Source organism: Flavobacterium cerinum, assembly GCF_004028155.1.
Taxonomy (GTDB): domain Bacteria; phylum Bacteroidota; class Bacteroidia; order Flavobacteriales; family Flavobacteriaceae; genus Flavobacterium; species Flavobacterium cerinum.
The window spans coordinates 1-57,260 of record NZ_SBII01000007.1 but is presented as its reverse complement, the minus strand read 5'-3'; the positions used below and the strand labels follow the sequence as shown (position 1 = coordinate 57,260).

At 37.8% G+C, this 57,260-nt stretch carries 59 protein-coding genes and 1 pseudogene (1 of these 60 running past the window's edge); 30 read left to right on the top strand and 30 right to left on the bottom strand.

What is annotated here, in order from left to right; genetic code table 11:
* Nucleotides 1-328, bottom strand: partial view of a hydroxymethylbilane synthase gene (hemC, locus tag EPI11_RS10635; RefSeq protein ID WP_128389949.1) — the 5' portion only. It extends 593 nt beyond the left edge of the window; the window shows 328 of its 921 coding nt (coding positions 1-328); its start codon is at nt 326-328; its stop codon lies off the left edge, out of view.
* The gene (gene hemA / locus EPI11_RS10630) at nt 325-1,581 is read right to left on the bottom strand and encodes a glutamyl-tRNA reductase (RefSeq protein WP_128389948.1); all 1,257 of its coding nucleotides are present in this window, start codon (nt 1,579-1,581) and stop codon (nt 325-327) included. Before hemA ends, hemC begins: the two co-directional genes overlap by 4 nt.
* 228 nt (nt 1,582-1,809) lie before the next feature.
* On the opposite strand from hemA, the gene EPI11_RS10625 reads away from it, so the two are divergent.
* The 7 genes from EPI11_RS10625 to EPI11_RS10595 all read left to right on the top strand — a co-directional run bounded on the left by EPI11_RS10625 (nt 1,810) and on the right by EPI11_RS10595 (nt 8,326).
* Nucleotides 1,810-2,682, top strand: coding sequence for a helix-turn-helix transcriptional regulator (locus tag EPI11_RS10625; protein ID WP_128390086.1), 873 nt, complete (start codon nt 1,810-1,812; stop codon nt 2,680-2,682).
* A gap of 19 nt (nt 2,683-2,701) precedes the next feature.
* On the top strand, nt 2,702-3,016 hold the full coding sequence (locus tag EPI11_RS10620) for a hypothetical protein (protein WP_128390085.1): 315 nt from the start codon (nt 2,702-2,704) through the stop codon (nt 3,014-3,016).
* A 75-nt stretch (nt 3,017-3,091) separates the two neighbouring features.
* Nucleotides 3,092-4,123, top strand: a complete 1,032-nt coding sequence (gene hemH, locus EPI11_RS10615; RefSeq protein ID WP_128389947.1) for a ferrochelatase — start codon at nt 3,092-3,094, stop codon at nt 4,121-4,123.
* Nucleotides 4,123-5,469 (top strand): MATE family efflux transporter, encoded by a 1,347-nt coding sequence (locus EPI11_RS10610; RefSeq protein WP_128389946.1) that lies wholly within the window; start codon nt 4,123-4,125, stop codon nt 5,467-5,469. The genes hemH and EPI11_RS10610 overlap by 1 nt, the downstream gene beginning before the upstream one ends.
* A complete protein-coding gene (locus EPI11_RS10605; protein ID WP_128389945.1) occupies nt 5,469-6,014 on the top strand; it encodes a CopD family protein in 546 nt (181 codons plus the stop codon). Before EPI11_RS10610 ends, EPI11_RS10605 begins: the two co-directional genes overlap by 1 nt.
* Before the next feature lie 3 nt (nt 6,015-6,017).
* Nucleotides 6,018-7,532: an ATP-binding protein gene (locus EPI11_RS10600; protein ID WP_164879154.1), complete on the top strand. Its 1,515-nt coding sequence runs from the start codon at nt 6,018-6,020 to the stop codon at nt 7,530-7,532.
* An 11-nt stretch (nt 7,533-7,543) separates the two neighbouring features.
* Nucleotides 7,544-8,326, top strand: a complete 783-nt coding sequence (locus tag EPI11_RS10595) for an enoyl-CoA hydratase/isomerase family protein (RefSeq protein WP_128389944.1) — start codon at nt 7,544-7,546, stop codon at nt 8,324-8,326.
* A gap of 44 nt (nt 8,327-8,370) precedes the next feature.
* Here the strand turns inward: EPI11_RS10595 and EPI11_RS10590 are convergent, their stop codons facing one another.
* From EPI11_RS10590 to yiaA, 3 genes are all read right to left on the bottom strand, one after another.
* On the bottom strand, nt 8,371-8,943 hold the full coding sequence (locus tag EPI11_RS10590) for a GDYXXLXY domain-containing protein (protein WP_128389943.1): 573 nt from the start codon (nt 8,941-8,943) through the stop codon (nt 8,371-8,373).
* Nucleotides 8,933-10,219, bottom strand: coding sequence for a DUF2157 domain-containing protein (locus EPI11_RS10585; protein ID WP_128389942.1), 1,287 nt, complete (start codon nt 10,217-10,219; stop codon nt 8,933-8,935). Before EPI11_RS10585 ends, EPI11_RS10590 begins: the two co-directional genes overlap by 11 nt.
* 131 nt (nt 10,220-10,350) lie before the next feature.
* Nucleotides 10,351-10,818: an inner membrane protein YiaA gene (gene yiaA, locus EPI11_RS10580; RefSeq protein ID WP_128389941.1), complete on the bottom strand. Its 468-nt coding sequence runs from the start codon at nt 10,816-10,818 to the stop codon at nt 10,351-10,353.
* A gap of 125 nt (nt 10,819-10,943) precedes the next feature.
* On the opposite strand from yiaA, the gene EPI11_RS10575 reads away from it, so the two are divergent.
* Entirely contained in the window at nt 10,944-12,464 is a 1,521-nt protein-coding gene (locus EPI11_RS10575; RefSeq protein ID WP_128389940.1) for a tetratricopeptide repeat protein, read from the top strand.
* Here EPI11_RS10575 and EPI11_RS10570 read toward each other — a convergent pair.
* The 4 genes from EPI11_RS10570 to EPI11_RS10555 form a co-directional block, all read right to left on the bottom strand.
* Nucleotides 12,437-13,084, bottom strand: a complete 648-nt coding sequence (locus tag EPI11_RS10570; protein ID WP_128389939.1) for an HD domain-containing protein — start codon at nt 13,082-13,084, stop codon at nt 12,437-12,439. The genes EPI11_RS10575 and EPI11_RS10570 overlap by 28 nt on opposite strands.
* Before the next feature lie 129 nt (nt 13,085-13,213).
* The gene (locus tag EPI11_RS10565; RefSeq protein ID WP_128389938.1) at nt 13,214-14,209 is read right to left on the bottom strand and encodes an acyl-ACP desaturase; all 996 of its coding nucleotides are present in this window, start codon (nt 14,207-14,209) and stop codon (nt 13,214-13,216) included.
* 5 nt (nt 14,210-14,214) lie between these two features.
* Nucleotides 14,215-14,949 (bottom strand): lysophospholipid acyltransferase family protein, encoded by a 735-nt coding sequence (locus EPI11_RS10560; protein WP_128389937.1) that lies wholly within the window; start codon nt 14,947-14,949, stop codon nt 14,215-14,217.
* A 129-nt stretch (nt 14,950-15,078) separates the two neighbouring features.
* On the bottom strand, nt 15,079-15,489 hold the full coding sequence (locus tag EPI11_RS10555; RefSeq protein ID WP_128389936.1) for a BrxA/BrxB family bacilliredoxin: 411 nt from the start codon (nt 15,487-15,489) through the stop codon (nt 15,079-15,081).
* Nucleotides 15,490-15,780: 291 nt separating this feature from the next.
* Between EPI11_RS10555 and EPI11_RS10550 the strand changes: the two genes are divergently transcribed.
* Nucleotides 15,781-16,434 (top strand): metal-dependent transcriptional regulator, encoded by a 654-nt coding sequence (locus tag EPI11_RS10550; protein WP_128389935.1) that lies wholly within the window; start codon nt 15,781-15,783, stop codon nt 16,432-16,434.
* A complete protein-coding gene (locus tag EPI11_RS10545; protein WP_128389934.1) occupies nt 16,434-18,323 on the top strand; it encodes an Nramp family divalent metal transporter in 1,890 nt (629 codons plus the stop codon). The genes EPI11_RS10550 and EPI11_RS10545 overlap by 1 nt, the downstream gene beginning before the upstream one ends.
* Nucleotides 18,324-18,374: 51 nt before the next feature.
* Here the strand turns inward: EPI11_RS10545 and EPI11_RS10540 are convergent, their stop codons facing one another.
* Genes EPI11_RS10540 through EPI11_RS10525 form a run of 4 tightly spaced genes read right to left on the bottom strand, consistent with a single transcriptional unit; the run spans nt 18,375 to nt 21,595 of the window.
* Nucleotides 18,375-18,503: a FeoB-associated Cys-rich membrane protein gene (locus tag EPI11_RS10540; protein WP_128389933.1), complete on the bottom strand. Its 129-nt coding sequence runs from the start codon at nt 18,501-18,503 to the stop codon at nt 18,375-18,377.
* 4 nt (nt 18,504-18,507) lie between these two features.
* Nucleotides 18,508-20,613 carry a ferrous iron transport protein B gene (gene feoB, locus EPI11_RS10535; RefSeq protein ID WP_128389932.1) on the bottom strand — a complete coding sequence of 702 codons (2,106 nt, stop codon included), beginning with the start codon at nt 20,611-20,613 and terminating at the stop codon, nt 18,508-18,510.
* On the bottom strand, nt 20,613-20,849 hold the full coding sequence (locus tag EPI11_RS10530; RefSeq protein WP_128389931.1) for a FeoA family protein: 237 nt from the start codon (nt 20,847-20,849) through the stop codon (nt 20,613-20,615). Before EPI11_RS10530 ends, feoB begins: the two co-directional genes overlap by 1 nt.
* A gap of 53 nt (nt 20,850-20,902) precedes the next feature.
* Nucleotides 20,903-21,595, bottom strand: a complete 693-nt coding sequence (locus tag EPI11_RS10525) for an SCO family protein (RefSeq protein ID WP_128389930.1) — start codon at nt 21,593-21,595, stop codon at nt 20,903-20,905.
* A 163-nt stretch (nt 21,596-21,758) separates the two neighbouring features.
* On the opposite strand from EPI11_RS10525, the gene EPI11_RS10520 reads away from it, so the two are divergent.
* Both EPI11_RS10520 and EPI11_RS10515 read left to right on the top strand, forming a co-directional pair.
* Nucleotides 21,759-23,822, top strand: a complete 2,064-nt coding sequence (locus EPI11_RS10520) for a M13 family metallopeptidase (RefSeq protein WP_128389929.1) — start codon at nt 21,759-21,761, stop codon at nt 23,820-23,822.
* A gap of 174 nt (nt 23,823-23,996) precedes the next feature.
* Nucleotides 23,997-24,647, top strand: coding sequence for a response regulator (locus EPI11_RS10515; protein ID WP_241657618.1), 651 nt, complete (start codon nt 23,997-23,999; stop codon nt 24,645-24,647).
* Nucleotides 24,648-25,198: 551 nt separating this feature from the next.
* On the opposite strand, the gene EPI11_RS10510 is transcribed toward EPI11_RS10515, so the two are convergent.
* Genes EPI11_RS10510 through EPI11_RS10500 form a run of 3 tightly spaced genes read right to left on the bottom strand, consistent with a single transcriptional unit; the run spans nt 25,199 to nt 28,041 of the window.
* On the bottom strand, nt 25,199-26,002 hold the full coding sequence (locus tag EPI11_RS10510; protein ID WP_128389927.1) for an SDR family oxidoreductase: 804 nt from the start codon (nt 26,000-26,002) through the stop codon (nt 25,199-25,201).
* The gene (locus EPI11_RS10505; protein ID WP_128389926.1) at nt 26,002-26,355 is read right to left on the bottom strand and encodes a hypothetical protein; all 354 of its coding nucleotides are present in this window, start codon (nt 26,353-26,355) and stop codon (nt 26,002-26,004) included. Before EPI11_RS10505 ends, EPI11_RS10510 begins: the two co-directional genes overlap by 1 nt.
* A gap of 3 nt (nt 26,356-26,358) precedes the next feature.
* Nucleotides 26,359-28,041 (bottom strand): bifunctional GNAT family N-acetyltransferase/carbon-nitrogen hydrolase family protein, encoded by a 1,683-nt coding sequence (locus EPI11_RS10500; protein WP_241657615.1) that lies wholly within the window; start codon nt 28,039-28,041, stop codon nt 26,359-26,361.
* A gap of 192 nt (nt 28,042-28,233) precedes the next feature.
* Between EPI11_RS10500 and EPI11_RS10495 the strand changes: the two genes are divergently transcribed.
* Complete coding sequence (locus EPI11_RS10495) at nt 28,234-28,566, top strand: single-stranded DNA-binding protein (RefSeq protein WP_128389925.1); 333 nt, start codon at nt 28,234-28,236, stop codon at nt 28,564-28,566.
* A gap of 158 nt (nt 28,567-28,724) precedes the next feature.
* On the top strand, nt 28,725-29,159 hold the full coding sequence (locus EPI11_RS10490; protein WP_128389924.1) for a hypothetical protein: 435 nt from the start codon (nt 28,725-28,727) through the stop codon (nt 29,157-29,159).
* On the opposite strand, the gene EPI11_RS10485 is transcribed toward EPI11_RS10490, so the two are convergent.
* The 3 genes from EPI11_RS10485 to metG all read right to left on the bottom strand — a co-directional run bounded on the left by EPI11_RS10485 (nt 29,160) and on the right by metG (nt 32,579).
* A complete protein-coding gene (locus tag EPI11_RS10485; protein ID WP_128389923.1) occupies nt 29,160-30,062 on the bottom strand; it encodes a histone deacetylase family protein in 903 nt (300 codons plus the stop codon). It lies immediately after the preceding gene.
* 1 nt (nt 30,063) lies between these two features.
* Nucleotides 30,064-30,378 carry a hypothetical protein gene (locus EPI11_RS10480; RefSeq protein WP_128389922.1) on the bottom strand — a complete coding sequence of 105 codons (315 nt, stop codon included), beginning with the start codon at nt 30,376-30,378 and terminating at the stop codon, nt 30,064-30,066.
* A 65-nt stretch (nt 30,379-30,443) separates the two neighbouring features.
* Nucleotides 30,444-32,579: a methionine--tRNA ligase gene (gene metG, locus EPI11_RS10475; RefSeq protein ID WP_128389921.1), complete on the bottom strand. Its 2,136-nt coding sequence runs from the start codon at nt 32,577-32,579 to the stop codon at nt 30,444-30,446.
* A gap of 180 nt (nt 32,580-32,759) precedes the next feature.
* Between metG and EPI11_RS10470 the strand changes: the two genes are divergently transcribed.
* From EPI11_RS10470 to EPI11_RS10445, 6 genes are all read left to right on the top strand, one after another.
* Nucleotides 32,760-33,719 (top strand): S66 peptidase family protein, encoded by a 960-nt coding sequence (locus tag EPI11_RS10470; protein ID WP_128389920.1) that lies wholly within the window; start codon nt 32,760-32,762, stop codon nt 33,717-33,719.
* Nucleotides 33,719-34,078 carry a YraN family protein gene (locus EPI11_RS10465; protein WP_128389919.1) on the top strand — a complete coding sequence of 120 codons (360 nt, stop codon included), beginning with the start codon at nt 33,719-33,721 and terminating at the stop codon, nt 34,076-34,078. Before EPI11_RS10470 ends, EPI11_RS10465 begins: the two co-directional genes overlap by 1 nt.
* A gap of 231 nt (nt 34,079-34,309) precedes the next feature.
* Nucleotides 34,310-34,969 carry an aspartate kinase gene (locus EPI11_RS10460; RefSeq protein WP_128389918.1) on the top strand — a complete coding sequence of 220 codons (660 nt, stop codon included), beginning with the start codon at nt 34,310-34,312 and terminating at the stop codon, nt 34,967-34,969.
* Nucleotides 34,970-35,054: 85 nt separating this feature from the next.
* Entirely contained in the window at nt 35,055-36,593 is a 1,539-nt protein-coding gene (locus EPI11_RS10455; protein WP_128389917.1) for a zinc-dependent metalloprotease, read from the top strand.
* Nucleotides 36,594-36,692: 99 nt separating this feature from the next.
* A complete protein-coding gene (locus EPI11_RS10450) occupies nt 36,693-37,271 on the top strand; it encodes a TetR/AcrR family transcriptional regulator (RefSeq protein WP_128389916.1) in 579 nt (192 codons plus the stop codon).
* A 60-nt stretch (nt 37,272-37,331) separates the two neighbouring features.
* On the top strand, nt 37,332-38,450 hold the full coding sequence (locus EPI11_RS10445; RefSeq protein ID WP_128389915.1) for an MBL fold metallo-hydrolase: 1,119 nt from the start codon (nt 37,332-37,334) through the stop codon (nt 38,448-38,450).
* A 56-nt stretch (nt 38,451-38,506) separates the two neighbouring features.
* Here the strand turns inward: EPI11_RS10445 and EPI11_RS10440 are convergent, their stop codons facing one another.
* From EPI11_RS10440 to EPI11_RS10430, 3 genes are all read right to left on the bottom strand, one after another.
* On the bottom strand, nt 38,507-38,884 hold the full coding sequence (locus tag EPI11_RS10440) for a hypothetical protein (RefSeq protein ID WP_128389914.1): 378 nt from the start codon (nt 38,882-38,884) through the stop codon (nt 38,507-38,509).
* Between the two features lie 180 nt (nt 38,885-39,064).
* Entirely contained in the window at nt 39,065-42,424 is a 3,360-nt protein-coding gene (mfd, locus tag EPI11_RS10435; RefSeq protein WP_128389913.1) for a transcription-repair coupling factor, read from the bottom strand.
* A gap of 16 nt (nt 42,425-42,440) precedes the next feature.
* Entirely contained in the window at nt 42,441-43,085 is a 645-nt protein-coding gene (locus tag EPI11_RS10430; protein WP_128389912.1) for a hypothetical protein, read from the bottom strand.
* Nucleotides 43,086-43,321: 236 nt separating this feature from the next.
* Here EPI11_RS10430 and EPI11_RS10425 point away from each other — a divergent pair, with 236 nt between their 5' ends.
* Nucleotides 43,322-44,269: an L-threonine 3-dehydrogenase gene (locus EPI11_RS10425; protein WP_128390083.1), complete on the top strand. Its 948-nt coding sequence runs from the start codon at nt 43,322-43,324 to the stop codon at nt 44,267-44,269.
* A 99-nt stretch (nt 44,270-44,368) separates the two neighbouring features.
* Here EPI11_RS10425 and EPI11_RS10420 read toward each other — a convergent pair whose 3' ends face one another.
* Nucleotides 44,369-44,893 carry a nuclear transport factor 2 family protein gene (locus EPI11_RS10420; protein ID WP_128389911.1) on the bottom strand — a complete coding sequence of 175 codons (525 nt, stop codon included), beginning with the start codon at nt 44,891-44,893 and terminating at the stop codon, nt 44,369-44,371.
* 182 nt (nt 44,894-45,075) lie between these two features.
* Between EPI11_RS10420 and EPI11_RS10415 the strand changes: the two genes are divergently transcribed.
* Nucleotides 45,076-45,315: a hypothetical protein gene (locus EPI11_RS10415; protein WP_128389910.1), complete on the top strand. Its 240-nt coding sequence runs from the start codon at nt 45,076-45,078 to the stop codon at nt 45,313-45,315.
* Here EPI11_RS10415 and EPI11_RS10410 read toward each other — a convergent pair whose 3' ends face one another.
* The 6 genes from EPI11_RS10410 to EPI11_RS10385 all read right to left on the bottom strand — a co-directional run bounded on the left by EPI11_RS10410 (nt 45,316) and on the right by EPI11_RS10385 (nt 49,517).
* On the bottom strand, nt 45,316-45,738 hold the full coding sequence (locus EPI11_RS10410) for a very short patch repair endonuclease (protein WP_128389909.1): 423 nt from the start codon (nt 45,736-45,738) through the stop codon (nt 45,316-45,318).
* Complete coding sequence (locus tag EPI11_RS10405) at nt 45,739-46,818, bottom strand: HpaII family restriction endonuclease (RefSeq protein ID WP_128389908.1); 1,080 nt, start codon at nt 46,816-46,818, stop codon at nt 45,739-45,741.
* Nucleotides 46,802-48,079 carry a DNA cytosine methyltransferase gene (locus EPI11_RS10400; RefSeq protein WP_128389907.1) on the bottom strand — a complete coding sequence of 426 codons (1,278 nt, stop codon included), beginning with the start codon at nt 48,077-48,079 and terminating at the stop codon, nt 46,802-46,804. Before EPI11_RS10400 ends, EPI11_RS10405 begins: the two co-directional genes overlap by 17 nt.
* On the bottom strand, nt 48,076-48,297 hold the full coding sequence (locus EPI11_RS10395) for a helix-turn-helix domain-containing protein (protein ID WP_128389906.1): 222 nt from the start codon (nt 48,295-48,297) through the stop codon (nt 48,076-48,078). Before EPI11_RS10395 ends, EPI11_RS10400 begins: the two co-directional genes overlap by 4 nt.
* Before the next feature lie 190 nt (nt 48,298-48,487).
* The gene (locus EPI11_RS10390) at nt 48,488-48,955 is read right to left on the bottom strand and encodes a hypothetical protein (RefSeq protein ID WP_128389905.1); all 468 of its coding nucleotides are present in this window, start codon (nt 48,953-48,955) and stop codon (nt 48,488-48,490) included.
* Nucleotides 48,956-49,100: 145 nt separating this feature from the next.
* Nucleotides 49,101-49,517, bottom strand: a complete 417-nt coding sequence (locus EPI11_RS10385; protein ID WP_128389904.1) for a hypothetical protein — start codon at nt 49,515-49,517, stop codon at nt 49,101-49,103.
* A 359-nt stretch (nt 49,518-49,876) separates the two neighbouring features.
* Between EPI11_RS10385 and EPI11_RS10380 the strand changes: the two genes are divergently transcribed.
* A complete protein-coding gene (locus EPI11_RS10380; RefSeq protein WP_128389903.1) occupies nt 49,877-50,377 on the top strand; it encodes a DinB family protein in 501 nt (166 codons plus the stop codon).
* Nucleotides 50,378-50,437: 60 nt separating this feature from the next.
* On the opposite strand, the gene EPI11_RS10375 is transcribed toward EPI11_RS10380, so the two are convergent.
* A complete protein-coding gene (locus EPI11_RS10375) occupies nt 50,438-50,911 on the bottom strand; it encodes an OsmC family protein (protein WP_128389902.1) in 474 nt (157 codons plus the stop codon).
* 217 nt (nt 50,912-51,128) lie between these two features.
* On the opposite strand from EPI11_RS10375, the gene EPI11_RS10370 reads away from it, so the two are divergent.
* The 7 genes and pseudogenes from EPI11_RS10370 to EPI11_RS10340 all read left to right on the top strand — a co-directional run.
* On the top strand, nt 51,129-51,455 hold the full coding sequence (locus EPI11_RS10370; protein ID WP_128389901.1) for a hypothetical protein: 327 nt from the start codon (nt 51,129-51,131) through the stop codon (nt 51,453-51,455).
* Nucleotides 51,456-51,807: 352 nt separating this feature from the next.
* The gene (locus EPI11_RS10365; protein ID WP_128389900.1) at nt 51,808-52,017 is read left to right on the top strand and encodes a hypothetical protein; all 210 of its coding nucleotides are present in this window, start codon (nt 51,808-51,810) and stop codon (nt 52,015-52,017) included.
* A gap of 232 nt (nt 52,018-52,249) precedes the next feature.
* Nucleotides 52,250-52,633: a YegP family protein gene (locus tag EPI11_RS10360; RefSeq protein WP_128389899.1), complete on the top strand. Its 384-nt coding sequence runs from the start codon at nt 52,250-52,252 to the stop codon at nt 52,631-52,633.
* Nucleotides 52,634-52,817: 184 nt separating this feature from the next.
* On the top strand, nt 52,818-53,288 hold the full coding sequence (locus EPI11_RS10355) for a T9SS type A sorting domain-containing protein (RefSeq protein WP_128389898.1): 471 nt from the start codon (nt 52,818-52,820) through the stop codon (nt 53,286-53,288).
* Complete coding sequence (locus EPI11_RS10350) at nt 53,285-55,570, top strand: hypothetical protein (protein ID WP_128389897.1); 2,286 nt, start codon at nt 53,285-53,287, stop codon at nt 55,568-55,570. Before EPI11_RS10355 ends, EPI11_RS10350 begins: the two co-directional genes overlap by 4 nt.
* 211 nt (nt 55,571-55,781) lie before the next feature.
* Complete coding sequence (locus tag EPI11_RS10345) at nt 55,782-56,252, top strand: T9SS type A sorting domain-containing protein (protein ID WP_128389896.1); 471 nt, start codon at nt 55,782-55,784, stop codon at nt 56,250-56,252.
* Nucleotides 56,249-57,260, top strand: a pseudogene (locus EPI11_RS10340) (collagen-like protein); the annotation flags it as partial. The gene EPI11_RS10345 and the pseudogene EPI11_RS10340, both read left to right, overlap by 4 nt.

The following is a 57,260-nucleotide window of genomic DNA, read 5'->3' as shown; positions in this document are numbered from 1 at the left end:
TGCCTTTGTGTACCAAAATATCGTTTACGTTAGCACGCTCTAAAACTGCTGCCTGCACTATGCCTTTTGGTAGGGCAGTAGGTACATCTTTCATAGAATGCACAGCAATATCGACATCACCTTTTATCATCGCAACGTCAAGTGTTTTAGTAAAAATACCGGTAATACCTAACTCGTATAATGGGACATTAAGAATAAGGTCGCCGGTAGATTTTACGGCAACAATTTCTGTTTTGTACCCTAATTCGTTCAGTTTTCTTTCTACAGTGTGAGCCTGCCAAAGTGCAAGTTCGCTGTCGCGGGTACCAATTCTTATAGTTTTATTCATTTCGATGAAGCTTCAATTTGAAATACTTTTTCGATCCATTCGATGCTTTCATCAACCATGGTATCGCGGTCTTTCAAATGATTGGCAAAATGGGTTGTAATTTTATGGATAATTCGCTTGCTGATAATTTCGGCCTGCTCTTCATCAAAATTACTTATTTTTTTGCGTTGAAAATTAAGCTCTGTATCTTTTATCGCGTTCAGCTTTTCCTTTAGCGCATTGATAGTAGGAGCAAATTTGCGAACGGTTGTCCATTCGATAAATTCTTCCATTACCTCTTCAATAATTGCTTCGGCAGCAGGAATGTGTTTCCTCCTGTTTTCAAGAGTGCTGTCGGTAATTTTGGAAAGGTCGTCCAGATGAACTACGGTAATGCCTTGTATATCCTTAACATTATCGTGTACATTTTTAGGGATAGAAAGATCCAGTATTAGTAATGGCTTATTGGTAGTCAGTATGTCTTTATCTATAGTTGGCAGCTGTGCACCGGTAGCAACCACAAGCACGTCGGCTTTAGGTATCTCCAACGGAAGCACATCATAGTCTTTAACGATAAGGTTAAATTTCCCTGCAACTTTCTCAGCTTTTTCGCGGGTACGGTTTATTAGGGTAATATGATCATTTTTGGTGTGTTTTACAAGATTCTCGCAGGTATTTCTGCCTATTTTTCCTGTACCAAAAAGAAGGATGTTCTTGTTTTGAACATCGCTTATATTGTTCATTATATATTGTACCGATGCAAATGATACTGATGTTGCTCCAGAGCTAAGCTCTGTTTCGTTCTTTACTTTTTTACTTGCCTGGATAACGCTGTTTACAAGTCGTTCTATAAATGCATTGGCAAGGCCAAAAGATTTAGATTCGTTAAAGCTGTTTTTTATCTGGCTGATAATTTCGAAGTCACCAAGTATCTGGCTGTCTAAACCTGTACCTACACGAAAAATGTGGTTTATAGCTTCAGAGTTTTTATAAACAAAAGCAACGCGCTGAAATTCTTCAACCGTGCCCTGGCTGTTATCGCAAAGTAATTTAATAAGCTGAAATGGGTGTTCAGCAAAGCCATAAATCTCTGTCCTGTTACAGGTAGAGGTAACAATAAGGCTTGTAATACCTTCTTGTTTTGCTTGTTCCAGCAGGCTTGTTTTGCCTTCTGTACCTAAGCTGAATTTCCCTCTTATCTCGGCATCGGCTTTCTTGTAACTTAATCCTACTGCATAAAAGTACAGATGCTTCGATATGTTATTGTTCTCCATAGTGCTCACTTTCCTAAAAGTTCTACAAAAGTAGTGGCAACAACTTTTAAAAAGTAACGCTGTAAGGTCTATTTATATCGCTGTCGGATATTTTGGCACGAAAATGCTTTTTTATGTCGAAATAACCTATTTTTGCAATGAAATCAGCACATTGCAAAAATTTAGTTTAGAATAATTCTAAATAAAGAGGTGGCGAAGTTTTGCAATGGCAGTAAAAAAAATACCGCTATGGGTGCTCATGAGGAAATAAAAATAGATGACGATTTTATCGTATTGCGTTTCCAAAACGACAGCGACGAAACCACTCATTTTGAACGTGAAGTAGATGTAGATCTTATACAATTTCACTTTGGTATAAAGGGGAGAGCCAAGTTTATATTCAATCAGGGGCGTTATGCGCTAGACCTTCGTGAGGAGGTATCCCTGTTTTTATACAACCCGCAAAAAGAGCTTCCCGTACACTTAGAAATCGCTCCGCACAGTTGGGTAATTTCGGTGTTGATCTCAATTAAAAAATTCCACGGATTCTTTTCTGAGCAAGCCGACCATATTCCGTTTCTGAGTGAAAATAATATCGATAAGAAATATTATAAAGACGAAAAGATAAATCCGTCTATGGCTGTGGTTTTAAGTCAGCTGTTCCATTTTAACCTGCATCAGTCCATTAAAAAACTGTATTTTAAAGGTAAGATCTACGAATTGCTGAGCCTTTATTTTAACCGTGCCGAAGATACCAATACAGAATCATGCCCGTTCCTGGTAGATGAAGAAAACGTAATAAAGATCCGTAAAGCAAAAGATATCGTTATTGCTAATATGGCCGAACCACCGGGATTGCAGGAACTGGCCGATCAGGTAGGGATAAACCTTAAGAAACTAAAAATGGGCTTCCGCCAAATATATGGTGATAGCGTATACAGTTTCTTGTTTGATTACAAAATGGACTATGCCCGCAAGCTGCTGGACAGTGGATCATATAATGTAAATGAGGTAGGACTTAAAATAGGCTACAGCACCTCAAGCCACTTTATTGCTGCCTTCAAGAAAAAATTTGGTACAACGCCAAAGAAATACCTGATGAGTATAAATGAGAAGGTGTAAAGAGTCAAACGATATGAATATGTGGGAACCAATTTCTTTGGAAGAGCTATATTTTGAAATTCAAAAAACCGTACCGGAACTTAAGGATGAGCTTTTAATTTTTTGGGAACAAATTAAAATTGAACCTGAAAAATGGCAAGAACTTTTGTATGGTAATGACGGAGGAGGATTTTGGGTTGTAGCTATATTTGGAGAAAAAGTAATATGGTATAATGATATCGAAGAAGGTTTCAATATCTCTGATTATGATACACCAAACTATATATTAGAATATGGAACGGAACAGGATGAATTGAAATGGTGTTTAAACAAACTTATGAAATTAAATAAATAAAACCCACTTGTCGCACGGTTTTTGCAAACCAATGGCAGTTGGGAATAAACAACACAATAAATTTTTGATAAACAGATGAAAGGAGTACTGCTAGTAAACCTGGGATCACCAAACAGCCCGGAACCAAAAGACGTGAAGCCTTACCTAGATGAGTTTTTAATGGATAAGTATGTTATAGACGTACCTTACTTGCTAAGAGCGCTTTTAGTGCGCGGTATTATACTGCGCAAAAGACCTGAAGCATCGGCGGAAGCCTATAAAAAAATATGGTGGGAAGAAGGTTCTCCGCTTATTGTACTTTCTGAAAGAATGCATAAAAAGGTACAGAAGAAAACAGAATTACCGGTTTCATTAGCCATGCGTTATGGTAAACCATCTATAGAAACAGGGCTTCAGGAACTGGCTGATCAGGGTGTTACAGAGGTATTGCTTTTCCCGTTGTACCCTCAATATGCAATGGCTTCTACACTAACGATATTAGTGCTTGCAGAAGAGATAAGAAAGAAGAAATTCCCACAAATGACGCTTACCGATGTTCCTGCGTTTTATAATAAACCGGATTACATTACGGCATTGGCCAATTCTATAAAAAGCTCACTTCAGGGGTTTGATTATGATCATCTATTATTTTCCTACCACGGTATACCGGAGCGTCACATCAGAAAAACAGATGTTACTAAATCGCACTGTAAGATAGACAGCAGCTGTTGTACAACACCATCGGCAGCACATAAGTTTTGCTACCGCCACCAGTGTTATGAAACAACAAGACTTGTTATTGAACAGCTTGGTATCCCAAAAGAAAAATACTCACTTACTTTCCAGTCGCGCTTAGCGGGCGATAAATGGCTAGAGCCTTATACTGATGTTGAAATAAACAAAATGCCGTCTAATGGCATTAAAAAACTGGCTGTAGTCACTCCGGCTTTTGTGGCCGACTGTCTTGAAACCCTGGAAGAGATCGCAATGCGCGCTAAAGAAGAATTTGAAGAGCATGGCGGCGAAAAGTTCCTTGCAGTACCATGTCTTAATGATAGCGAGGAGTGGACTGGCGTTGCAGCCAATTGGATTAACGAATGGGCGCATGCTGAAACACCGGTAGCTTAATGACGGTATCATCTAAGGATTTAGCAAAAAAAGACATTAAAGGACTGCTCATAAAGCAGTCTGTGCCGGCATCTGTGGGTATTTTGTTTCTTACGGTTAATATCCTGATTGATACTATTTTTGTTGGCCGATGGATAGGTTCGCTGGCAATTGCCGCACTATCTGTCGTTATGCCTATTACCTTTTTTATATCGTCATTGGGTATGGCGATAGGTACAGGAGGAGGTTCTGTGTTATCACGTTCGTTAGGTGCCGGTAACAGGGAAAAAGCCCTGGCTACTTTTGCACACCAGATCATGATGACCTTTGGGTTATCATCTATCGTTGTGATATTTGGGCTCTTTTTTGGCGATGAGATACTGTATCTCTTTGGCGCGAATGGTGCTATTATGGCACCCGCAAAAGAGTTCTTTTTACCCATACTGCTTGCTGTGCCTTTTCAGGCTTTATGTATGATGGGTACAAGTGTTATCAGGGCAGAAGACAAGTCCAAACACGCTATGGCTGCCATGATCTTATCGGCAATAACTAATGTGGTACTGGACATACTGTTTATAAAAATATTTGGCTGGGGAATACACGGAGCGGCATTGGCTACAGCCTCGTCTTTCTTCCTGTGTTTTGTATACATAACATGGTTTTTTATTTACAAGAGTGAGTTGCGACTGCAATGGCATCATTTTACATTCCATAAAAAAATAGCGGGCGAGATCACCTCATTAAGCTTTGTTACTTTTGCCCGTCAGGGTGTTATAAGCGTACTGGCTATAATCCTGAATCATACACTGTACACTCAGGGCGGCGAAAATGCAGTTACCGTTTATGGCATTATTAGCAGGATGCTCATGTTTGCACTGTTTCCTGTATTGGGTATAACCCAAGGTTTTTTGCCGATAGCCGGATATAATTATGGAGCGAATAATTTTGATAGGGTAAAAGCATCGGTATCATTAGCCATAAAATATGCCGGAGCACTGGCTATTTTTATTTTTGTGATCATATTGTTTTTTGCGAAACCGATAACAGCTGTTTTTACTACCGATCCCGCAATTATTAGAGATACACCAGAGGCATTGCGATGGGTATTTGCTGCATCGCCTATTATTGCAGTACAGCTTATAGGTGCGGCCTATTTTCAGGCCGCGGGCAAGGCTACAAAAGCATTACTGCTCACGCTCTCCAAACAGGGTTTTTTCCTGATTCCGCTCATTTTAATTTTACCGCAGTTTTTTGGTATTTTTGGGGTGTGGGTCGCCTTCCCTATTGCTGATGTACTTTCTACCATTGTAACCGGAATATTTTTAAAGAAAGAGATGGCTGCTCATTATAATGAAGACAAAGAATAATGGAATATTATAATTATATAAAATCACTGCACCTCATTTTTGTAATTACCTGGTTTGCCGGGTTATTTTACATTGTGCGGTTGTTTGTATACCACATAGAGGCGAATGATAAACCATCGCCCGAGAAAGAAATACTTATAAAACAATACAAACTCATGTCTTACAGGCTGTGGTACATCATTACATGGCCATCGGCAGTACTGGCGAGTGTTTTTGCTATAACACTGCTTTTACTTATGCCTGAATGGCTAAACCAACCGTGGATGCATGTTAAACTGGGATTTGTGTTTTTATTATTTCTCTACCATTTAAAATGCCACCAGATATTTAAGCAATTACAAAATGATGAGGTAAAACATACTACCGGCTTTATGAGGCTTTGGAACGAAGGGGCTACCCTTATTTTGTTTGCTGTAGTATTTTTGGTAATTTTAAAGAATGCCGTTAACTGGATCTATGGTGTAATAGGCATTATGGCATTTAGCATACTCCTAATGCTGGGTTATAAATTTTACAAACGCATACGCGAAAAAAACCAATCCTAGAGCATGAAGGAAAAGTTTAAGATAAAGAGGTGGTCGTTAAGGGTAAGAATATTTCTGTCGATGATATTCATTACACTTATAGCCTCGTGTCTTATTGCGGGTGTAAGTATATACCAGTTTAGAAAAGAAGCAAAAGACTATCACCACGATCGTCTTGAACGCAAGGAGAACTCTATTAAAGAGCACATTAATTACATACTTGCCAATACTACATATCCACTTACTACCGAGAATCTTCCATTAATATTTAGGGAAAGGATTCACGAACTGGCAAATATTCACGGTATGGAGATTAACATCTACGACCTTAATGGGCATTTGCTAAAATCATCTAAAGCAGCCTTTTCTGTAGATACTATTAATAACACTATCCCAAAATCGATACTGCGAGTTATTCGATCTACTGCCGAGAAAAGGTATGTAGACCTTAAATCGAATGAAGGTAAAAGGTACCGGTCGGCTTACAGCTATATTAAAGACACCAAGTTTAAACCCTTAGGCATACTTAACCTGCCATATATAGAAGACGACGGTTATTATGAGAAAGAACTTAACAACTTTCTTATCCGTTTTTTCCAGGTGTATTCTTTCATGCTGCTTATCTCGATCATTATAGCCTATTTCCTTTCGAGCTACATTACGAAGTCTATCAAGGAGGTCAGTGACAGGATAAAGGAAACCCGATTGAGTGCAGATAATGCCGTGAACGAAAAGATTGATATGGGTGATACCCCGCAGGAGATCAGCCTGCTGGTAGATGCTTATAATAACCTTGTAGATGATCTTGACGAAAGTGCTGCCAAACTCGCGCAGAGTGAACGTGAACAGGCTTGGCGCGAAATGGCAAAACAAGTGGCACACGAGATCAAGAATCCGCTAACGCCAATGCGTTTAACGGTGCAGAGTTTCCAACGCAAGTTCGATCCGCAGCATCCGGATATCAGGCTGAAGCTTGACGAATACTCGAAGACGCTTATCCAGCAAATCGATACGATGAGCTCTGTAGCATCGGCGTTTTCCAGCTTTGCATCAATGCCTGCCCAGCAGAATGAAACCCTTAATGTGGTTAAGATTGTACAGCTGGCGCTGGAGATATTCAATGAAAATTACATTACCTACATAGCCGAAGAGGCGCAGATCATTACACGTATGGACAGAACGCAGCTTATCAGGATTATTACCAATCTTGTTAAGAATGCTATACAGGCGATTCCGGAAACGGAGCATGATCCAATTGTTGAGGTTAGAGTTTTCCGTGAAGGCGATGCTGCAAAAATTTCGGTTAAAGACAATGGTAAGGGTATTACTATTGAGAACAAACGTCGTATTTTTGAACCGAAATTTACTACCAAAACCAGCGGGATGGGTCTTGGTCTAGGTATTATAAAGAACATTGTAGAAAATTATAACGGCACTATTACTTTTGAAAGCGAGCCGGGTATGGGTACTGAGTTTTTAGTAACGCTGCCTATAACAAACCCTGCCGAATTTAGCGAAGATACTAGCAAACACATATAACAAACACACTCATGAATTACGAAAACATACTTGCAGAACAGGACAACGGCCTTGCTGTTGTTACCATTAACAGGCCAACAAAATTAAATGCACTTAACAGAGCAACGATATTGGAACTTCACGAAGCATTTAAAGCACTGGACGCAGATAAAAGCGTTCAGGTTATTATCGTTACGGGTAGCGGAGAAAAAGCTTTTGTAGCTGGTGCAGATATTGCTGAATTTGCTGATTTTAATGTTAGCGAAGGTGAAAAACTGGCAGCATTGGGTCAGGAATTATTGTTTGATCTTGTACAAAACCTTTCTACTCCTGTTATTGCTGCGGTTAATGGTTTTGCACTGGGCGGTGGACTAGAGCTTGCTATGGCAGCTCATTTTAGAATAGCATCAGACAATGCTAAAATGGGTCTTCCTGAAGTTTCTCTAGGCGTTATTCCGGGGTATGGAGGGACACAGCGTTTACCACAATTAGTAGGTAAAGGGCGTGCTATGGAAATGATTATGACTGCCGGCATGATAAATGCAGAAGAAGCTAAAGCATACGGACTGGTGAATCATGTAGTACTACAGGCAGAACTTCTTGATTTTTGTAAAGGCATTGCTGCTAAAATTATGAAAAACTCTCCGGTTGCTATTGCTAAAGCTATTAGCGCTATTAACGCTAACTATGAAGATGGTGTTAATGGATATAATGTTGAGGTGGCTGCTTTTGGTGAGTCGTTTGGAACTGAAGATTTTAAAGAAGGTACTACTGCATTTCTTGAAAAAAGGAAAGCAGTTTTCCCTGGAAAATAATCAAATTCATATTTGAAGAAAAAGGAGGCTAATAGCCTCCTTTTTTATTTACTTTTCTCTCTTTGTTTCAGCACATATTCCTTCATGGGTATGCCGTCAATTATAACATTTTTAAGAACAGCATTGCCATCCTTTACGGCTACAATAGCATAAGCAGGCATGAACTTAACAGCAGCGAGGTTGTATTCCCTGTAAGCGGTTTCAGCCTCATAAGCTTTGCTTTCTTCCATATAAAAACGCTCAAATGGCAGGTCGATGTGTAAGTCTCTTCCATAGTAATAGCCCACTTTTGTAGCAACATAATCGGTCTTGTCGCTTGGTTTTTCACGGGATACATTGGTAATAGTAGCAAATCCAAGGCTGTCTTTGCCTAAGGAAGCATAAACTTTCTCATTTCTCACCCAGGTGGTGTCCTGAGTGGTTACGGCTTCGGCTTCAAAATCCAAAGTAATGTATTTGCCTCTAAACGGATCTGTAGGATCTATAGGTGTTGTTCTGAATCTGTATTCAGTACCATGCTTTTCGGTCATTTCACTGTCGTAAATCATTTTTAGCGGTACAGCGGCCTGTAACAATGCGGTAATTACAAAGGCTATGATTAGATATTTAGTTTTCATGAGTAGCAGAATTTACAGGGTTGTTCTTTTTCTTTTTAATAAGGATGTAATTGGTTGCAAAAAAGCCTACACCCACAGCAACAAACAGTAATCCTTTTATAACAAAAGATCCGCTGGTGTCAAAAAATCGGCAGATGATGAGCGTTGAGATCATCACCATTCCGAAATTGAGCACCTTGAAATCGACTTTATTGATTCCTTGTTTAATGCAGCCTACGCCTAATGCAAGTATCAATACATTAATAAGTATAACCGGAATGAAAGTGTCGGCCATACCTACAAAGAAAATAACAGGGAAGATAAAGGTGACAGCCTGAAAGGGATTGATGCCATACTTGCCTCTTTTGGTATAATAGGCTATACCTAATCCTAAAGCGATCAATACTCCCCATCCTACGAGTACAGGCGCAGGAGACTCGCGATATACAATTTCCTCCCAAAACCATCTAAAGGAGGTTGTTAACAATAGTGTTACTATAGTAACAAGACCAAGGCATAAGTAACCGTTACGTCTTGTTTTTCTGTCCCTAAAATAAGGCAGCATACCAATGTTGTACAACAAGCAGGCAAAAGCAATATAGATAAGGATGCTTAAGGACCATTCATTACCGCCTTTAAGAAAAGCACCTAACGAAATAATACCACTTAACGGCAAAAGCCAATTGAATATTGATACACCATTGCTCTCTGGAGTTGTTTTTATTTGTTTTACGTAAAAAGGAAGTAAAGCAGCAATAAAGAACAGGTACGGCCAAGGCCTTTCTGGGTTAAAATAGCCAGCTTCTACAGCATAATAAGTGGCAAATATAATTTGCAGGAATGCCAGCGTATTAGAGCGTAAGATATAAACGAGCGGCATACCTAAAATGATCCATGAAAACAAAAAACTGCTTACGTCGCCCGGAATGTTATATATCTGTGCTACCAATGCCATTGATGAACCTATGGCAAAAAACAATAATATACCGGAAGCATCTTTCCATAGACTGCTTTTTTCCTTCACGATACAGTAGGCAGTTAATCCCTGAAACACAAATAATGGAAGTAGTGCCAGCAGCGTTTTTGTGGTTTGCGAAAAGGTATCCCAGTTGTGGGCAAATATCAATATGATACCCAGTCCTACTAATATAGCACCCAGCGAACCAAAAATGGTAAGTAACGCGTTACCCTGAGGTTCTTTTTTTAGAGCGTAGTAGTTTTCAATATCCTTTGCTGTAGTGACAGTTATGACATTGTTAGCTACAAGCTCGGATAATTCTTTTTGGATCGATCCCATAGTTTGGAAATTTATTTAAATGTAAGAAATAAGATCTTCATTTGTTTTTAATTTTAACAATTCCTAATATCAGTAAAAAAAGCCCCACAACCTTTACAAAAATGTATCAGTCATGAGGCATCCGCTAAGGGTTATATATTGTGGTCGTCAAATTGTTTTAGGTCACGGGTGTTTTTCTGTACAGCGATCGAAGCAAACATGCTCAGTGCAAATGCCATCCCGAAGAAGCCTTTTTCACTTAGAAACATATCGGCATTCCATAACCCAATTATTAAAAGAACTATTGCTGCAATTGTCGAAAACCAGCTTATACCATAATAAAGGTCGGTTACAGCTATACCTTCAAGTCTGTCGCGTACACTTTTTTGTACTGATATTACAGAGAAGAGCCCGAAGAGTAGGATTGTGAAATAATAACCTTTTTCATTAAGGGCCATTTCGGCATTAAAAAGGCCAATACAAAAAGCACTTATTCCTATAAGCAGTGTCATCCATGATGCACCCACAAAGGCATTACTTGGTTTTAAAGGATTTTGTGCATTCAGTTTTTCATTTTTCGACTGAACATTGTTTGTTTCTGGTGTTTTTAGCGGTTCCATAATTTTTGTTTTTAAATTGTAAGTCAAATCTCCGCTAAAATGGAAAGCGATAAAAATCATAAATCATTAAAAACTTACGATATAAAATGTAAATTTATATCTTTAAAGAATATAAATTCAATGTTATGAATGCCATACAGGAAGTGATACATATTATGAGTAATGAAGATATTAAAGCGTTTACGATGCATCTTAATAAAAAGAACAAGCGTAAAGATGTACATAATATTGAACTGTTTAATTTTTTAATAAGTGACGATATAAATGCAATAAAAAATTCTTTTATTCAAGAAAAAACAACTAATGCCTATCATGCACTTAGCAAAAGACTTTATGATAACCTTGTAGAATTCATGGCCAACAGGAGCTTTGAGAACGACACTAACGAAGAACACGAGGTATTGCGTTTGTTAGTGATAACGCGCGTTTTCTTTGAGCATAAACTTAATAAATCGGCATTTAAATGTTTGGCAAAAGCCGAAACTAAATCCATAGCATTAGAGCATTTTAATTTACTTAACGAAATCTACCATATCCAAATCCAGTATGCACATCTTAATCCGGTATTGCCATTAGACGCGGTTATTGAAAAATTTAAAGCCAACAAACAAAAACTGGATCAGGAGGAACAACTTAATCTTGGATATGCGTTACTGCGAAGGGAACTAACCGAGATTCATCATAAAGGGAAAATCGTAGACTTTCAGTTGTTCATTAAAAATACAATCGAATCGCAGGGCATTTCTATAAAAGAGATATTAACCTTTAAGTCGTTATATCATATACTTTTCATGGCTAATGAGTATGCTTCCATTAATAGCAATTACAGCCTGATCGAACCCTTTTTAACCAAGAGTTATGCGTTTATAAACAGCAAAGAAGACTTGGCAGAAAAACACTCTTACTACCATATTCATATTTTGTACCTCATGGCAAACATCCACTTTAGGAACAGAAGGTTTGATAAAGCTAAAGTGTTTTTAGATAAAATGATGGAGCAATTACAAAAACAAAATAGCAGGTACTACAGCCGTTTTTGCCTGCGTTACTTTTTGCTAAGATCACTTACCGATAACTACTCGGGCAATCCGGGGAATGCGGTACATATTGCAGAGAAGGCCTTACAGCAAAACAAAAAAGCCGATCCTGCCGATATAAACGATCTTCGGCTTTCTTTGATTGTCTTTCACCTGCAGCAGGATGATGGCCGCTCAGCCAGTAAGCTAATGGTTGCCTTTAACCATTCTGATAGTTGGTATGAAAAGAAAATGGGTATGGACTGGGCTATCAGGAAAAATCTGGTAGAGATATTAATGCATACTCAGCTAGAACACACAGAGTTTGCGCTATCGCGGATTAAGAGTTTTAAAAGGCATTATAAAAAATATCTTTTAAGTGTGGGCGAAGAGCGGGCAATGGTTTATGTTAATCTTATAGAAAAGTATTTGCTAAAGCCTGAAGTTCTTACTACACCTGTTTTTAGGAATTCAGTAGAGGTGTTGTTAACAGCTACACGATCGGGGCTGGAAGATATTTTTGTGATAAGTTTTCTAGGCTGGCTGCTGGCCAAAACGCAGCGTAAGCCTATTTATGAAACAACACTCGATTTGCTAAAAAACTATTTTTCACCATCCCATTCAGCATAGAATTGCGATAGAAAGTTTACCATATATTCATGGCGCCCTTGGGCAATTATTGCACCTGTTTTAGTATTCATCCTGTCTTTAAGTAGTAACAGTTTTTCGTAAAAATGATTAATGGTAGGAGCAGTACTTGCTTTGTACTCTTCTTTGGTCATGTTAAGATTTGGAGCGATAGATGGATCATGAATCGTTCGGTTCTTGAACCCGCCATAATTAAAAGTACGGGCAATACCAATGGCACCTAATGCATCCAACCTGTCGGCATCCTGAACAATATCAAGCTCTATCGAATGAAACTTCTTTTCGTTATGACCTCCTTTAAAGGATATGTTCTCTATAATGTTTACCACATGGATAATAATATCCTCAGGCACATTTTCCTGCTCTAAAAATTTCCATGCCGTTGCCGGGCCAATCGTTTCGTCACCATCATGAAATTTACTGTCGGCAATATCGTGCAATAGTGCTCCTAATTGTACTATGGTTAAATTGCAGTCTTCGCCTTTAGCAATGTGTAAAGCATTGTTGTATACACGTTCTATATGGAACCAGTCGTGTCCGCCTTCGGCGTTTTCAAGCTGGCGTTTTACAAAGGCTTTGGTGTTGTCGATGAGGTTGTTCATGGGGGTAGAAAATTATACTGCAAAGATGCAAAGAATAGCAAAGATGAAAGCGTGTTTTAGCTATAATTTATTACAATCGGATGATATAAAAGATAAATAAAAAGCCGCTATTAAGCGGCTTTGAATTCTTTATTTAATAAGTGCAGGCTGCACCCATTTAAAGATATGTGATTCTTCAGGAATAACAAGTCTTTCAGATATTCTTGCCATTCTTGCCGGAAGTTTCATAAGGAAATCTCTGGCTTTTTCTGCATCTGCAGTTAAACCATCAATTTTATCAATTTGCCATTTGTCAATAAGCTTTTGTAGAATTTCAACATAATCCTGAGCAGTATAAACGCCTATACGTTGTGCTGAGTCAGAGAACTGTTCGAATGCTTCGCCTATTTTTTGTCCTGATTCTCTAAGGAAATGAGCAGGCATAACAATTTTTTGTTTCATCATGTATTGGAAGGCAAGCATCATTTCGCTTGGATCCACCTGGAAAATCCTGTTTACAAACTCGCTGTAAGCATGGTGGTGGCGCATTTCGTCTCCGGCAATAAGCCTACACATTTTAGACAGTTTATTGTCGCCATATTTTTTAGCAAGCTGCGATACACGGTTGTGTGATACATAGGTTGCTAATTCCTGGAAACTAGTGTATACAAAGTTTTTATATGGGTCACGACCGGTACCAATATCAAAACCATCATTTATTAAATGCTGTGATGTAATCTCTACTTCGCGCATGTTTACACGGCCTGATAGGTAAAGGTATTTGTTAAGCAAATCACCATGACGGTTTTCTTCGCCTGTCCAGTTACGTACCCATTTAGACCATCCGTTTCCGCCTTCTTCTACCTGGTTTACACCTTCAACATCCATAAGCCATGACTCATAGGTTGGTAAAGCTTCTTCGGTAATGGTATCACCTACTAGTACTACCCAAAAATCATACGGAAGATCTTTAGCGATCTCGCGTAGCTCTCTTACCTCTTCAAAAAAGTTTTCATTTTGAGAGTCAGGCAGTAAATCACTTGGCTGCCATATTTTTTCGACCGGGATGAGGTAACTATCAACAAAAGTGTCAATATTTTTCTCCAGAAACTGCATTACTTCCAGTCGGATATTCTTTGTAGACATAATTTCTAATTTTTTATTCCTTGTATTACGGCATTCTCTGTTCTCTTCATTACTTCTTCAAAAGGGATATTCTTAATTGCAAAAGGCTCCTGTATTGTAAAAGTTAAACGGTTGCACAAACCTAAGGGAAATTGTCCGAATCGTACAATTTTCCACGAATTATTTATGCTTATAGGCACGATGTAGGCCGATGGGGCATACTTGCAAAGTATTTTAAGGCCATTCTCAGAAAACTTCTTTGGCACTCCTGTCTTGCTTCGGGTGCCTTCCGGAAATATAACTGCAGATCGGTTGTTCTTCTCAATGTACTCGGCCATTTGCTTAATGGCGGGTAATGCTTGTTTGGGGTCTTTCCTATCTATTAAAACGGAACCTCCATGCCTTAAATTGTATGAAACACTAGGTATTCCTTTTCCTAACTCCTTTTTACTGATGAATTTAGGGTGAAATTTCCTCATGAACCATATTATAGGCGGTATATCGTGCATACTCTGGTGGTTAGCCACTATAATAAGCGGTACGCCCTCAGGTACTCTATCTATATTGTTAAATTCGAACGTATTACCTAATAAATGTGATGTCCTGATAAGGCATCCGTTTAAAATGTCTACGCTTTTCTTGTGTGCCTTGTAACCAAATACATTAAAACAAACCCATTGAACCGGATGAAAAATAAGCAGGAACAATAGGAAAACCAGGTAATATAGTATGGATATGGGATAGGATAATATCTTTTCCATGTATCGTTTAAAAATTCGCGTAAAAGTAATGTGTTTTTTATTAAAAATAAAAAGATTTAGTATGCCTGCATAGTACCTGAAAAAAAGAAAACCACGCCTAAGCGTGGTTTTTAAAATAAGAGCTGCTTACTAGCAAAATTCCTGGTAAGCATCTTTAAGATTTTCAGCAATTAGTTCAGCCGGGCGTCCTTCAATATGGTGACGCTCTAACATGTGTACCAATTCTCCATTTTTAAACAAGGCAACACTTGGAGAAGATGGAGGGAAAGGGAACATAAAGCCCCTTGCTTCGTCTACCGCTTCTTTGTCTACACCTGCAAAAACAGTAATAAGATTATTAGGTGTTTTATCACCTGCAAGGCTCATTTTAACACCTGGTCTTGCATTTCTTGCTGCACAACCGCACACAGAGTTTACTACTACAAGGGTAGTTCCTTCTTGTGACATTGCATCTTTAACGGCATCAGCAGTATATAAGTCTTTAAAACCAGCTTCTGAAAGTTCAGCACGCATTGGTTTTACTAATTCTTCTGGATACATAGTACTATTCTTTAAAAAGTTAATTTAAAATAGGGTGTAAAGATACGCATTTTTTAGCCAATACCATAACCGCAAGCTTTTTTGTTACAGATTTGGCAGTCTGACTCTTAACGCCTTTGCAAATGGATTTATAAGCCTCTTTAAATAATGTATTATCAACCGCTAACAGTGTTTTTATCGTATAATTAATAAAGTGTAAAACAGAATTTATTAATTTATTTTTAGGCTAGACTAAAAATATTTTTAATGCAAATAGATATTTGAGTATATTTGCTTACTAATTAGTGCTTAATGACATATTCTGAAGAAAATTATTTAAAAGTTATCTACCATTTATCTCTTGCCTCTACGAAAGGTGTTACTACTAATGCTATTGCGAATGTAATGGAAAGTAAACCTTCATCGGTGACGGATATGGTACAGAAACTAGCAGAAAAAGAACTTGTAATCTATAGGAAATACCAGGGGGTAGAACTTACAGATCAAGGTCGGTTCATGGCACTGATGATTGTAAGGAAGCACCGTTTATGGGAGGTGTTTCTTGTAGATAAACTCGATTTTTCATGGGATGAAGTGCATGATGTAGCCGAACAGTTGGAGCATATAAAATCGGAAAAGTTAACTAACAAACTCGATGAGTTTTTAGGCTTCCCTACCGAAGATCCGCACGGTGACCCTATACCCGATAAAGAAGGTAAGATTGCTAAGATAGAGAAACAGCTGCTTTCTGAAATTCCTGCCGGACGCAGGGCGATATGTGTAGGGGTTAAAGATAGTTCATCTACTTTCTTGCAATACCTCGACAAACAACAAATTGCTTTAGGATCTACCCTTGAGGTGGTGTCTAAAGAAGATTTTGACCTTTCCCTTACCCTTCGTGTAGACAATAAAGAGGTAACGGTATCTAATAAAATTGCAGGTAACCTATTTGTAAAACTAATCTAATGAATCAAAAAGGCGGTAATTCGTTAGAAGAAGTTCATGAGTCGGTAACGATCATACAAAACACTTCTGTCTGGAAAAAAGTACTGGCTTTTTTCGGACCTGCTTATATGATTAGCGTGGGTTATATGGATCCGGGCAACTGGGCAACCGATATTGCCGGAGGTAGCCAATTTGGCTATCAGCTGTTATGGGTATTGTTAATGTCTAACATCATGGCCTTGCTGCTGCAAAGCCTTAGTGCACGTTTGGGTATTGTAAGCCGTCGTGACCTTGCCCAGGCTTCCCGTGAAACTTACTCTAAAGGAATAAATTACTTTTTATATGGCTTAGCCGAAATTGCCATTGCTGCCTGCGACCTTGCTGAGGTACTGGGAATGGCGATAGGATTACAGCTCTTGTTTGACATACCACTGCTTTGGGGTGTGAGCATTACCATGCTGGATACCTTTTTGCTATTGTTCCTTTTAAATAAAGGCATCAAGAAAATGGAAGCTTTTATTATTGCGCTTATTGCAATTATCGGAATGTCTTTCCTTGCTGAAATGTTTTTTGCGAAACCGGATATTGCCCAGGTGGCTGCCGGATTAATTCCGTCAATTCCTAATAGTGCAGCTTTGTATATCGCAATTGGTATTATAGGAGCTACGGTGATGCCGCACAACCTTTACCTGCATTCATCGCTGGTGCAGACCAGAAAGTTTGAACGTACTTTTAAAGGTATAAAGCAGGCGATACGCTACAACTTTGTGGATTCATTCATTGCACTTAACCTTGCCTTTTTTGTAAACGCTGCCATACTTATATTGGCTGCTGCCACTTTCTTTGATAACGGACTCCATGAAATTGCCGATATCCAGGATGCACACAAAATGTTGGAACCACTATTAGGTACCAGTTGGGCATCGGTACTGTTTGCGCTGGCGCTTATAGCTGCCGGTCAAAGCTCTACGATTACAGGAACTCTTGCCGGTCAAATTGTGATGGAAGGTTATCTTAATCTTAGGATACAACCTTGGGTACGCCGTATTGTTACCCGATTGATTGCGATACTCCCTGCATTTCTAACCATATTATATTTTGGAGAAGAGTCTACCGGTAAACTGCTGTTGTTTAGTCAGGTAGTGCTGAGTCTTCAGTTAGGATTTGCCATCGTGCCTCTTATTCACTTTGTGAGCGACAAACGCAAAATGGGTGAATTTGCCATTGGAAAATTTACGAAAACTGCTTCGTGGGTCATTGCACTCGTTATTGTTTCACTTAATGCAAAACTGGTCTATGATGAGATTTCCACATGGGTTACAGAAGCAGAAAACCCTATCTATATATGGGCACTGGTAGTGCCTGTTGCACTTGCAGCTTTATTTTTACTCTTGTATATTATTGTTGAGCCTTTCGTTCAAAAGAAGAAACGATCTGCCAAGTTAGTGCCTCATATTGATGAGGTAATTGTAAACGAACGACCGGGAGTATTGGTGTATAAAAATATTGCCATAGCACTGGATTTCTCGACTACCGACAGTAAATCGATTTCAAGTGCTTTGCAAATGGGAGGTAAGGAAGCACATTATACCTTAATACATATTGTAGAAACCGTAGGAGCAATGGTGTATGGCGATCAGGCAAATGATTTTGAAACCAGTAGTGATAAAGACTATCTGGATAAATACAAACAAGCTCTGGAAGACAAAGGATATACCATTTCTACACGCCTTAATTTTGGTAGCCCTAAACAGCAGATACCTTTAATTATTAATGAAGCCGGAGACTTTGATATCCTGATATTAGGTGCTCACGGTCACAACTGGTTTAAAGATATAGTTTTAGGAACAACAGTAAATGCTGTGCGGCATAAGATAAAAATCCCGTTGTTAATTATTACGGAGAAGTAAAAAATAAACCCGCAAAACGTTTACGTCTTGCGGGTTTATTTTTTGAGTTAATTAATGACAACCACAATCGCTGCCACCGCAATCTCCTCCTTTTTTCTTCTTCTTAAAGAAAAACTTCTTTAGAAGGAAAAATACAGCACCTGCTACCAGTATGTATACTATAATTTCCTGAATGTTCATAAGCTTACTTTAATAGTTGGTAAGTAATAAGTGAAACTACATAGGCAAAACCACTCATTCCGAATAATTGTATAAGCGGCCATTTCCATGAGTTGGTTTCTTTCTTGGTGATGGCGAGTGTACTAATACACTGCATTGCAAAAGCATAAAACAGCAATAATGATACCCCGGTTGCAAAATTAAATATCTTTTTGCCTGTTATTGGGTCTACTTCAGCATTCATGCGTTGTTTTATTGTTGCTTCGTCTTCACCACTGCTGCCAATGTTGTAAATGGTTGCTAGTGTGCCTACAAAGACTTCACGTGCTGCAAATGAGCCTACAATGGCAATACCGATCTTCCAGTCATAACCAAGTGGTTTAATGACCGGTTCTATAGATTTACCTACAATACCTATATAAGAGTTCTCTAATTGGTAAGCCGCAATTTTATCATTTAGCTGATCTTCCGGGAGTGCTTTGTTTTCCGGCTGACTGGATATTATAGTTTCAGCCTGGCTGAATTTCTCACCTGGACCATGCGATCCCATAAACCAGATAAGGATGGAAAGGGCAAGGATAATTTTTCCTGCACCATATACAAAGGCCTTTGTTTTTTCAAGTACGTTAAGTACTACGTTTTTAAATAATGGCAGCTTATAATTAGGCATTTCGGCAACAAAAAAGCTTTTGTGCTTTACCTGTAGTATCTTGTTTAATATCCAAGCAGAAAGTATGGCACCACCAAAACCAAGCAGGTACAATAGCATTAGTACCAGTCCCTGCTGGTTAAAAAGGCCGAAGATCATTTTCTCTGGAATGATTAGCGATATAAGTATTGTATATACCGGCAGCCTTGCAGAGCACGTAGTGAAAGGAGTTACCAATATGGTAATAAGGCGTTCGCGCCAGTTTTCTATATTTCGTGCCGCCATAATTGCTGGAATCGCGCAGGCAGTACCCGATATTAATGGCACAACGCTTTTTCCGCTAAGGCCAAAACGCTTCATTATTTTATCCATCAGGAAAACTACACGGCTCATGTATCCGCTTTCTTCCAGTACTGATATGAACAGGAACAGGAAGGCAATTTGCGGAATAAATATAACCACACCGCCTATACCCGGAATAATTCCCTGGGAAATAAGATCGGTTAGTTTTCCGGGGGCCATATGGGCTTCGGTATAAGATGCTAAAGAAGCAAAACTTTCATCGATGAAATCCATTGGTACGCTCGACCACGAGAATATCGATTGAAAAATCAACATCAATACCCCAAAGAAAATAACATAGCCAAATACTTTATGAGTAAGCACCCTGTCTAGTTTTGCCCTGAGGTCTTTTGCTTTAGAGTTGTCTATGGTTTGTCCTGTTTTAAGAACATCGTTTATAAACTGGTAACGCTTTATGGTTTCTTTTTGCTGGAGTCTTTTAAGTTCTGGTTTGGACTTTGCAAACGAACTGTTATGTAATTCATTGCGCTCCAACTGACCAAAGTTAACGTCCTGAGTAATAACAAGCCAAAGCTTGTACAATTGCTGTGTAGGGAATACATTGCGCAATCCGTTAAAGTATTCCGGGTCTATACTGGATGCATTAAGGCAGGGCTCGGTAGAAAGGCTATGGTAATTTACAATAAGCCCTTTAAGGGTATCTATACCTGTTCCTTTCCGTGAACTTACTAAAGCAATGCGGGTTTTAAGCTGCTGTTCCAAATAAGCAATATCAAGCGATATACCTTTACGCTCCATCCTGTCGGACATATTGATGACCAATATGGTAGGGATCTCAAGATCTTTTATTTGTGTAAAAAGAAGCAGGTTTCGCTTTAGGTTTTCAACATCGGTAACCACTACAGCAACATCCGGATAATCTTTATCAGTTTTATTGAGCAGTAGTTCTATAACCACATTTTCGTCAATAGAACTGGCATTAAGGCTATATGTACCAGGTAAATCAAGAATAGTTCCTTTTGTACCATTAGGCAGTTTACAAGCTCCTGATTTTCGTTCTACAGTTATGCCTGGATAATTACCTACCTGTTGGTTAAGTCCCGTAAGGTGATTAAAAACAGATGTTTTACCGGTATTAGGATTACCTATTAATGCGATCTTTATGTTTTGGGCTGCCATTACAATACGGTTATAATTTCTACATCAATTTCGGCAGCAGTTTCCAGTCTAATGGCAACATGGCTGTCGTTAACATCAATGTAAATAGGGTCGCCCAGTGGGGCTATTTGTAAAAGTTCCACAACATTGCCGGGCAGGCACCCCATTTCAAGTAATTTTAATGGAATGGCATCTATATTCAAATCGACTATAACGGCTCTCTGACCTTTCTTAAGGTTTGCAAGTGTGGTTCTCAAAGTTATTTAGAATGATTTTAGATTGCGAAAGTACAAATTATATCTTATCTGCCCTATTTTTCATTAGCAGAAAGCCATTTAATGTCTTCCAGCAATTGTTTCACATTCTTTTCACCTTTCACTTCTTTATCCAGGTTGGTACCGTTATAAAATCCCCTAATTCTTCCTTTACCGTCTACCAGTATAAAGTTTTCGGTATGTACCATATCATACAGGTCTTTAGAAGAAGTTGTTTTTACTGCCAGATATGATTTTCGGGCTATATAATAAATGTCTTCTTTTTTTCCGGTAACCATATTCCATTTCCCGTCTATAGCTCCTTTCTTTTCGGCGTATGCCTTAAGCACAGGTACACTATCAATATCCGGTGTTACAGAATGCGATAAAATCATTACTTTAGGGTCGTTTTTTATTTGTTCCTGCAGCCAGGTAAGATTATCGGTCATGATAGGACAGATGGTTGGACAGGTTGTAAAGAAGAAATCGGCCACATAGATCTTTCCTTTATAATCGTTTTGGGTAATGGTCTTGCCATTTTGATTGGTAAAAGAAAAATCGGCAATTTTATGATTGCGGCTCACATACTGAATGGTAGTGTCTACGAGTTCCGGACTTACATCGGCCGGACTGTATATTTTAAGGAATTTTTTTGGCGTAAGCGCAGTATTAAACAGGTATAGAATAATAGCAGAAAGGATTGCCATTGCCAGGAAAAAAAATCTATATTTTTTGAAAAAATTGAGCATGAGGTATAATTTTTGCAAAATTAAGAAACAACGGGTTATAAAAATAGAATAATATGATTTACAAAAGCTAAAATAATTGTGTTACTGCACATTTAACAATTTTGCAGTAGGCAGTTGAGGCTAACTTTATATTTTTGTACGTAAGGATTAAAAACAGTAAACTATGAAATTATACATCAATGCAAAACTTGCAGCATCGGCATTAGTACTTGCCGGTACAGTTTGTAATGCACAAACTCCTGCTGCCAAACAGCAGAAACCAGGTATTAACCTATCTTATATGGATAAGAAGGTAAAACCAAACGACGATTTTTTTAGGTATGTAAATGGTACCTGGGTTGATAAAACCGAAATTCCTAGTGATAAAACCCGTTGGGGAAGTTTTGATGAACTTCGTGAAAACACAAACAACGATGCACTTGCAATATTAAAAGAAGCAGCGGCTAACAAAAACCTGTCACCAAAATCAGATCAGGGTAAAGCAGCTAATCTTTATAAAACCATAATGGATACTGTAACCCGTAACAAACAGGGTATAGCACCATTAAAACCATATCTGGCAAAAATAGATAAGATCAAAAATGTAAAAGATCTTGAAGTACTGCTTGCCGAAATGGAGCAGGAAGGTGGTCTTGGATTTTTTGGTGTAGGTATTGGTGCCGATGCTAAAGACAGTAACAAGAACGCTATATATGTAGGCGCAGGAAGTTTAGGGTTACCGGACAGGGACTATTATGTTTCTGACGATGCAGATTCTAAAGAGAAACGTGACCTTTATGTGAAGCATGTTGCTAAAATGCTTAAATACCTAGGATACAAAGATGCAGATGCTCTTAAACAGGCAAAAGCAATACTTGCATTGGAAACAGCTATGGCAACACCAAGGCTTGACAGGGTAGAGCGTCGAGACAGCAGAAAAACGTACAACCCAATGACAGTTGCCGAACTTCAAAAACTTACTCCGGCTATAAACTGGACTAATTATTTAAAGGCAGTAGGTATGGGTCAGCCGCAAACTGTTATTGTATCGCAGCCAAAATACATGACAGCATTACAGGAGATCTTAAAACAAAATAAGATAGAAGACTGGAAAGCGTATATGAAATGGACGCTGATCAACCACACATCAGGAATGCTTTCTACAGATATCGAAACGGCTGATTGGGAATTCTATAACAAAACGCTAAAAGGAGCTATTAAAGAAGAGAGTCGTGATAAAAATGCACTACAAACTATAAATGGTAATATAGGAGAAGCATTAGGTAAACTATATGTAGAGAAAAAATTTCCTGCAGAAGCAAAAGCAAAAGCAGAAAGCATGATCAAGAATGTAATGCTTGCTTTTGAGAACCGTATTAACAGATTACCATGGATGGCAAAATCGACAAGAGAGAATGCTGTTAACAAACTACGTAAGTTAAGTGTAAAAATTGGCTACCCAGATCAGTGGAAAGACTATTCTGCTTTAACAATATTAGGTACTGAAGAAGGTGGTACTTTCTTTAGTAACACGCGTAACATTAATATATGGAACTTTAAAGAGGATATTGATAAACTTAACAAACCGGTAGATAAGTCAGAATGGCATATGGCTCCGCAAATTGTTAACGCTTACTTTAACCCATCTTATAATGAGATTGTGTTCCCTGCAGCGATACTACAGCCGCCTTTCTATGACTATAAAGCAGACGAAGCTGTAAACTATGGCGGAATTGGTGCAGTAATTGGTCATGAAATATCACATGGTTTTGATGATTCAGGGTCACGCTACAATGAAGAAGGTAATCTTGTAAACTGGTGGAGTGATGAAGATCTTGAGAAATTTACAGGTCTTGGCGGAAATCTTTCAGATCAGTACAGTCTTTTACAGCCACTGCCAGGTATCTTTGTAGATGGTAAATTTACACTTGGTGAAAACATTGGTGATCTTGGAGGTGTGAATGCTGCTTATGATGGATTACAGTTATACCTTAAAGAAAACGGTAATCCCGGACTTATAGACGGATATACTCCGGAGCAGCGTTTCTTTATTTCATGGGCTACCATTTGGAGAACCAAAGCAAGAGACGAGGCAATTAAGAACCAGGTTAAAACAGATCCGCACTCGCCGGGGATGTATCGCGCTTACGTGCCTTTGCAAAACGTAGATGCTTTTTACACTGCTTTTGGAATAAAAGAAGGCGACGGTATGTATATCGCGCCAGACAAAAGGGTGAAAATTTGGTAAGAGATTAAATTGTAAGAATTATATAAAAAACCTATATTAGTGAATAGTATAGGTTTTTTTCGTTTTTATAGGTAAAAATCAACGAAATGTTAATTGCGGTTTTTCCGCAATTTCATTCCGTATTTAAAATATAATTTTGTTATGCATTAAATAAATACCACACAGTTGAAAAAAGTGTTACAGGTTCTTGCGATTGATGATCATGGAGTGGTACTTGAGGGCTATCATTCTATTTTTAAAATGTTGGATAATTTTAACGAACTAAAGTTTACAAAAGCGCATGATTGCAGATCAGGATATGAGATAATAGAAAGTCACAGAGAGATACCATTTGACCTGGCCATACTGGATTATAGTATACCACAATTTCTTGAAAAGCATTTGCATTCAGGGGAGGATATGGCTATGCTTTTAAGAGAAGCTATGCCTAATTGCAAGATCATTATGATGACCATGCACAAAGAAATGGAGATCATGAGCAGTATACTTCAAAAAGTTATACCCGAAGGATTTATAAATAAGAGTGACTGTACAACAGACGAACTTGCCGATGGTTTTAAAGCGGTATTGAGTAATAGTACATACTATTCTAAAACTATTCTAAATTTCCTAAAGCGTCAGGAAAAAGGAATTTTGCTCGACGATGTAGACATAAAAATTATCCTGTTGCTTTCTAAAGGCATTAAAAATAAAAATTTGTGCAAGTACATTCCGCTATCTGATAGCGCTATAGAAAAGCGAAAATATAAAATAAAGCGAACGCTTGATGTTACCGGCGATGATGAGGCACTTATTAATGAAGCGCGTAGTCAGGGATACATTTAAAAAATCACCACTTACTTAAAAATACTTACAGAATTAGTTAGCAAAGTAAAATTCATTGCCACCTAATTTCAACAATAATAAAGATTCCCCCAATGTTTTGACAAATCTTTAGTAATTAATCCTGAACTTGTTTCGGGATTTTTTATGAGTAAAATTCAATTGTTAAAAATAAGTTAATTGCAACGATGGCGCAATTGCATTTTTCTGTCTCTCTCATTATATTAGATAGTGTATTAGTGACTTATCAGAAATCACTACTGTAAATTTTATGTCATTAAAGAATACCCAAACATAAAATTGATGATTTGGAGGCCAGTAACACTGAATTTAAGTTTATAGAGATACCGACTAGAAGTGTTTTGCTGTTTTGGCACATTTCCTACAAATATCACGCTTTTTTTAAATAAAATGTTCTTTAAAAAAAGCAAATTCGTTAAAGTTCTGTTAACTGCGGAAAATCCGTAATAATCAGGATTAATATTTCCATTACTTTGCGCCCACCAAACCAACCAATTTTACGCTTGTTGCCCCCAATAAGTAGTGTTAAATGGTTACAATAATGCTGTATTGAAGGAATATTTTAATATTCCTTCAATTTTTTTAACAGCAACCGTTTTACCTGTCGACTCATTTTTTTGGCTAAATTTAAGGGTAGGCAGACCTAAGTCGGTTGCTTTTTTTATATAGTATCTTTCACGCGTAGGATGGTAAGGCGCAACCGCATTAAAGATTTCACCCCAAGTTTTCCGTTCAATAATTTTTAGGATAACACCAATACAGTCTTCCTGATGAATAAGGTTTATGGGAGCATCTGGGTTTTCAATATTTTCCTTGCCTGCAAGATGTTTTACAGGATGCCTGTCTTCACCAATTAATCCACCAAAACGTAGTATCGTAGTTTTAAAATTTGGATTTGCCTGGAGTATTTTTTCAGATTCTAATAGTTGTTTGCCACTCTCAGTAATAGGTTTTGCAGGAGTATCTTCGGTAACAACAGTATTATCATCTGCATAGACAGCTGTAGAACTTATAAAGATAACATTCTTAATGCCGGATGTTTCAATATGAGGCAGTAATGCCTGAATCTTATCGGTAAAAAGCTCACTATTTTCGCCTCTTAATTTGGGAGGAATATCAATAATCAGGATGTCGCTGCCACTTAGAAAATCGGATATGTTACCTAAAACTTCTTTAGCACTTAATGTGATAGTATATGGAGTAATACCTGCATTCTCTAGTGTAGTAATTTTATGTGGAGAAGTGGTCGATCCCTTTATGGTAAAACCATCGTTTAATAAAGCCTTTGCTAATGGCAAACCAAGCCAGCCACAGCCTAAAATAGATATGTGTTGCATTAAGAAATGTCTTTTCTAACTAATATGTAATAATCATTTTCCAGGGGCATATAACCCTGCTCATAAACAAAGTAATAGGTATTGCCGTTTTTTGTGAGCAGTAGATTAGTGAAGTACTCAAAATCAAAACCTTTGCTCGTGAGTTTCGATTTTGTGGTTTTGGTTTTTCCTTCAACATTCAGTTCACTTAGAATACGATAGTTTTTGCGCAGTTTGTTGTTTATGTTGCGCATAAAATTATTACTGTCTTTATTGATCTTGTTGTTAAAAGCATTGCGACAGGCATCGCTGCAAAACTTCTTGTCTTCGCGGCCTATTATTTTGTCTCCGCATTCAGGGCAGTTACGCGTCATTGTTTAGTCGTTCTTTTTTGTTGTTCTTGAATTAGCCTTTACAGGCTTGACTTCAGTATCATTTGTTTCCGGTTTTACCTCGTGTATCTTAGATGTTTTTATGGCGAATCTTCCTCCTTTTGCTTCAAAAGGTGTTTCTGCTTTAGCACTGGCACTTTTTCTAAGTTTATAAAGATCATGGCGGCGGTCTTTTAGTATACGTACACTACCAAATTCATGTAGTTCTTTTAAAAGGTCAATATCTACATCTACAATAATGGTCATTTCTGTATTTGGGGTTGCCTCTGCCTTAATACCGTTTGACGGGAATGAAAAATCAGAAGGTGTAAATACTCCGGTTTGAGCATATTGGATATCCATATTATTAACCCCAGGAAGATTACCTACACAACCGGCTATAGCAACATAACATTCATTCTCTATAGCGCGTGCCTGTGCACAATGCCTTACACGGGTATATCCATTTTGTGTATCAGTAAGGAAAGGTACAAACAGTATGTTCATACCATCATCGGCCATCAGCCGTGCCAGTTCAGGAAACTCTACATCATAACATATCATAATGCCTATTTTACCGCAATCGGTATCAAAAGTCCTGATCTCATTGCCACCTACCATTCCCCAATAGTTTACTTCATTAGGAGTTATATGTATTTTGGTATACATTTCTGATGTTCCGTCGCGTTTGCACAAAAAGCCTACATTATACAGGTTACCATCGTCTACCATTGGCATGCTTCCGGTAATAATATTAATATTGTAGGATATTGCCATTTCCTGGAAACGCTTTCTTATAGGCTCACAGTAACGCGCAATTTCCCTAATGGCATCTGCTTCGCTAAGATGATTAAAATCTGCCATAAGCGGTGCCACAAACAATTCTGGAAACAGCGCAAAGTCACTTCCATACCCGGAAACAGCATCGATAAAAAACTCAGCCTGTTCAAAAAGTGCTTCCACATTTGCTAATGGCCTCATCTGCCATTGTACTAAGCCCAAACGAATAATACTTTTTCGGGTATTAATAAGCACCGGACTCTTGTCATAATAAATATTGTTCCATTCCATAAGTACGGCATAATCCTGAGAGTCTTTGTCGCCTTCAAGATAGTTGCGCATTACTTTTATAACGTGGAAATCATTGCTTAACTGAAAAGCCAATACAGGATCATGTATTTCTTTTAAGCGTACTTTTTCAATATATTCCTTTGGGGTAAGCTCTTCAGAATGTTCATTGTAGCCGGGCATCCTTCCGGCAAATATTATCGATCTAAGGTTAAGCTGTTCACAAAGTTCTTTACGGGCTTCATACAGACGACGTCCCAGTCTTAATCCTCTGTAGGCAGGATCAATAAAAACGTCTATTCCATATAATACCTCGCCCTCGTAGTCGTGGGTGTCAAAACTATAATTACCAGTGATCTTTTCGTAAGTATGATTTGTAGTTGCTTTTTTATGGTCTACGATAAGAGAAAGGGCAGAGCCTACTACTTTGTCGTCTACAAGGACTACTAACTGGCCTTCGGGGAAAATTTTAAGCAGTCTTTTTATGTCTTTTTCGCCCCAATAAGGTTCTTCCATATCCATATCGACTTCCTTGTAGGCATGCTGCATGGAAAGGCGAAGTTCTTTATAATCTTCTACTCTTAAATTACGTAATTCTACTTTATTGATCTCTGCCTGCATAATCGACTGATTTTAATATAAATGTACAAAAATTAATCCGTTTACAAACGCTTACAAATAACTACAACCGAGTTTAAGTGGTTAATAACCGGATAAACTTTCGCTGTTACCGCAACTTTGCAAGGCTGAAACTACGATAATTAGGCTACAGCAGGAAATGATTTAACAATAACATTTAATTTTTTACACGCCATGAATGCATTAAAAAACAAAGTACAGCTGATAGGAAACGCAGGAGCAGATCCTGAGATCAAAATTTTTGAAGCAGGTAAAAAACTTGCCCGTTTGGTACTAGCTACTAATGAAAGCTATACGAACGACAAGGGTGAGCGCGTAACCGATACCCAGTGGCACAATGTGACTGCATGGGGAAAAACAGCCGAAATTATCGAGAAGTATGTAACAAAAGGTAAAGAGCTGGCCATAGAGGGCAAGCTGACGCATCGCAGCTACGACGACAAAAATGGTGAGAAACGCTATGTTACCGAAGTCGTTGTTAGTGACGTGCTGCTTTTTGGAAAGTAAAAACCGGCACTAACCATGGTTTTAGGCCTCATGCATTTGCATGAGGCTTTTTAGTATATCTCTGTTATGGTGAACAGATCAGGGGTAAGAAATGGTGATTTTTAACACGAAATAAGTCAGAAAATTATGGTAAATTAGCCATTTATTAATAACTACTTATGAATAATAATTTTGACGAATTTGAAAATAGTACATCAATAAACAGAAGGGAATTATTACCCGGGTGGATTAAATTCTTTAGTTGGGTATTCATGGTGCTTGCTGTTATTGCCTGTTTAACACCAATACAACTTTTGTTTGGACAGGTGCCTAGTCTATCCTTCTACGGATTTGATTCCACTAAATTTTTTCCCTATTCGCTGTTTGTTATATACCTTATATTTATTTTAAACGGATTGATAGGTTATATGCTTTGGTTTGAAAAGGATAAAGCCATTGGATGGGGTAAAATTTGTGCTGTTTTTGGAATCGTTGCCTGCGCTATATCCTTTCTATTAACATTACTAGATGGTCAATTTACATTCAGATTAGAGGTAATTGCCTTAGTTCTTTTTTACAGGAAACTATCAAATTTGGAATATAACTGGGGTTAATTATACATAAAGGTTTTTTGCAATTCTATAGGTGTTAGCATGTGCTTCGATAATCACCTTTATATCGGGGCTATAGCCGCCACCCATGCTGCACTGTACAGGCATCTCTAATTTTTTACATAGCGAGAGAACAAATTCATCGCGCTCTTTGCAGCCATTAAGCGTACAGCCCAATTTACCCAGTTTATCACTTGCCAGTATGTCTACACCGCTGAGGTAAAAAATAAAATCGGGTTTTTGTTCGTCTATAAGTTTAGGTAGTGTTTCACGGAGGATAGACAGGTATTCATCATCTCCGGTAGTATCAGGCAGGGCAATATCAAGATCTGATATTTCTTTCTTGAAAGGATAATTGCTTTTGCCGTGCATGGAAAAAGTAAAGACATCATTATTTCCGGTAAAAATTTCGGCAGTACCATTCCCTTGATGTACATCGAGATCTACAATGAGTACCTTATTAGCAAGTTTGGTGTTGATGAGGTATTGCGAACCGATAGCCTGATCGTTGAGCAGGCAGAAAGCTTCACCTCTGTCACTATATGCATGATGGGTACCTCCGGCAATATTAAAGGCAATGCCATGCTGGAGTGCTTTGTGAATTCCCCAAATCGTGCCCTGTGCAATGCGAAGTTCGCGTTCTACTAATTCGTTGGATAATGGAAAACCTATTTTACGAACAGCTCTGGGATCTAAGGTAAGGTTAAGCAAATGATCTACATATTCTTTGTCGTGAACAGCTAGTATGTGTTTCATGTCCGGAAGTCCGGGTTCATAAAAATCGCTTGCTACAGCTGTGCCTTCATGCAGTAGTTGCTGGGGCAGCAGTTCATATTTTATCATCGGGAAACGATGACCTTCAGGTAACGGGTGTTTGTAAATAGGATGGTAGGCGATTGGTAGCATATTACATTAAAGAGAAAATTTTCCACATTAATAGCAGTACGGCTACTATTCCCATTATTGTAGCTATTATTTTAAGCGATTTGGTTTTTGAAGCACTAAGAAATACAGTGCCTGAAAACACCAATAAGATTATTGAAATAGCAGTAAGCAGCTGGGCATTTTGTAATGAGGAAGGATAATTATTTAAGTATTGGTGTTTTGCATCATCAAAAGTTGTTGTGTTACTGCTTACCATAAACCAGAGGGAGATATCGGTAATTACAAACAGTAGAGCCAGTATTGCTATAAAAAACAGAAAGGAGGTTCTTTTTTTCATGATGCTTTGTTTAACAAAAACGGCTTCTATAAAAGAAGCCGTTTTGAGATTTTAGAAAGATAAAGTTAGCTAATAACTTCGCCATTTCCTACGCCGTCAGTATCCGGGTTAATGAAAACCAGTTTGCCTTCAGCATTTTGTGTCATTAAGATCATACCGTTGCTTTCTACGCCACGAAGGTTACGAGGAGCAAGGTTTACCAATACGGTAACACGTTTGCCTACTACTTCTTCCGGAGTAAAGCTTTCTGCAATACCCGATACAATTGTGCGAACATCAATACCTGTATCTACTTTAAGTACTAAAAGCTTGTTGGCTTTTGGCATTTTTTCGGCTTCAATAATGGTTCCTGTACGGATGTCCATTTTAGAGAAATCCTCATAAGTGATAAGGTCTTTTTGAGGTTCTGCTTTTTTATTTTCTGCAATGTTAGCGGTTTTAGTCGCTTCCAAACGTTCTATTTGTTTTTGGATCTCTTCGTCTTCAATTTTAGCAAAAAGCAATTCGGCTTTGCCGATATGATGGCCTGCTAATAAAAGATCGCTTTTAAGAGAAATATCATTCCATGACAATTCTTTTGGAGCTGTAAGCGCATCATTAAAGCTTAATGTTTCTTCTACAATACCTAATGTTTGTATTGCAGTTGGAACGCTGTTCATTTTTAAGATGCCTTTAAGCTTAGCAGCGGTAAACGGTAAGAATGGCTCAGACAATACAGCAAGCGCAGCCGATATTTGTAATGCAACGTACATTTGTGTTTGTACTCTTGCCGGGTTCTCTTTAATTACTTTCCAAGGCTCCTCATCTGCCAGGTATTTATTACCAAGACGCGCAAGATTCATTAGCTCGCCCAATGCTTCTCTAAAACGGTAACGCTCTACAGACGATGCTATAACAGCCGGGTAAGCACGCATTTCTGTAAGTGTAGCTTCATCAATATCTGTAAACTCGTTTGGTTGAGGTACAACACCTTCATAGTACTTGTTAGTAAGTACAACCACGCGATTAATAAAGTTACCAAAAACAGCGACCAGTTCATTGTTATTTCTTGCCTGAAAATCTTTCCAGGTAAAATCATTGTCTTTTGTTTCGGGAGCGTTAGATGTTAGTGCATAACGCAACACATCTTGCTGACCCGGGAAATCGATTAAATATTCGTGTAACCATACCGCCCAGTTTTTAGACGTAGATAGCTTATTGCCTTCCAGGTTTAAAAATTCATTTGCCGGTACGTTGTCCGGTAGTATATAGCTTCCCTCTGCTTTAAGCATAGCTGGAAATATCACACAATGGAATACAATATTGTCTTTCCCTATAAAATGCACCATTTTAGTATCGGCACTTTTCCAGTAGGGTTCCCAGTCTTTACCTTCACGATGTGCCCATTCTTTTGTAGAAGAGATGTAACCGATAGGCGCATCAAACCAAACATAAAGTACTTTACCCTCGGCACCTTCTACAGGTACAGGAATACCCCAGTCAAGATCACGGGTTACAGCACGAGGCTTAAGGCCGTCATCCAACCATGATTTTACCTGACCGTAAACGTTAGGCTTCCAGTCGTTTTTATGACCTTCCAGTATCCACTCTCTTAAAAACGCATCATAGCGGTCAAGAGGCAGGAACCAGTGTTTGGTGCTTTTTAATACCGGTTTGCTTCCGGATATAGTGGATTTTGGATTGATAAGATCGGTCGCGTTAAGTGTAGATCCACAACGTTCGCATTGGTCACCATAAGCTTCATCGTTACCGCATTTAGGACAGGTTCCAATAACGAAACGGTCGGCTAGGAATTGTTGTGCCTCTTCGTCGTATAATTGTTCTGTTACTTCTTCAATAAATTTATCATCGTTATACAACTTTCTGAAAAATTCAGATGCCGTATCGTGATGGATTTTTGCCGATGTACGGGAGTAGTTATCAAATGAGATTCCGAAATCTTCAAAAGACTGTTTGATGATAGCATGGTATTTATCTATCACTTCCTGTGGCGTAATACCTTCTTTCTTGGCTTTCATAGATATGGCTACACCGTGTTCGTCGCTTCCGCAAATAAAAGCTACATCTCTACCCTGAAGTCTCAGGAAACGGGAATAAATATCTGAAGGAACATAAACACCGGCAAGGTGACCTATGTGTATTGGGCCATTTGTATAAGGCAATGCAGCAGTAACAGTATATCTTTTTGGATCTTGTAACATTTGATTCATTTAATTAGAAATACAAAAGTACGAATTATTCACGTTATTTTTTTGCCACTAATTGCCCGAATTACACTATTTTGAAAGTGTTTTGTTAAATTCTTTTGGAAGCAAAGACAATCATGTTTATGGCTTGGACTATTTTTTTTCGTTAAGTTTGTTATAAACCAAAATTGAGCAATGCAAAGGATCTTTTTATTAGTACTGTTACTCTTGTCATTATTCCTACAAGCACAAAATTCTGTAAAAATTCCGCCTTACCTAAAAAAGGGCGATACGGTTGGTATATTGGCTACAGCCAGAAAAGTAGATATGGCTCCTTTAGAACCTGCTATAAAGTTGTTAAAAAGCTGGGGGCTTAATGTTGTAATTGGTAAAACAGTAGGATTAGATAACAATCAATTGGCTGGCGCCGATTGGCAGCGCGCAACCGATTTTCAGCAGATGCTGGACAATCCTTCCATAAAAGCAATATGGAGTGCTAAGGGCGGTTATGGCACCGTGCGAATGATAGACCGCCTGGATTTTACAAAGTTTAAGCAGCGTCCAAAATGGATTGTTGGTTTTAGCGATGTTACCGTACTACACAGTCACATTAATAATCTTGATATTGCAACATTACATTCTATTGCCTGTATAAGTGTTGCTAATGCCACGCCTGAGGCTATAGAGAGTTTTAGGAAAGGAATATTTGGAGGTAAGCTTGAATATACAATTCCGGCTCATGCGTTTAACAAAACAGGTAAGGCACAGGGCGAACTGATAGGTGGCAATCTTTCGGTACTTTATAGTATTATAGGATCGGTTTCTGAAGCCGATTATAAAGGGAAGATCATTTTTATAGAAGACCTCGATGAATACCTGTACCACATAGACCGTATGATGATGAACCTGGAGCGCAACAATTATTTTAAAAATGTAAAAGGAATAATAATAGGAGGAATGACCAAGATGCGTGATAATGATATTCCGTGGGGTCATGACGCGCTGGAGATCATTCAGGATATTACGAAAGAATATAAAATTCCTATTTGCTTTAATTTTCCGGCAGGACATATAAAAGACAACAGGGCTTTGGTTTTTGGTAAACTGGTAACGCTGGATGTAAGAACCGAAGGTGCTAAAATCACATTCGACTAATGGCAGAGCATAATGACTTAGGTAAGCTGGGTGAGGAACTTGCCGTAGAATACCTGCAAAAAGACAATTACCATATACTGCAAACCAATTGGGTGTTTCAAAAGGCAGAAATTGATATACTCGCCCAAAAAGGTAATATTTTAGCTGTTGTTGAGGTAAAAACGCGTTCGTCTATCGAATTTGGACAGCCTCAGGACTTTGTTAATCCGAAGAAAATCCAGTTGCTTGTAAAGGCTGTAAACGAATATATTATACAAAACGATCTTGATGTAGACGTAAGATTCGACATTGTTTCTGTATTCAAGAACAATAAGACTTTCGAAATTGAACATCTTCAGGATGCCTTTTTTTATTTTTAACGCATTATTTTTTTCTGATAAAACGTTCAGGATAACGATAAAAACAATTAATTTTCGGGAGTAAAATAAATTAGGTGATTCTTTACTATTTTGGATATTTAAATATAATCCAATAATTTAACACCAAAAAAAAAGCATTTTTCACACTTTTACAATGTTAAATATTTAACAAATTGTTTTAGTTTGTATATTTGTTTCCTAAAAACAGCGAGATACTCAACTAATTAGGCTATGAAAACAATTTCTTCGGTAGTGGAACACTACATAAAAACTAAACCGTTTTTGTTAAGCGCACTGTCGCAGGGCATAATTAATCTTACATCATTAGCCCGTAATATGATGCCTGAATTGGAGCAGGAATTGGGAAAAGATGTTAAGCAGGGCGCTGTAGTTATGTCACTTAAAAGACTTTCTGAAGATCTTGATTTTAGGGTAAACCATAAAATCGTTAAAGTATTAAGAGCCATTGGCGAAATTACTGTTCGCTCATCGCTTACAGATTATACCTTTGCTGTGTCTGATTCTATTCTTAACAAACAGGGCGAGTTAATATCTAATATTAATGCTAACCCCGAAGTATTTTATACCTCTTCACGGGGTGTAAATGAAACCAATATTGTAGTTAGTTCTTCTATGAACGCTATAGTAGACAGGCTTTTTGCCGATGAAAAACAAATTGAACGTACAGATAATCTTGCTTCAATTACTGTGAAACTTCCTAAGGATAATATTTCTACACCAGGAGTATATTATTATATATTTCAACGTCTTGCGTGGGAAGGTATCATTATATGCGAAGTGATCTCTACCTCTTATGAATTTACAATTTTAGTAAGTGAACAGGAAGTAGATCTTGCTTTTAAGGTAATAAAAGACCTTAAGAACTTATAAACCTATTTAATAAACCATACCAATTTTTACCTATAAACCTATTAAACCAAAAAAACGTATAGATTTTAATGAAAAAAAACAATTTATGAAAAAAATCATTACCCTGGTATGGGTGCTCTGTGCGCTACCTTTTTATGCTCAGCACAAAGTGGCAGACAATGTAGAGGCACTTGTTTCTAGCAACACGGCATTTAGCCGTTTTTCACCTCTTAGTATTGATAAAAATGCTAAGCCTAAAACAACAGTAGTAGAGAATGCTACTTACACTACCATTAATAGTGAGATTGTAAAGCAAATAGCAGATGCTAAACCTGAAAACATTGAGGTTAATATTCCTTATGATGGAGGTGTTCTTACTGTACAGTTGTATCGCGTAGATATTTTCAAACCTAACTTTCATGTAGATACAAGTGAGGGAAAGAATGTTTATTATGAAAAAGGTGCTCACTATAGAGGTATCTTAAAAGATGATCGTAACTCATTAGCTACGTTTAACTTTTTTAAGGAAGAAATGAATGGAATGATTTCTACCCTAAAATTGGGCAACCTTGTTGTTGACAAACTGCGTAAAGAAAACAACTTGTCAGAATATATTGTGTATTCAGATAAACTGTTAAAAATAAAAAATCCATTTAGCTGCGGTGTGGCAGATACAGAGGCAGTTACACCAAAAAATGGTAATGGAGTAAATGGAACATTAGCCAATCAGCAATATGCAGTTGGTATTTATTTTGAACTTGATAATGACTTATTCAAACAAAATAATTCCAATTTTAATCAAACTAGTAACTGGATAACATCTGTATTCAATAATATGCAGACTTTATATAGTAATGATGGTATTAATGTAGCGCTAAGCAGCTTTTTTATATGGCAGCAGGTAGATTATTACGCTACTTATCTTACTTCTGATGCTAATCTTTCAAATTTCTATATTAAAGGATTTATGGATGGAGACCTAAATCAGTTAGTAGCTATCGACCCGGGAGGATTAGGAGGCCTTGCTTACTTAAGAGGACTTTGTGGTAAGTATGCTAGTTACTGTGATGTTGATCTTGCTTTCCAGGACGTGCCGGTATATTCATGGACTGTTGAGGCTATGACACATGAAATTGGTCACCAGTTAGGTTCGCCTCACACACATGCTTGTGCATGGAATGGTAATAATACACCTATTGATGTTTGTGGATCTCAGGCTGGATATTCTGAAGGTTGTGATGAAGGTGATGTGCCTTATGAAGATGGAGGAACTATTATGAGTTACTGCCACCTTGTACCAGGAGTTGGAGTTAATTTACTAAATGGTTTTGGACAACAGCCGCGTGATTTAATGATGAATTTTATAAACTCAAGGACTTGTCTTGAGCCACTTAGCCTGGATGAAATTGCATTTGTAGATTTCTCATATTATCCTAACCCTTCTACCGGTTTGGTTACTATTACATCTGGAACTAATATTGAAGGAATAAGTGTATACAATGTAGCAGGCCAATTGTTAATAAGCAAAAAAGTTAATGCTTCAGAAACTACTATAGACCTGTCTTCATTTGCAAGTGGTATTTATTTTGTTAAAGCTGTAAATGGTGCAAAAGAAGTGAATTTTAGAATTGTTAAGCAAGACTAAAATATAACTTATATAAATTTACTAACCCTTCCAATTTGGAAGGGTTTTTTATTTTAATAAAAATAATTGTGATATTAGAATTATATATATCTTTGTAGAGTGATTAGTCAATCTACAAGTGATAAGCGTAAAGATCTATTGACAGCAGCATTGCAGCTGTTTGTTCAATATGGTTTCCATGGAACTCCTACAAGTAAAATAGCAAAGCAGGCGGGAGTAGCCAATGGAACCCTGTTTCATTATTATAAAACCAAAGAAGACCTTATTGTTTCTTTATATATTGATATAAAAACCCGCATGGGCGAATATATCGAAACAAAAGTTCCAGCGGGGAAAAAGGCGAAGCAAATGTTCAAAGAACAATTCACCCACGTACTTTTATGGTCATTAGAAAATAAGGATGAATTCTATTTTATTCAACAGTTTCATACTTCACCCTTTGCAGCATTACTATCACCTGAAGAGATTAAAAAACAATTGAGTAAAAGCTGCCATCAGATCGAAGAGGCTATTATGGAAAAAGCGATCAAGAATAGAGATGTAGATTTTATACTTACATTGCTTACCAGCCATACTTTTGGACTTAATCAATATTTAGCCAAAACAAAACTTACTAAAGAACAGCAGTTGAAAACTATTAACGATAGTTTCGAAATGCTCTGGACAATGATTTCCTAATTTTTTTAATATAGATAGAGTGATTAGTCAGTCTAACGAAAATGCGAGTACTAAATCAAAATGAAAAAAAGAATAAAAAAAATATTTATGATACTATTGATTATAATAGCCACTCTGGTAGTAGGGGTGGTTCTTTTTTTGCAGTCTTCAACATTTGGAAAATTGCCTTCCGGTCATAGGCTGGAACTGATTAAACGATCCTTGAACTATAAAGAAGGTCAGTTTCAAAACCTAAGTAATACACCCGATCTGGCTGAAGGTGTAAGCTATTATACAGTAATGAGAGATTTTTTCTTTAAAAAGTCAAAACGGAATAAACCAAAAGATGTTCTGCCTTCGCAGAAAACCGATTTACTGCATTTGGATGCATCCGAAAATATAGTAGTGTGGTTTGGGCATTCGTCTTATTTTATGCAGATAGACGGCAAAACAATGTTAATAGATCCTGTTTTTAGCGGTGCTGCATCGCCAGTAAGTTTTACAACAAAAGCTTTCCCCGGTAGTGATGTATATACTGTTGATGACCTTCCTGAAATTGATTTTCTTTTTATATCACATGACCATTGGGATCATTTGGATTATGAGACGGTATTAAAACTTAAAGGTAAAGTGAAAAAGATAATTACAGGACTGGGTACCGGTGAGCATCTTGAAGTTTGGGGTTATGATCCTTCAATGATTGAAGAAAGAGACTGGAATGAAACGATAGATCTGGGCAGTGGGTTTGTAGTGAATACCACTCCGGCAAGACATTTCTCAGGGCGTGGGTTAAAACGTAATAATGCACTATGGATGTCTTACGCAGTGAAGACGCCTACCATGAATATTTACTTAGGCGGTGATTCAGGATATGACACACATTATGCAGCTATAGGGAAGAAATTCGGTCCATTTGATATTGCCGTTTTAGAATGTGGCCAGTATAATGAATATTGGAAATACATACACATGATGCCTGAACAAGTGGTGAAGGCAGCGCAGGAACTTAAAGCTAAAAAACTATTTCCGGTGCATTGGGCAAAATTCTCATTGGCACTTCACGATTGGGACGAGCCTATAATTAGAGTGACAAAAGAAGCAGAGAAACAAAACATGCCAATAATGACACCAATGATAGGCGAAAAAGCAGATCTTAAGACAGATAAGGTATTTGCTAAATGGTGGGAAGGATTAGAGTAAGATATATAAAATAAAAGCCCCGCATTTGCGGGGCTTTTTAGTAATAATTTTCCAGACTAGAATGTTGTAGTTACATTAGCTATAAGCATTCCATCTGAAGTAGCAGTAGCTTCCTGAGATTTTTTAAGTTTACCACCTTGGTAAATACTTAATGTTATTTTTTCGCCTGGTTTAGCATCACCTGCACCTGCACTAAATCCTGCACCATGGGTGTCGGCAGCGGCAGTAAAGGTTTTAGTCCATGGTAATTTAGTTGCTTCTGCAGTAGTTGCTCCACCGTTTTCAGTGTACGTGACGTCAATCTTTGCTCCAGAGTAATTACCGGTAATTTCATACTTAATTTCTCTAGACCCTGTAGATCCTTTATCATCATCACTAGAGCAAGAAGTAAGCGCCATAAAGGCAATTAGTAAATAAACAAATGGGTTTTTCATAGTAGTATTAATAAAATGTTGGTCCCGCAAATATATGTGGAAGATTCATAAACAATCAACCATTTTTTTGAGTTTAACCAATTTTTAACCATTTTTGGTCTAATTTTATGTGAATTTTATGAAAATTAGATTTTCTAAAAATCACAGTACAACAGTGTTTTGCAGCTATAATGCTGATTTTTACTCAAATACATTTTCCAGTACTTCTAATGCTTTTTTTAGTGATTTTATATTCTCGAATGTTAGCAATAGCCTCAAACCATTCTTGGTTTGTTTTTCTTTCATTTTAGAAAGTGTAGGATACTTTTGTACAAACTGCAATACTTTACGAAAAGAACCTGACTGGTAATATTCAGACTGCTGATCTGAAACAAAATAGCCTACCATTTTACCTTGTTTAAGCACCAGCTTCTCTATACCCATTTTGGTAGCCAGCCACTTAATACGCATACTTATAAGCAGTGCCTGAGCCTGTCTGGGCAGTGGCCCAAAACGGTCGTTAAGCTTAGCTTCAAATGCCAATAGTTCTTCTTCATTCTTTACAGAACCAAGTTCGTTATACAGATTAAGACGTTCTGTTATGTTGTTTACATATTCATCAGGGAATAACAGTTCGAAGTCGGTATCAATTTGTATCTCTTTTACATATTCTTTTTCGTGTTCGCCTTCTACATCTTCATAAAGATCTTTAAACTCATTTTCTTTAAGTTCGTCGATAGCTTCGTTCATGATTTTTTGATAGGTGTCAAAGCCAATTTCGTTTATAAAACCGCTTTGTTCTCCACCTAGTAAATCTCCTGCACCACGAATTTCGAGGTCTTTCATCGCAATATTAAAGCCGCTACCCAGTTCGCTAAACTGCTCTAAAGCCTGAATTCTTTTACGGGCATCTTCGGTCATTGCAGAATAGGGAGGAGTGATAAAATAACAGAATGCTTTTTTATTGCTTCGTCCAACACGACCACGCATTTGGTGAAGGTCAGATAATCCAAAGTTGTTAGCATTATTTATAAAAATGGTATTGGCGTTTGGAACGTCAAGGCCACTTTCAATAATAGTAGTGGCAACCAGTACATCAAAATCGCCTTCCATAAAGGCAAGCATAAGCTCTTCCAGTTTTTTTCCTTCCATCTGCCCGTGCCCTACACCTACTTTTGCACTGGGAACAAGACGCTGTATCATTCCGGCAACTTCTTTAATGTTCTCAATACGGTTGTTAATAAAGAATACCTGCCCGCCACGCTGAATTTCATAAGAAATAGCATCGCGAATGATCTCTTCATTAAAGCCTACAACCTGGGTTTCGATAGGATAACGGTTGGGCGGAGGTGTAGTAATAACCGATAGATCTCTCGCAGCCATTAACGAGAACTGTAATGTTCTTGGTATAGGGGTTGCTGTAAGCGTTAAGGTATCTACGTTTTGAGCAATGGTTTTAAGCTTGTCTTTTACATTAACCCCAAACTTTTGCTCTTCATCTACGATTAATAGCCCCAGGTTTTTAAACTGTACATTTTTATTAACCAATTGATGGGTACCAATAAGAATATCCAGTTTGCCTTCAGCAAGATCTTTAAGTGTTTGTGCTTTTTGTTTTGCTGTACGGAAACGGTTAACGTAGCCAATAGAAACCGGCATGTCTTTAAGGCGTTCGGTAAAGGTTCTGAAATGCTGGTAAGCCAGTATGGTAGTAGGTACCAAAATAGCAACCTGTTTGCCATTGTCTACCGCTTTAAAAGCAGCACGTATAGCTACTTCGGTCTTGCCAAAACCTACGTCACCACACACTAAGCGATCCATCGGGCGTTCGCTTTCCATATCAGCTTTAACATCGCGGGTAGCGGTTATCTGGTCGGGAGTGTCTTCATAAATAAAGGACGATTCAAGCTCAGCCTGCAGGTAACTATCCGGTGCGTATTGGAATCCTTTTTCGAGTCTTCGCTTGGCGTAAAGTTGTATTAGGTTAAAAGCAATATGTTTAACACGTGCTTTAGTTTTTTGTTTAAGCGCTTTCCATGCACCAGATCCTAATTTGTAGATCTTTGGTGGTGCGCCATCTTTACCATTGTATTTAGAGATCTTATGTAGTGAGTGGATACTTACATAAACAATATCATTATCGGCATATACCAGTTTTATAGCTTCCTGTGTTTTGCCTTCGACCTGTATTTTTTGCAGACCTCCAAATTTACCTATACCGTGGTCTATATGTGTTACATAATCACCTACAGATAGTGAGTTAAGTTCTTTAAGCGAAATGGCACCTTTTTTAGAGTAACCATTCTTAATACTGAATTTGTGGTAACGCTCAAAGATCTGGTGGTCGGTGTAGCAGGCAATCTGATTTTCGTCGTCAATGAAACCTTCATAGATAGGGAAAACAATTGTTTTGTACTGCTGACGGATGTTTTCATGATTTGCTTCGTCCAGACTTTCAAAAATATCATGGAAGCGTTTGGCCTGAGCCTCATTAGAACAGAAGATGTAATTTTTAATACCGTTAGCGTGATTGTCGCTAAGGTTGGTGAGCAGCAGGTCAAATTGTTTGTTGAACGATGGCTGCGGCTGTATGTAATATTCGAAAGTTTTTTGGGTTTTAAAGATAGCTTTCGAACCCAATTCTACTATTGTAAAATCGAGTGCTTTCCTAATAAACGATTCCTGATTAAGAAATAATTCATCGGGAGAAGCATGCTTAATGTCCTTTGAAAGTTTGTCGAACGCTTCATTGGCTTTGCTGTATAAAACATCCATTTGAGTAAACAACGCTTCAGTATTCTGAATAAAAACCACTGTTTTTTCATTAATATATTCCAGGAAGCTTTCGCGTTTTTCCTGCAGCGTTTTATTCTCCACATTTGGAATAACAGTGATTTTTTTTTTCTTTTCTAAGGATAGTTGAGTTGCTACATCAAAGGTTCTGATACTGTCTACCTCATTTCCAAAAAATTCAATACGGTAAGGGTTATCATTGGAAAATGAAAACACGTCTACGATACCACCCCGAACAGAGAATTCACCTGGTTCGGTAACGAAATCTACACGGCGGAATTCATATTCAAATAAAACTTCGTTTATAAAATCGATAGATATCTGGTCGCTCACAGCCACTTTAAGAGTGTTCTTTTCGAGCTCCTTGCGCGTTACAACTTTTTCGAATAAAGCTTCAGGATAAGAAACAATAAGTGCAGGCTTCTTACGTGAGTTAATACGGTTAAGTACTTCGGCACGAAGCAGAATGTTAGCATTGTCAGTTTCTTCTATCTGATAAGGACGGCGATAAGATCCCGGATAAAAAAGCACATCCTGATCGCCGATAAGCTGCTCCAGGTCGTTTAGATTGTATGCGGCCTCTTCTTTATCTTTAAAGATAAGAAGGAAGGGTATTTCACTTTGCCTGAACAGCGGATCGATAACAAAAGACAGTGCAGAACCCAAAAGACCTTTTACATGAATTTTGTTTTCGCGCTGTTCTATCGCAGCTGCGATTTGTTTTACTTTGGGCGACTGCCCGTATTTTTCTAAAATTTCTGGTTTCAATGTAATGTTCCGGGTTTTAGATTCGCTTTCTCGATACTCCCGGGCCAATAGGTTTTACAGGAGATGTTGTGTTTGCAGATGGTATAGCATCAGGATTGGCCCTGCGTACAGTGTCCAAAGCCTTTATCATTTCTTCCTCGCCAAATTCTTTTGGGATTTCGCTAAAGCGAACAAGTTCGTCAAACTGATTCTGGAGAGATGTCATTTCGTGAGTAACCTCTTTAATGAGGCTTATTACCTTTTTATCGGGAATAACATCAATATTAATATAAGTGTACAACGATTTTACTTTAGTAATAAGAACTCCTATACGGCTGCGCACTTGTGGTTTGTCAAAAAAGGCAGGGATATTGTTTTTAAGTAAATCGGCTTTGTTGACAAGATTCTTGGTTTTTGTTCTGTATGCACTAATAGAACCTGTTGGTTTTTGAGACAGTTCGTTATTAAATTGCGCCCATTCGTTCCAGGAACCTATCTGGGCTGCTACCTTAGGTGTAATTGGCGGAACATTAAAGTTCCAGTTGCCACTAATGACTTTAAGTATAGAATCGTTTTGTTTTTGAGCTTTAAGAGTTGCTGCCTGTCGTTGCTGCTCGTCATCCTTACAGGAAAAAAGTAGTACCGACAAAAAGGAAAGCATAATGATTTTCAGGTATTTCATGGTATAGTGTTGAAAAAGCAAATTTACAAATGTTAGGCCAATATGGTTGTTTTATGGGTAAATTCTTTAGTTAAGCGGTTGTTAAACGTTTTGATGTAAAAAAGCACTTTATTTTCAGGATAATGCAGTTAGAAGTGTTGCTGAATCACAATCTTTTAAAAAAATGTTATAACAGCGTTATAACAGAATGAAATTCATAATCTGAAAACATTATATTTGTGGCATTAATATGTGAAATTATGGGAAGGATTTTAATCATTGGTGCTTGTGGCCAAATAGGTACAGAGCTAACTAAGAAACTTAGAGAGGTTTATGGAACTGAAAACGTAGTAGCGTCAGATATTAGAAAGGGAGAGCCGGAATTTGTAGCCTCGGGTCCGTTTGAAGTAGTAAATGCTCTTGATTTTAATCAAATCGAATCTATAATTGAAAAGCATGAGGTTGAAGATGTTTATCTTATGGCTGCATTGCTTTCGGCTACTGCCGAAAAAAACCCTGCTTTTGCATGGGACCTTAATATGAATTCACTTTTCCACGTGCTTAACCTTGCTAAAGCCGGAAAGATCAAAAAAATATTCTGGCCGTCAAGTATTGCTGTTTTCGGGCCTACAACACCAAAACAAGATACACCACAGTATACAGTAATGGAGCCGTCAACGGTTTACGGAATCTCAAAACAATCTGGCGAAAGATGGTGCGAGTACTACCATAACATTTATGGAGTAGATGTGCGCAGTATTCGTTATCCGGGTTTAATTAGCTGGTCTACACTTCCTGGGGGTGGCACTACAGATTATGCAGTAGATATTTACCATAAAGCGTTAAGCGATGGAAAATATACTTGTTTTTTAAGTGAAGAAACAAGACTGCCAATGATGTATATGGACGATGCAATTCGTGCAACAATAGAAATCATGCAGGCTCCTGCCGACAGTATCAAGATACGATCGGCTTACAACTTATCGGCAATGGACTTTACACCAAAAGAAATTGCTGAAGCTATTAAAAAAGAGATTCCGGATTTCACGATTGATTATGCACCGGACTTCCGTCAGAAAATTGCTGACAGTTGGCCGCAAAGTATTGATGATAACAGTGCAAGACAGGATTGGAACTGGAAACATGAGTTCGATCTTACTTCAATGACCTCAGATATGCTGGCACATTTAAGCGAGAAGGTTTAACAACGAATTACACAGGAACTATATATATTGAAAACGCGGATAACAGGACTTTAGCAATTACTAAAATCTAAGTTATCCGCGTTTTCGTTTTGTTAAGTTTTATTTCTTTGCCTTTAATTTTTCTATAAGGGCATCTTCATATTTTGCTTTAAAAGGTAATACTTCTTTAGTAGCATCATTAGGAACAGTCATAGACAATACATAGTGTTTTATCTTCCATTCCTTACCTTGTTTCTCCAATACTCCCGATCCGCGACAAACTTTCATCCAAGTATCAAGTAATTCATCGAACCAAGCTGTTTTTCCATCTTTGCTAAAGTAGATATTACGCTCCAGGGCTTTAAAATCCCATGCTTTTCCTTTGTCGAAATAAGGCTTAGAGAAAGCAATGAATGCTTTTTTATCCCAATTTTCTGTTGCATCAGTACCAATGTATATTCCATCTTCTGCAATCTTACCAAAGTAACCGTTATAGTCGGCTTTAGCAGCAGCGAGATGCCAGTCGTTTAAAAGAGTAGTAATGGCTTTTTTTTCGGTCTTGGGATCTGTTGCTTTTTCTTTATTTACGATAAAAGCAGTAGTAACGATCGTGAGGATAGAAAGGCAGAGGTATAATTTTTTCATGTAGATTATTTTTATAAAAGTAAAAAAATAATCTATGTATTGTTTAATTGTTGAAATTTAAGAATTAAAGTTATTATAAATTTTGTTTTATGCCCAAATTGTTGATAAGTTAATATTTTTATGATAAATGTTGTTAAAAATTTTCATAAAATTGTAATCATCAATCAATTAAACCTATTACTATGTACAGTTTGCAACACTCCGTTGAAGATTTTAAGTTATTTGAGGCGATAGCCGATATTGCTTTTATGGCAGGGCAGAAAGGGTTCTTTTCGGGAGATTCAAGAGAAGATATTGCTGAATTTATAAGTTGGGCTAAAGAATTTGAAGCCATACATGAAGATACCAATTGGGACGAAGTAGATTATATTTCCGTTGTAGATGCCTTTACTACAAATAAATTAAGAATAGACCTTCAATAACTATATTTTGCCGGCTGCTTTGTCTATTGCCTCTGCAATAAGGCCAACGCAGCCGGTTAAGTTTTTATTTACTTCTTTACTCCAAAACCGGAGAACTGTCCAGCCATTAGATTGTAAATAAGCATTGACTTCTTTATCTCGCTCTATATTTCTGGAAATTTTTTTAAGCCAAAACGCTGCATTAGTTGCTGGCTTTTTTTTTGTATCCCAATCTTTCCCGTGGAAAAATTCGCTATCAACAAAAACAGCAATTTTATATTTTTTGAATGTAAAATCGGGTTTGCCAAAAACAGTTTTGTTATTCTTACGATATCGAAGCCCCAATTGCCATAGAGCTTTCCCTAAACAAACTTCCGCTTTTGTACCTGTGCTTTTCACGGCAGACATATTTTTGGAACGTTGTTGGGGTGTATGGCGGTCCATTTATTTTAGGAACCTAATTTGTAGGTTAAGTTTAAAGTATAAATTACCTTTATCGATATAAAGCTTTCCAAATTGATATCTTGAAGTACTTGCAGTATCCATTTTAGTATTATTGATTAAATAGTTTTCGAATTCATTCTTATCATATACATGATAGCATAAAATTTCACCATCTTTTTTGACTATTAAATATCCTCCAGTAGCATCATAATCTCCTGTCCAAACTTTTGAAGGCATCATTCCTAAAGCTACATCGGTTAAAAAACGTTTAATTTTGTAACTATAAAATTTATGTTTATTTGAATTATCAAATTCTATAGGATTTAAATTTTCTATGGATGAAATAAGATCACTGATTTTAGAACGGTTACTTGTATAAAAATCATATATCATTTCTCCAACTATATCAGGCAATAAACTGTCAATGAGTATTAAGTTGTTAGAAAATATTTGTTGTTCTGTTGAAATAAACTTAAATCTTCCTCCATAATCTTTGATTAATTGAATCCGATCTTTTATTTTACTATGAGTGTCCAATGTGTTTATCTTCTCAATTTTATTCTCATCTAATTCAATATTTTCGACTTTATAAATAAAATTAGTTGTTTTTCCAGCATTTAATAAGGTTGACGGATTTCCTAATTGTGATTTTATACTAAAACCTAATGTTGGCTGTTGATTGGTCCTCTGATCATGAATAATTATGTTAATGTCAGTTTTTGCTGAGGAACTTGCTTTTAATGAAATACAGTTAATACTTCGCATGAACTCTTCAATTTCTGGAATCGAAAATGTAGTTTCATTACTTTGTTTAATTGCATTTAATAACGTAAGTGATTTGGTTTTAAATTCTTGTATAGGAATTTTTATTGTTTTATTTGATCCCGAAATAACTACAATATTATCTTGGATGGAATATTCAAAATTGCCATTCGATTCTGATCGAAGAATTTTAATAATTGGATAAAATGCATTTTTTATAATTTCTACATTTTCATTGCCTAATTTTAATGTTTTGTCAGCAAGTAATTTAAACAGAGCGTAGATTTCACTCCATTCTCCTTTATTTCCTTTTAGCATTTGTAGCTTGAATTAGGTTAAGAATTTTTTGAGCAGTTGCCTGTATAGCAGGTACAGCAACGGAATTACCAAATTGTTTGTAAGCAGATACATCTGCAACTGGAATTATAAACTCATCTGGAAAACCTTGTAATCTTGCCCATTCGCGAGGAGTCATTTTTCTAATACCTTCTCTGTTGACTTCGCCTTTAATATGAGTTGTTGGAGTAAAATCTGTAATTCTGTGATCTAAAACTAAATTCCTTTCGCGTCCCATACCTCCGACAACAATCGCATTAGCTATTCCTGAATCGGGTATTATTTCAAACCCAAACCCATTGCCTTTACTTGCATGACGTGCTTTGTGCTCTCTTAAAGTTTTCAAATATTGATTTGAAAGATAATATTTTGTTGGGACGACTTTTTTTTCTTTAATGTCTGCGAATGAAACCATAATACCTTTCGGTTTTGGATATTCAAATTCTGTAATTCCTAAATCATTTCTAAAGCCTACGATGTAAATTCGTTCACGGTTTTGGGGTACCCCATGATCTTTTGCATTGATAATTTGGGGTTCAGGAACAAAATAGTCAAGATCGTTTCTTAAAACATTTAGAATAGTGGCTAAAGTTTTTCCGCCATTATGATTTCTAAGGCCTTTTACATTTTCAAGAAAAATAGCTTTTGGTCTTTTCATTTTAATTATCTCAGCAACATCAAAAAACAAAGTTCCTCTTGTGTCTTCAAATCCTCCGCGCTTTCCGGCAATTGAAAAAGCCTGGCATGGAAAACCAGCACAAAGTAAATCGAAATTATCAGGCACATACTTTTTTGTTTGTTCCTTTGTGATATCTCCAAAAGGCACTTCTCCATAATTTGCTTGATATGTTTTTTGTGCATTTGCATCCCATTCAGATGTAAACACACACTTACCACCCAATCTTTGTAACGCTAATCTGAATCCTCCTATTCCTGCAAAAAGGTCAATAAACTTAAAAGTATAATTTTCAGGAGTTGGGAATGGAACATCTTTAACTTCAAAGAGTAATTGCTGTAAAGCAACATCTGAAACTATTTTTAGATCTTCAGAGTTATTTTTGTAAGTAACAAAATCTTCCAAATATTTTTTTGCATCTTTTTCGTAATGTTTAGCAACACCATTTTCTATATTGTGTAAATAGTGAGTTAAAACTGCTTTGTTGTAATCATTAGGCTCAATTGCTTTTTCCTTAAATTTTTTGCCATCAAATTCGTTTATTGATAATTTTTCTTTCATCTTCATTTTACAAAGGATTTGTCATTAAAAAAAGTTGCAAAATCAACGTCAAGTGCATGGATAATTTTTTCAATAATTGTTATTGAAACATTCCTTTGTCCCTTTTCGATATCAGAAATATAATTTCTGTCAACATTCGATATATTAGCTAAATGCTCAATGGAAAAGCCTTTTTCTTCTCTCATGGATTTAACCTTTAATCCGATTTTTTCTTTAATATTCATTGTCATTAAAATTATGGTTATGCGGACAATTGACCCGCCTACAATTGGCCTCGTGATGATAACTTGAGAAAAGTTTTTATGGATGAATTATTTGTAAGATCTAACTGTTTAAAAACAAAAAGCGCTACCCTTTCGGGTAGCGCTTTTATAAATAAAGCCAATATAGACCTAAGTTTATTTAAAAAAATTCCTAATGTTTATCCTTACCATGGCCGTGACCTTTTCCACCACCATGGTCTTTATGTTTTCCTGACATCGCTTTCTTAGCCTGACCTGGAGGAACGCCAATTGTTTTTTGATGTTTAGGTTTGTAGCCTTTTGGATACTTCGCCTTATATGTTTTGTAATACACATAAGGTTCGGGGCCGCGATAATCGGTCATGACGACTTTATAGCCATTATAAAAATTATAAGTTCGATAAGGAGCAGGTACTGTTACACTGCGTACCCACTTTCCGTTCGTTAAATAAATATATTGTCGGTCGTTTATATCATAGTAGGTTTCGATATCCGGTAGGTAATAGTATCTCACATCAGTATAGCCTACAGGACCCCAACTTGGAGGGTTTCCAATATTTACATTAACCGATACCTGAGCCTGAGATAAACTGCAGGTAAAGAATAGTATACCCAGTAGTAAATTTTTGATTGTTTTCATAACGATTAATTTAGGTTTTAAATTTTTAAGAGTGGTATTTGCGAATCTAAATTACATTCAATAGTAGGAATAATTCATGACATTAGGATAGATTTAGCTTTTGTATTTAAACAATAAAACCGACTTGTAGTCGGTTTTTATATTTTTAGTCCCTGTCGTGCCCACGACCACTATGATGTCCGCGATCATGGTCATGATGTTTGTGGTCTTTTTTATATTTATTACCCTTGTAATATTTTGCTTTGTGTCCTTTATAATAGGTGTAAGGCGCGTTTCCATAATAATTTTCTACAACCACTCTTGGTCTGCTGTAAACATTATAACGGCTATACACAACAGGCAGTGATGCCCTGCGTACCCAAACACCATTGTCTATATAAACATATTGCCTGTTAGGTATGTCATAATACGATTCTATTTCCGGTAGGTAATAATACCTTGCTTCTGTATATACTACGGGTGCAGGCGCAGGGCGTGCCCCTATGCTTACGTTAACAGAAACCTGTGCCTGCGAGTAGCTGGTAAACATTGCCAGCGCTACTACTAATTTAATTGCCTTCATACTATTAGTTTTGGTTAAGCTTAGGGTTATGATCCCGATTATGATTAATGTTATTATTGTATTTCCAACAACTGTGCCTAAACAAAACACAAATGGAGCAGTCAATTGGATTTTAAGATTTATTTGGGAATTTATTTTTCATAATGTGCTGTTTATTAGAGCATTGTTTTTTTTGTTAAAAATCAGATTGAAAATGGAATGATACTCATAAACGAGAGATTTATAGGATGCAGGAAACAAATTTTGAGTATAATCATAAAAAAAGATACATCTTAAAAACCTGCTGACATAGGGCTGTCACTAAGGGTTCATAATTTTGCTATGTAATAAATCAACAACCACTTACAACATTTAGAATTATGGAAACTAAAACAGCACCAGCAGTAGTGATCACTCCCGAAGCCCTTTTTGGACACTGGCAGGGACATCGTAACCTTACACGTAGAGTAATCGAAGCTTTCCCTGAAAAAGAATTATTCAATCATACCATAGGCGGCATGCGACCTTTCTCTGGCTTGGCTATGGAAATGATAGATCTTGCCAACCCTGGTATACAGGGTATAGTTACGGAGCAATGGAAAGCTATTGACGAACTGCCCCATGCAACCGGAGAAGGAATGCCGGAAACCAAAGAGGAGTTGCTGGCTTTATGGGATGAAACAACCAACCAGATAAACAGGCTGTGGCCAATGCTTACGCCAGAGCGTTTTCAGGAAACCACGATTGCTTTTGGACAATATGAAGGACCGGTATGGGGAATAATCTTTTATTTGATAGATAACGAGATACACCATAGAGGGCAAGGATATGTTTACTTACGTTCATTAGGAATAGCACCTCCTAACTTTTGGGAGAGGTAGTAAGGAGTTCAACATCAATCAGTCAAAAAAACAAAGCCTCATAATTATGAGGCTTTGTTTTTAGTTCTTTTTAGCTATGCATACTGGTTTATGATGAATAGGAAAATTACAGGAGTTGGCAATGTAACAAAATTCGTTTGCTTTTTTATGAAGATTATTAGCCTTTTCAACCATAGTACTTTCTGAAACGGTCACCGTAGGATGTAAAGTAACTTCGGTAAACTTACCGCTGCCATTTGCTGTCTCGGTCATTATACCTGTTGCATTATCGCTGTAGGTGGTTACGATCACGCCAGCTTCGGCGCACAGGTGTAAATACCATAACATATGGCAGGAGGATAGTGATGCTAGCAGTAATTCTTCCGGATTATATCTTGTTGGATCACCACGAAAAGCGGGATCGCTGGAACCTGCAATTTCGGTTTTGCCTTCTGCCGAAATTGAATAATCCCTTTTGTATTCCGTATAATTCTGAGTGCCTTTTCCGGTATTTCCTGTCCAGTTAATGGCGGTAGCATAGTTGTGTGTTTTCATATTGCGTAGTTATTCAGTAAAGATATTGAAAGCATATACGATATAAAAGCACTTGTTCTTTGAGTACTTTCTACAATAAAGTGTGGAATTCCTCAAAATTTATGATTTTACACAAAAAACATAATGTATTGATTTACAGTGCTTAAATGTTTTTTTTCATGTTTTGGTACAATTGTTTCATAGGTTATAGCAGTTTAATACCAAAATAATATATATCATGAAAAATTTATTTTTATCAGCCGCAATGTTACTGGCATTTGCCGCTAACGCACAAACAGAAACTGGAAGTACTACAGCTTTATCTAATACAACAGCAACAACTGCTTCTGTAGATCAGGAGAAAGAATACAAAAAAATCGAACAATCGCAAATAGCACCAGACGTACTAAAACAAGCGGTTGCAAAGTATAAAGATTACTCGTTAGTAGAAGCACTTGCCTCTACAGATGGTACCGAGTATAAACTTGTTTTGACAAAAGACGGTAAAGATGTCACTGCACTATACAAAAGCAATGGTGAATTTATCAAAGAAGTGACGGTATAATAAGCAATTATTATATTGTATAACAAAGAGCGGCTTTTTTGGCCGCTCTTTGTTATTTTAAATGGAAGAAAAAATTGACATAAAAACACTCTCATATCAGACATTAATAAATAAACAATATAACGTAAAGATACATATGTTTTTAAATCTAAATAATTCTCAATGTACTGTAAATCTATGGTTTATGTTTTTATTTCTACTTTCTTAAAAAATAGGCAAATGCTAAATTTTTATTAAGGCTAATCCTCTTAAAAAAGATTCTCTGTAATTTTATGAAAGAGATTGCTTCCTGAGTGAAACAGGACAAACCAGAACCCTTAGCATATTTTAACTAATCCAAAAAAGTAAAGCCATGCACATCACTATTTTTAGAACGCTGTACAAACACGTTATCGACCACGACCTTATTGAGAGATTGTTAAAAAGAAATAACATTGCATTCGAAAGAACAGCTTATGAATCCGGATCACGTTATAAGATCCTATCGGATACCGAGCAGGCAATGATAAACTTTAAAAAGAAATTAAGGGAAATTTATCCTCAGATAGCACTAAGCGCCTAATACAATTTCTCTCTTTAGAGACAAGCTTTTCATACCTTTCTGATTAGGAAATCTTTACTGATACAGTAAGGGAGGAAGTCTATACTGTTAATAAAATAATGCTTTACTGTGGGATATACAGGCTTAAATTCATTTGATTTTGTTTAGCTTTGCGATATCAAAATCAGCGAAAATCCGGTTCAGATATTTTAATTTCTGAACCGGATTTTCGGGTTAAAAAATTGAGATAACTATGGGGATGTTTGTAATTAGCAAACGATTTAACGGCGAGTATAAATTTGTTTTTACATCCAGAAAAGGAAAAACGATTTTTACAAGCATCAGTTGTAAGCAAAAGTCTGACTGTGAACTGATGATTGCTGCGATCAAAGAAAATATAGGACTGTTTGCTTTTACAAAAAACGGAACTGCTTCCGGCAAGTATTTTTTCAGGCTGTCTAAAGGCGGACTTGTATTGGCTACCAGCCGTAAATATTCTACCGAACTAAGACTGAAAAAGGGGATTGATGAGATCAATAAATATGCCCCTATTGCTGAGCTATTGGACTTCTCCGAAAATGAATTTGCATTCCCGGATGCCGATGCTGTTTTCCTGGAAGCAGGAGAAATGGATTAAAACATAAAAGAGAATATATAGTATAAAAGGAGTGGTTTTTAACCGCTCCTTTTTGTTATAAGCTGTGGTGTATTCTTAAAGAGAAACAAAATCATATCATATGTCGATAAATTATGATAATAACTTGGTTTTTTGGTAAGTACTTAAATTATATTCTATATTTGCGAGAAATATCTTATTGCTTATGAATGTGAAAATTACCATCCTTATTTTTCTTTCTTTGGGATGCATTACTTTTTGTAACGCCCAGCAAGGTTTCACTGCGGGGGGAGGAGATGCCCAAAGTAATAGCTTTTCTGTGGGGCAGATCGATTATGAATCAGGTGCAAATTTAGTAGGGAGTATTCATCAGGGAGTACAGCATTCATTTGAAATTTTTGAGATAGAAGAAATAGAGATCCGCGGCGATTTCTCGGCTGTTGTATCGCCAAATCCAACGGTATCAACCATAAACTTACACATTGAAAATATTGATCTGAGACCTTTGAGCTTTCATCTTTTTGATATGAATGGCAGGGTGTTGGAAAACAAGCTTATAAAAAAGAACGACACGGTAATATCGATGGAGGACTATGCAAGTGCCACCTATATTTTAAGGGTCAATACCGGAACAACTACACTTAAAACGTTTAAGATCATAAAGAAAGCCCCATGATAAAAAATTTACTTTTCATATCATTACTGCTGTTCAGCATTTCGCTGTTTGCGCAGGCACCTCAAAAAATGAGCTACCAGTCGGTGGTGAGAACACCCGAAGGTAAACTTGTAAAGAAGTCCCAGGTTAAAGTACGGATATCGTTATTAAAAGGATCGGAAGACGGAACACGCGTATATGGCGAGATCCATCATAAATCAACCAATGATAACGGACTTGTGAGTTTAAAGATAGGCGAAGGTACGCAACAGATGGGTCAGTTCTCAGCGATAGATTGGTCAGCCGGACCTTACTTTATAAAAGCAGAAACCGATCCGGCAGGAGGGAACGATTATCCTATTGAAGTTATAACAGAACTGATGAGTGTGCCTTATGCTTTGTATGCAGCGAATAGCCCGGCAGGACCTCAGGGCGAAATGGGTCCGCAAGGACCAGCCGGACCAAAAGGACAAACGGGAGTAAATGGACCTGTAGGACCTCCGGGAAGCACAGGTGCAACAGGGCCAGCCGGTCCGCATGGAATACAAGGTATTCCGGGCATAGCAGGATCACAGGGTATTCAAGGTATTCAGGGAGTTCCCGGAATACAGGGAACTGCAGGTGTAAGTGGAACAAACGGCATTAGTGCCTACCAGGTTTGGCTTGCCAACGGCGGATCAGGAACTGAAACGGACTTTATAAACTTCCTTAAGGGAGCGCAGGGAATTCAAGGCTTCCAAGGCGTTGCCGGACCTATAGGTCCACAAGGTATGGTAGGTGTAACCGGCGCAACCGGACCCGAAGGACAGCAGGGTACTCCCGGGATATCAGGCCCGCAGGGTGTTGCAGGTGCTGTAGGAGCAACAGGCGCAGCAGGTATAGATGGAACAAACGGCATTAGTGCCTACCAGGTTTGGCTTGCCAATGGAGGATCAGGAACTGAAACCGACTTTATAAACTTCCTTAAAGGAGTACAGGGAATCCAGGGTATCGCAGGACCTATCGGTCCTCAGGGTATGATAGGTGCTACAGGCACAATTGGTTTAACAGGTGCAACTGGCTTGACGGGTCCGCAAGGAATACAGGGAATCCAAGGTGTCGCAGGACCTATCGGTCCTCAAGGCATGATAGGTGCTACAGGCGCAATTGGTTTAACAGGTGCAACTGGCTTGACGGGTCCGCAAGGAATACAGGGAATCCAGGGTATCGCAGGACCTATCGGTCCTCAAGGCATGATAGGTGCTACAGGCGCAATTGGTTTAACAGGTGCAACTGGCTTGATGGGTCCGCAAGGAATACAGGGAATCCAAGGTGTCGCAGGACCTATCGGTCCTCAGGGTATGATAGGTGCTACAGGCGCAATTGGTTTAACAGGTGCAACTGGCTTGACGGGTCCGCAAGGAATACAGGGAATCCAGGGTATCGCAGGACCTATCGGTCCTCAGGGTATGATAGGCGCTACAGGCGCAATTGGCTTAACAGGTGCAACTGGTATGCAGGGTTTACTGCCCAATTCTACACAAACAGGGGCTACAGCTTACTGGGATGGTACTGCATGGGTAATAAATAACGGAAACATATATAACAACGGCGGCTCTGTAGGAGTGGGTACGCTAACGCCTGCCACTTCGGCAAAGCTGGAAGTTGCCTCCACAGTACAGGGTTTCCTGCCTCCACGAATGACTTATGCACAACGTAACGCTATAGTGTCTCCGGTTGCTGGATTGGTAATATGGTGTAATAACTGTGGTACAAAAGGCGAGTTACAGGTGCATAATGATACAGAGTGGACCAACATGACAGGCGGAACTGCGGCAGTAGTGATCCTTGCTATTGGCGATAGCTACCAAGGAGGAAAGATTGGTTATTTGCTTAAGCCTGGTGATGTTGGTTATGATCCTGCCGTTCAGCATGGAATAATTATTACAGAAAATGATTATGGGCCATTTGGCTGGGGATGTGATACCACTCTTATAGGTACTTCTGCGGCAATAGGATCCGGGCAGACTAATACTACTGCTATCGTTAATGCCAACTGCGCTGCTGCCAGTACATGTGCAAGAGTATGCAATGACTTAATATTGGACGGATACAGCGACTGGTATCTGCCTAGCCTGGATGAATTATTACGACTTTCTGAAAACAAAGTAGCAATAGGCAGTGCATCATTTAATGGTTATTATTATTGTTCAACTGAATTAGCTAATAATGCCGCAAAAATCGTAAATGCCAATTCTCCATTAGGTAATATGGCTGCATTGAAAAATTTGTTATACAAATTCCGTCCGGTAAGGAGTTTTTAATTGGAATTATATAATTGCTCTATCTCTGAAAGAGCAATGTTATTTAATAAAAAGGAGTGGCTAAAAACCACTCTTTTTTATTAAATAACATTGTAAATTATTTAAATTCCTACAAAAATAATAATAAATTATAATTTAACTTTTTATTTATAATCTAAATTATGCTTCTATATTTGCAAAAAATATCTTACTGTTAAACAGTGGCTTACCTATGAATATAAAAATTGTTAGTTTGTTTGTTCTTTCTGTGGGATGCATCACTTTTTGTAATGCTCAGGAAGGTTTCACTGCGGGGGGAGGAGATGCCCAAAGTAATAGCTTTTCTGTTGGGCAGATTGATTATGAATCAGGTGCAAATTTAGTAGGGAGTATTCATCAGGGAGTACAGCATTCATTTGAAATTTTTGAGATAGAAGAAGTAGAGATCCGTGGCGATTTCTCGGCTGTTGTATCGCCAAATCCAACGGTATCAACCATAAACTTACACATTGAAAATATTGATCTGAGACCTTTGAGCTTTCATCTTTTTGATATGAATGGCAGGGTGTTGGAAAACAAGCTTATAAAAAAGAACGACACGGTAATATCGATGGAGGACTATGCAAGTGCCACCTATATTTTAAGGGTCAATACCGGAACAACTACACTTAAAACGTTTAAGATCATAAAGAAAGCCCCATGATAAAAAATTTACTTTTCATATCATTACTGCTGTTCAGCATTTCGCTGTTTGCGCAGGCACCTCAAAAAATGAGCTACCAGTCGGTGGTGAGAACACCCGAAGGTAAACTTGTAAAGAAGTCCCAGGTTAAAGTACGGATATCGTTATTAAAAGGATCGGAAGACGGAACACGCGTATATGGCGAGATCCATCATAAATCAACCAATGATAACGGACTTGTGAGTTTAAAGATAGGCGAAGGTACGCAACAGATGGGTCAGTTCTCAGCGATAGATTGGTCAGCCGGACCTTACTTTATAAAAGCAGAAACCGATCCGGCAGGAGGGAACGATTATCCTATTGAAGTTATAACAGAACTGATGAGTGTGCCTTATGCTTTGTATGCAGCGAATAGCCCGGCAGGACCTCAGGGCGAAATGGGTCCGCAAGGACCAGCCGGACCAAAAGGACAAACGGGAGTAAATGGACCTGTAGGACCTCCGGGAAGCACAGGTGCAACAGGGCCAGCTGGTCCGCAAGGTATTCCAGGTGTTGCGGGAGCTCAGGGTGTTCCAGGTCCTGTGGGTCCACAAGGTCCGATAGGAGCGACAGGCGCAACAGGAGATACTGGTCTGCAAGGTATACAAGGAATTATAGGTCCGATAGGTCCGGTTGGACTTCAGGGACTCCAAGGAGTTCAAGGTATTGTTGGTAATACCGGCGCATCAGGAGCTAATGGTATCAGTGCTTATCAGGTTTGGCTTGACAATGGCGGAACAGGAACAGAAACCGATTTTATAAATGCGCTTAAAGGAGCACAGGGAATACAAGGAATTACAGGTCCGATAGGTCCGGTTGGACTTCAGGGACTCCAAGGAGTTCATGGTATTGTTGGTAATACAGGCGCATCAGGAGCTAATGGTATCAGTGCTTATCAGGTTTGGCTTGACAATGGCGGAACAGGAACAGAAACCGATTTTATAAATGCGCTTAAAGGAGCACAGGGAATACAAGGAATTACAGGTCCGA

What these genes read in the sequence shown, in the direction of transcription:
- hemA (WP_128389948.1), bottom strand. Translation starts at nt 1,581, where the DNA reads ATGGAGAACAATAACATATCGAAGCATCTGTACTTTTATGCAGTAGGA.
- EPI11_RS10625 (WP_128390086.1), top strand. Translation starts at nt 1,810, where the DNA reads ATGGGTGCTCATGAGGAAATAAAAATAGATGACGATTTTATCGTATTG.
- EPI11_RS10620 (WP_128390085.1), top strand. Translation starts at nt 2,702, where the DNA reads ATGTGGGAACCAATTTCTTTGGAAGAGCTATATTTTGAAATTCAAAAA.
- hemH (WP_128389947.1), top strand. Translation starts at nt 3,092, where the DNA reads ATGAAAGGAGTACTGCTAGTAAACCTGGGATCACCAAACAGCCCGGAA.
- EPI11_RS10610 (WP_128389946.1), top strand. Translation starts at nt 4,123, where the DNA reads ATGACGGTATCATCTAAGGATTTAGCAAAAAAAGACATTAAAGGACTG.
- EPI11_RS10605 (WP_128389945.1), top strand. Translation starts at nt 5,469, where the DNA reads ATGGAATATTATAATTATATAAAATCACTGCACCTCATTTTTGTAATT.
- EPI11_RS10600 (WP_164879154.1), top strand. Translation starts at nt 6,018, where the DNA reads ATGAAGGAAAAGTTTAAGATAAAGAGGTGGTCGTTAAGGGTAAGAATA.
- EPI11_RS10595 (WP_128389944.1), top strand. Translation starts at nt 7,544, where the DNA reads ATGAATTACGAAAACATACTTGCAGAACAGGACAACGGCCTTGCTGTT.
- EPI11_RS10590 (WP_128389943.1), bottom strand. Translation starts at nt 8,943, where the DNA reads ATGAAAACTAAATATCTAATCATAGCCTTTGTAATTACCGCATTGTTA.
- EPI11_RS10585 (WP_128389942.1), bottom strand. Translation starts at nt 10,219, where the DNA reads ATGGGATCGATCCAAAAAGAATTATCCGAGCTTGTAGCTAACAATGTC.
- yiaA (WP_128389941.1), bottom strand. Translation starts at nt 10,818, where the DNA reads ATGGAACCGCTAAAAACACCAGAAACAAACAATGTTCAGTCGAAAAAT.
- EPI11_RS10575 (WP_128389940.1), top strand. Translation starts at nt 10,944, where the DNA reads ATGAATGCCATACAGGAAGTGATACATATTATGAGTAATGAAGATATT.
- EPI11_RS10570 (WP_128389939.1), bottom strand. Translation starts at nt 13,084, where the DNA reads ATGAACAACCTCATCGACAACACCAAAGCCTTTGTAAAACGCCAGCTT.
- EPI11_RS10565 (WP_128389938.1), bottom strand. Translation starts at nt 14,209, where the DNA reads ATGTCTACAAAGAATATCCGACTGGAAGTAATGCAGTTTCTGGAGAAA.
- EPI11_RS10560 (WP_128389937.1), bottom strand. Translation starts at nt 14,949, where the DNA reads ATGGAAAAGATATTATCCTATCCCATATCCATACTATATTACCTGGTT.
- EPI11_RS10555 (WP_128389936.1), bottom strand. Translation starts at nt 15,489, where the DNA reads ATGTATCCAGAAGAATTAGTAAAACCAATGCGTGCTGAACTTTCAGAA.
- EPI11_RS10550 (WP_128389935.1), top strand. Translation starts at nt 15,781, where the DNA reads ATGACATATTCTGAAGAAAATTATTTAAAAGTTATCTACCATTTATCT.
- EPI11_RS10545 (WP_128389934.1), top strand. Translation starts at nt 16,434, where the DNA reads ATGAATCAAAAAGGCGGTAATTCGTTAGAAGAAGTTCATGAGTCGGTA.
- EPI11_RS10540 (WP_128389933.1), bottom strand. Translation starts at nt 18,503, where the DNA reads ATGAACATTCAGGAAATTATAGTATACATACTGGTAGCAGGTGCTGTA.
- feoB (WP_128389932.1), bottom strand. Translation starts at nt 20,613, where the DNA reads ATGGCAGCCCAAAACATAAAGATCGCATTAATAGGTAATCCTAATACC.
- EPI11_RS10525 (WP_128389930.1), bottom strand. Translation starts at nt 21,595, where the DNA reads ATGCTCAATTTTTTCAAAAAATATAGATTTTTTTTCCTGGCAATGGCA.
- EPI11_RS10520 (WP_128389929.1), top strand. Translation starts at nt 21,759, where the DNA reads ATGAAATTATACATCAATGCAAAACTTGCAGCATCGGCATTAGTACTT.
- EPI11_RS10510 (WP_128389927.1), bottom strand. Translation starts at nt 26,002, where the DNA reads ATGCAACACATATCTATTTTAGGCTGTGGCTGGCTTGGTTTGCCATTA.
- EPI11_RS10505 (WP_128389926.1), bottom strand. Translation starts at nt 26,355, where the DNA reads ATGACGCGTAACTGCCCTGAATGCGGAGACAAAATAATAGGCCGCGAA.
- EPI11_RS10500 (WP_241657615.1), bottom strand. Translation starts at nt 28,041, where the DNA reads ATGCAGGCAGAGATCAATAAAGTAGAATTACGTAATTTAAGAGTAGAA.
- EPI11_RS10495 (WP_128389925.1), top strand. Translation starts at nt 28,234, where the DNA reads ATGAATGCATTAAAAAACAAAGTACAGCTGATAGGAAACGCAGGAGCA.
- EPI11_RS10490 (WP_128389924.1), top strand. Translation starts at nt 28,725, where the DNA reads ATGAATAATAATTTTGACGAATTTGAAAATAGTACATCAATAAACAGA.
- EPI11_RS10485 (WP_128389923.1), bottom strand. Translation starts at nt 30,062, where the DNA reads ATGCTACCAATCGCCTACCATCCTATTTACAAACACCCGTTACCTGAA.
- EPI11_RS10480 (WP_128389922.1), bottom strand. Translation starts at nt 30,378, where the DNA reads ATGAAAAAAAGAACCTCCTTTCTGTTTTTTATAGCAATACTGGCTCTA.
- metG (WP_128389921.1), bottom strand. Translation starts at nt 32,579, where the DNA reads ATGTTACAAGATCCAAAAAGATATACTGTTACTGCTGCATTGCCTTAT.
- EPI11_RS10470 (WP_128389920.1), top strand. Translation starts at nt 32,760, where the DNA reads ATGCAAAGGATCTTTTTATTAGTACTGTTACTCTTGTCATTATTCCTA.
- EPI11_RS10465 (WP_128389919.1), top strand. Translation starts at nt 33,719, where the DNA reads ATGGCAGAGCATAATGACTTAGGTAAGCTGGGTGAGGAACTTGCCGTA.
- EPI11_RS10460 (WP_128389918.1), top strand. Translation starts at nt 34,310, where the DNA reads ATGAAAACAATTTCTTCGGTAGTGGAACACTACATAAAAACTAAACCG.
- EPI11_RS10455 (WP_128389917.1), top strand. Translation starts at nt 35,055, where the DNA reads ATGAAAAAAATCATTACCCTGGTATGGGTGCTCTGTGCGCTACCTTTT.
- EPI11_RS10445 (WP_128389915.1), top strand. Translation starts at nt 37,332, where the DNA reads ATGAAAAAAAGAATAAAAAAAATATTTATGATACTATTGATTATAATA.
- EPI11_RS10440 (WP_128389914.1), bottom strand. Translation starts at nt 38,884, where the DNA reads ATGAAAAACCCATTTGTTTATTTACTAATTGCCTTTATGGCGCTTACT.
- EPI11_RS10430 (WP_128389912.1), bottom strand. Translation starts at nt 43,085, where the DNA reads ATGAAATACCTGAAAATCATTATGCTTTCCTTTTTGTCGGTACTACTT.
- EPI11_RS10420 (WP_128389911.1), bottom strand. Translation starts at nt 44,893, where the DNA reads ATGAAAAAATTATACCTCTGCCTTTCTATCCTCACGATCGTTACTACT.
- EPI11_RS10415 (WP_128389910.1), top strand. Translation starts at nt 45,076, where the DNA reads ATGTACAGTTTGCAACACTCCGTTGAAGATTTTAAGTTATTTGAGGCG.
- EPI11_RS10410 (WP_128389909.1), bottom strand. Translation starts at nt 45,738, where the DNA reads ATGGACCGCCATACACCCCAACAACGTTCCAAAAATATGTCTGCCGTG.
- EPI11_RS10405 (WP_128389908.1), bottom strand. Translation starts at nt 46,818, where the DNA reads ATGCTAAAAGGAAATAAAGGAGAATGGAGTGAAATCTACGCTCTGTTT.
- EPI11_RS10400 (WP_128389907.1), bottom strand. Translation starts at nt 48,079, where the DNA reads ATGAAGATGAAAGAAAAATTATCAATAAACGAATTTGATGGCAAAAAA.
- EPI11_RS10395 (WP_128389906.1), bottom strand. Translation starts at nt 48,297, where the DNA reads ATGAATATTAAAGAAAAAATCGGATTAAAGGTTAAATCCATGAGAGAA.
- EPI11_RS10390 (WP_128389905.1), bottom strand. Translation starts at nt 48,955, where the DNA reads ATGAAAACAATCAAAAATTTACTACTGGGTATACTATTCTTTACCTGC.
- EPI11_RS10385 (WP_128389904.1), bottom strand. Translation starts at nt 49,517, where the DNA reads ATGAAGGCAATTAAATTAGTAGTAGCGCTGGCAATGTTTACCAGCTAC.
- EPI11_RS10380 (WP_128389903.1), top strand. Translation starts at nt 49,877, where the DNA reads ATGGAAACTAAAACAGCACCAGCAGTAGTGATCACTCCCGAAGCCCTT.
- EPI11_RS10375 (WP_128389902.1), bottom strand. Translation starts at nt 50,911, where the DNA reads ATGAAAACACACAACTATGCTACCGCCATTAACTGGACAGGAAATACC.
- EPI11_RS10370 (WP_128389901.1), top strand. Translation starts at nt 51,129, where the DNA reads ATGAAAAATTTATTTTTATCAGCCGCAATGTTACTGGCATTTGCCGCT.
- EPI11_RS10365 (WP_128389900.1), top strand. Translation starts at nt 51,808, where the DNA reads ATGCACATCACTATTTTTAGAACGCTGTACAAACACGTTATCGACCAC.
- EPI11_RS10360 (WP_128389899.1), top strand. Translation starts at nt 52,250, where the DNA reads ATGGGGATGTTTGTAATTAGCAAACGATTTAACGGCGAGTATAAATTT.
- EPI11_RS10355 (WP_128389898.1), top strand. Translation starts at nt 52,818, where the DNA reads ATGAATGTGAAAATTACCATCCTTATTTTTCTTTCTTTGGGATGCATT.
- EPI11_RS10350 (WP_128389897.1), top strand. Translation starts at nt 53,285, where the DNA reads ATGATAAAAAATTTACTTTTCATATCATTACTGCTGTTCAGCATTTCG.
- EPI11_RS10345 (WP_128389896.1), top strand. Translation starts at nt 55,782, where the DNA reads ATGAATATAAAAATTGTTAGTTTGTTTGTTCTTTCTGTGGGATGCATC.